This is a genomic window from Lactobacillus iners DSM 13335 (assembly GCF_000160875.1).
GTDB lineage: Bacteria > Bacillota > Bacilli > Lactobacillales > Lactobacillaceae > Lactobacillus > Lactobacillus iners.
Window position 1 is genome coordinate 120,779 of the sequence record NZ_GG700801.1, and the last position, 57,671, is coordinate 178,449.

General features: G+C 32.7%; 51 protein-coding genes, 1 tRNA gene, 1 pseudogene and 1 riboswitch. Of the genes and pseudogenes, 10 read left to right on the forward strand and 43 right to left on the reverse strand.

Annotated features, from left to right (window positions below):
• The 3 genes from HMPREF0520_RS00570 to iny all read right to left on the reverse strand — a co-directional run.
• Window positions 1–505 (reverse strand): restriction endonuclease subunit S (locus tag HMPREF0520_RS00570; protein ID WP_006728952.1); only part of this gene is annotated, 505 nt, incomplete at its 3' end.
• Window positions 495–2,003 (reverse strand): class I SAM-dependent DNA methyltransferase, encoded by a 1,509-nt coding sequence (locus HMPREF0520_RS00575; RefSeq protein WP_006728953.1) that lies wholly within the window; start codon window positions 2,001–2,003, stop codon window positions 495–497. The genes HMPREF0520_RS00570 and HMPREF0520_RS00575, both read right to left, overlap by 11 nt.
• A 260-nt stretch (window positions 2,004–2,263) precedes the next feature.
• Complete coding sequence (gene iny / locus HMPREF0520_RS00580) at window positions 2,264–3,823, reverse strand: cholesterol-dependent cytolysin inerolysin (RefSeq protein ID WP_006728954.1); 1,560 nt, start codon at window positions 3,821–3,823, stop codon at window positions 2,264–2,266.
• Between the two features lie 201 nt (window positions 3,824–4,024).
• Here iny and HMPREF0520_RS00585 point away from each other — a divergent pair, with 201 nt between their 5' ends.
• The gene (locus HMPREF0520_RS00585) at window positions 4,025–4,501 is read left to right on the forward strand and encodes a nucleoside 2-deoxyribosyltransferase (protein ID WP_006728955.1); all 477 of its coding nucleotides are present in this window, start codon (window positions 4,025–4,027) and stop codon (window positions 4,499–4,501) included.
• Window positions 4,502–4,629: 128 nt separating this feature from the next.
• Here the strand turns inward: HMPREF0520_RS00585 and ptsP are convergent, their stop codons facing one another.
• The 3 genes from ptsP to HMPREF0520_RS06415 all read right to left on the reverse strand — a co-directional run bounded on the left by ptsP (window position 4,630) and on the right by HMPREF0520_RS06415 (window position 6,933).
• A complete protein-coding gene (gene ptsP / locus HMPREF0520_RS00590; RefSeq protein ID WP_006728956.1) occupies window positions 4,630–6,366 on the reverse strand; it encodes a phosphoenolpyruvate--protein phosphotransferase in 1,737 nt (578 codons plus the stop codon).
• On the reverse strand, window positions 6,366–6,632 hold the full coding sequence (locus HMPREF0520_RS00595; protein ID WP_006728957.1) for a phosphocarrier protein HPr: 267 nt from the start codon (window positions 6,630–6,632) through the stop codon (window positions 6,366–6,368). The genes ptsP and HMPREF0520_RS00595 overlap by 1 nt, the downstream gene beginning before the upstream one ends.
• A gap of 127 nt (window positions 6,633–6,759) precedes the next feature.
• Window positions 6,760–6,933, reverse strand: a complete 174-nt coding sequence (locus tag HMPREF0520_RS06415) for a hypothetical protein (protein ID WP_006730393.1) — start codon at window positions 6,931–6,933, stop codon at window positions 6,760–6,762.
• A gap of 131 nt (window positions 6,934–7,064) precedes the next feature.
• On the opposite strand from HMPREF0520_RS06415, the gene HMPREF0520_RS00600 reads away from it, so the two are divergent.
• Together HMPREF0520_RS00600 and HMPREF0520_RS00605 are read left to right on the forward strand one after the other, a co-directional pair.
• Window positions 7,065–9,206 (forward strand): ATP-dependent Clp protease ATP-binding subunit, encoded by a 2,142-nt coding sequence (locus tag HMPREF0520_RS00600; protein ID WP_010222155.1) that lies wholly within the window; start codon window positions 7,065–7,067, stop codon window positions 9,204–9,206.
• Between the two features lie 54 nt (window positions 9,207–9,260).
• The gene (locus HMPREF0520_RS00605) at window positions 9,261–9,539 is read left to right on the forward strand and encodes a DUF1827 family protein (RefSeq protein WP_006728960.1); all 279 of its coding nucleotides are present in this window, start codon (window positions 9,261–9,263) and stop codon (window positions 9,537–9,539) included.
• A 182-nt stretch (window positions 9,540–9,721) separates the two neighbouring features.
• On the opposite strand, the gene HMPREF0520_RS00610 is transcribed toward HMPREF0520_RS00605, so the two are convergent.
• From HMPREF0520_RS00610 to HMPREF0520_RS00655, 10 genes are all read right to left on the reverse strand, one after another.
• Window positions 9,722–10,603 (reverse strand): SPFH domain-containing protein, encoded by an 882-nt coding sequence (locus tag HMPREF0520_RS00610; RefSeq protein ID WP_006728961.1) that lies wholly within the window; start codon window positions 10,601–10,603, stop codon window positions 9,722–9,724.
• A gap of 149 nt (window positions 10,604–10,752) precedes the next feature.
• Entirely contained in the window at window positions 10,753–11,562 is an 810-nt protein-coding gene (locus HMPREF0520_RS00615) for an ABC transporter permease subunit (protein WP_006728962.1), read from the reverse strand.
• The gene (locus HMPREF0520_RS00620) at window positions 11,555–12,466 is read right to left on the reverse strand and encodes an ABC transporter ATP-binding protein (protein ID WP_006728963.1); all 912 of its coding nucleotides are present in this window, start codon (window positions 12,464–12,466) and stop codon (window positions 11,555–11,557) included. Before HMPREF0520_RS00620 ends, HMPREF0520_RS00615 begins: the two co-directional genes overlap by 8 nt.
• A gap of 277 nt (window positions 12,467–12,743) precedes the next feature.
• Entirely contained in the window at window positions 12,744–17,930 is a 5,187-nt protein-coding gene (pulA, locus tag HMPREF0520_RS00625; protein ID WP_006728964.1) for a type I pullulanase, read from the reverse strand.
• Between the two features lie 121 nt (window positions 17,931–18,051).
• Entirely contained in the window at window positions 18,052–19,374 is a 1,323-nt protein-coding gene (gene murC / locus HMPREF0520_RS00630; protein ID WP_006728965.1) for a UDP-N-acetylmuramate--L-alanine ligase, read from the reverse strand.
• A 34-nt stretch (window positions 19,375–19,408) separates the two neighbouring features.
• Window positions 19,409–20,053, reverse strand: coding sequence for a YtpR family tRNA-binding protein (ytpR, locus tag HMPREF0520_RS00635; protein WP_010222150.1), 645 nt, complete (start codon window positions 20,051–20,053; stop codon window positions 19,409–19,411).
• Window positions 20,054–20,077: 24 nt separating this feature from the next.
• Window positions 20,078–20,398, reverse strand: a complete 321-nt coding sequence (locus HMPREF0520_RS00640) for a thioredoxin family protein (protein WP_006728967.1) — start codon at window positions 20,396–20,398, stop codon at window positions 20,078–20,080.
• Window positions 20,399–20,416: 18 nt separating this feature from the next.
• Entirely contained in the window at window positions 20,417–21,067 is a 651-nt protein-coding gene (gene trmB / locus HMPREF0520_RS00645; RefSeq protein ID WP_006728968.1) for a tRNA (guanosine(46)-N7)-methyltransferase TrmB, read from the reverse strand.
• 11 nt (window positions 21,068–21,078) lie between these two features.
• A complete protein-coding gene (locus HMPREF0520_RS00650; RefSeq protein WP_006728969.1) occupies window positions 21,079–22,275 on the reverse strand; it encodes an ABC transporter permease in 1,197 nt (398 codons plus the stop codon).
• Complete coding sequence (locus tag HMPREF0520_RS00655) at window positions 22,259–23,008, reverse strand: ABC transporter ATP-binding protein (protein WP_006728970.1); 750 nt, start codon at window positions 23,006–23,008, stop codon at window positions 22,259–22,261. The genes HMPREF0520_RS00650 and HMPREF0520_RS00655 overlap by 17 nt, the downstream gene beginning before the upstream one ends.
• A gap of 90 nt (window positions 23,009–23,098) precedes the next feature.
• On the opposite strand from HMPREF0520_RS00655, the gene HMPREF0520_RS00660 reads away from it, so the two are divergent.
• The 3 genes from HMPREF0520_RS00660 (at window position 23,099) to HMPREF0520_RS00670 (ending at window position 24,843) form a co-directional block, all read left to right on the forward strand.
• Window positions 23,099–23,536 carry an HIT family protein gene (locus HMPREF0520_RS00660; protein ID WP_006728971.1) on the forward strand — a complete coding sequence of 146 codons (438 nt, stop codon included), beginning with the start codon at window positions 23,099–23,101 and terminating at the stop codon, window positions 23,534–23,536.
• Window positions 23,537–23,547: 11 nt separating this feature from the next.
• A complete protein-coding gene (locus HMPREF0520_RS00665) occupies window positions 23,548–23,859 on the forward strand; it encodes a hypothetical protein (RefSeq protein WP_006728972.1) in 312 nt (103 codons plus the stop codon).
• Window positions 23,860–23,949: 90 nt separating this feature from the next.
• Window positions 23,950–24,843: a peptidylprolyl isomerase PrsA gene (locus tag HMPREF0520_RS00670; RefSeq protein WP_006728973.1), complete on the forward strand. Its 894-nt coding sequence runs from the start codon at window positions 23,950–23,952 to the stop codon at window positions 24,841–24,843.
• 127 nt (window positions 24,844–24,970) lie between these two features.
• On the opposite strand, the gene HMPREF0520_RS00675 is transcribed toward HMPREF0520_RS00670, so the two are convergent.
• From HMPREF0520_RS00675 to HMPREF0520_RS00695, 5 genes are read right to left on the reverse strand one after another with little or no spacing between them, the layout of a single operon-like run.
• The gene (locus HMPREF0520_RS00675) at window positions 24,971–25,948 is read right to left on the reverse strand and encodes a 3'-5' exoribonuclease YhaM family protein (RefSeq protein WP_006728974.1); all 978 of its coding nucleotides are present in this window, start codon (window positions 25,946–25,948) and stop codon (window positions 24,971–24,973) included.
• A 1-nt stretch (window position 25,949) separates the two neighbouring features.
• Complete coding sequence (locus tag HMPREF0520_RS00680) at window positions 25,950–28,343, reverse strand: ATP-binding protein (protein ID WP_010222144.1); 2,394 nt, start codon at window positions 28,341–28,343, stop codon at window positions 25,950–25,952.
• The gene (locus HMPREF0520_RS00685; protein ID WP_006728976.1) at window positions 28,330–29,553 is read right to left on the reverse strand and encodes a metallophosphoesterase family protein; all 1,224 of its coding nucleotides are present in this window, start codon (window positions 29,551–29,553) and stop codon (window positions 28,330–28,332) included. Before HMPREF0520_RS00685 ends, HMPREF0520_RS00680 begins: the two co-directional genes overlap by 14 nt.
• Before the next feature lie 9 nt (window positions 29,554–29,562).
• Window positions 29,563–29,913, reverse strand: a complete 351-nt coding sequence (locus tag HMPREF0520_RS00690; protein ID WP_006728977.1) for a YlbF family regulator — start codon at window positions 29,911–29,913, stop codon at window positions 29,563–29,565.
• Window positions 29,914–29,932: 19 nt separating this feature from the next.
• Entirely contained in the window at window positions 29,933–32,011 is a 2,079-nt protein-coding gene (locus HMPREF0520_RS00695) for a PBP1A family penicillin-binding protein (RefSeq protein WP_006728978.1), read from the reverse strand.
• Window positions 32,012–32,099: 88 nt separating this feature from the next.
• Here HMPREF0520_RS00695 and HMPREF0520_RS00700 point away from each other — a divergent pair, with 88 nt between their 5' ends.
• Entirely contained in the window at window positions 32,100–32,951 is an 852-nt protein-coding gene (locus HMPREF0520_RS00700; protein WP_006728979.1) for an RluA family pseudouridine synthase, read from the forward strand.
• Window positions 32,952–33,037: 86 nt separating this feature from the next.
• Here the strand turns inward: HMPREF0520_RS00700 and fba are convergent, their stop codons facing one another.
• The 5 genes from fba to HMPREF0520_RS00725 form a co-directional block, all read right to left on the reverse strand.
• The gene (gene fba / locus HMPREF0520_RS00705) at window positions 33,038–33,952 is read right to left on the reverse strand and encodes a class II fructose-1,6-bisphosphate aldolase (RefSeq protein ID WP_006728980.1); all 915 of its coding nucleotides are present in this window, start codon (window positions 33,950–33,952) and stop codon (window positions 33,038–33,040) included.
• A 95-nt stretch (window positions 33,953–34,047) separates the two neighbouring features.
• Window positions 34,048–35,724 (reverse strand): arginine--tRNA ligase, encoded by a 1,677-nt coding sequence (gene argS / locus HMPREF0520_RS00710; RefSeq protein WP_006728981.1) that lies wholly within the window; start codon window positions 35,722–35,724, stop codon window positions 34,048–34,050.
• A gap of 261 nt (window positions 35,725–35,985) precedes the next feature.
• Window positions 35,986–37,263 carry a D-alanyl-D-alanine carboxypeptidase family protein gene (locus HMPREF0520_RS00715; RefSeq protein ID WP_035514746.1) on the reverse strand — a complete coding sequence of 426 codons (1,278 nt, stop codon included), beginning with the start codon at window positions 37,261–37,263 and terminating at the stop codon, window positions 35,986–35,988.
• Window positions 37,247–39,532, reverse strand: a complete 2,286-nt coding sequence (locus tag HMPREF0520_RS00720; RefSeq protein ID WP_006728983.1) for a glycoside hydrolase family 31 protein — start codon at window positions 39,530–39,532, stop codon at window positions 37,247–37,249. Before HMPREF0520_RS00720 ends, HMPREF0520_RS00715 begins: the two co-directional genes overlap by 17 nt.
• Window positions 39,533–40,405: an NAD(P)H-hydrate dehydratase gene (locus HMPREF0520_RS00725; RefSeq protein WP_006728984.1), complete on the reverse strand. Its 873-nt coding sequence runs from the start codon at window positions 40,403–40,405 to the stop codon at window positions 39,533–39,535.
• Between the two features lie 80 nt (window positions 40,406–40,485).
• Here HMPREF0520_RS00725 and HMPREF0520_RS00730 point away from each other — a divergent pair.
• A tRNA-Leu gene (locus HMPREF0520_RS00730) sits at window positions 40,486–40,569 on the forward strand.
• Window positions 40,570–40,780: 211 nt separating this feature from the next.
• On the opposite strand, the gene HMPREF0520_RS00735 is transcribed toward HMPREF0520_RS00730, so the two are convergent.
• From HMPREF0520_RS00735 to HMPREF0520_RS06535, 8 genes and pseudogenes are all read right to left on the reverse strand, one after another.
• Window positions 40,781–41,062, reverse strand: a complete 282-nt coding sequence (locus HMPREF0520_RS00735) for an AbrB/MazE/SpoVT family DNA-binding domain-containing protein (RefSeq protein ID WP_255260622.1) — start codon at window positions 41,060–41,062, stop codon at window positions 40,781–40,783.
• A gap of 174 nt (window positions 41,063–41,236) precedes the next feature.
• Window positions 41,237–41,653 (reverse strand): hypothetical protein, encoded by a 417-nt coding sequence (locus tag HMPREF0520_RS00740; protein ID WP_006728986.1) that lies wholly within the window; start codon window positions 41,651–41,653, stop codon window positions 41,237–41,239.
• On the reverse strand, window positions 41,637–41,831 hold the full coding sequence (locus HMPREF0520_RS00745) for a hypothetical protein (protein WP_006728987.1): 195 nt from the start codon (window positions 41,829–41,831) through the stop codon (window positions 41,637–41,639). Before HMPREF0520_RS00745 ends, HMPREF0520_RS00740 begins: the two co-directional genes overlap by 17 nt.
• A 16-nt stretch (window positions 41,832–41,847) precedes the next feature.
• Entirely contained in the window at window positions 41,848–42,048 is a 201-nt protein-coding gene (locus tag HMPREF0520_RS00750) for a hypothetical protein (protein ID WP_006728988.1), read from the reverse strand.
• Window positions 42,017–42,490, reverse strand: coding sequence for a hypothetical protein (locus HMPREF0520_RS00755; protein WP_006728989.1), 474 nt, complete (start codon window positions 42,488–42,490; stop codon window positions 42,017–42,019). Before HMPREF0520_RS00755 ends, HMPREF0520_RS00750 begins: the two co-directional genes overlap by 32 nt.
• Window positions 42,487–42,855: a hypothetical protein gene (locus HMPREF0520_RS00760; RefSeq protein WP_006728990.1), complete on the reverse strand. Its 369-nt coding sequence runs from the start codon at window positions 42,853–42,855 to the stop codon at window positions 42,487–42,489. Before HMPREF0520_RS00760 ends, HMPREF0520_RS00755 begins: the two co-directional genes overlap by 4 nt.
• 5 nt (window positions 42,856–42,860) lie before the next feature.
• A pseudogene (locus HMPREF0520_RS06530) lies at window positions 42,861–43,208 on the reverse strand (BRO-N domain-containing protein); the annotation flags it as partial.
• A 483-nt stretch (window positions 43,209–43,691) separates the two neighbouring features.
• A complete protein-coding gene (locus tag HMPREF0520_RS06535) occupies window positions 43,692–43,871 on the reverse strand; it encodes a hypothetical protein (protein WP_006728992.1) in 180 nt (59 codons plus the stop codon).
• Window positions 43,872–44,471: 600 nt separating this feature from the next.
• Between HMPREF0520_RS06535 and HMPREF0520_RS00780 the strand changes: the two genes are divergently transcribed.
• The gene (locus HMPREF0520_RS00780; protein ID WP_006728993.1) at window positions 44,472–45,167 is read left to right on the forward strand and encodes a helix-turn-helix domain-containing protein; all 696 of its coding nucleotides are present in this window, start codon (window positions 44,472–44,474) and stop codon (window positions 45,165–45,167) included.
• A 385-nt stretch (window positions 45,168–45,552) separates the two neighbouring features.
• Here the strand turns inward: HMPREF0520_RS00780 and HMPREF0520_RS00785 are convergent, their stop codons facing one another.
• The 4 genes from HMPREF0520_RS00785 to HMPREF0520_RS00805 all read right to left on the reverse strand — a co-directional run bounded on the left by HMPREF0520_RS00785 (window position 45,553) and on the right by HMPREF0520_RS00805 (window position 48,914).
• Window positions 45,553–46,257 (reverse strand): class II aldolase/adducin family protein, encoded by a 705-nt coding sequence (locus HMPREF0520_RS00785; protein WP_006728994.1) that lies wholly within the window; start codon window positions 46,255–46,257, stop codon window positions 45,553–45,555.
• Between the two features lie 276 nt (window positions 46,258–46,533).
• The gene (locus HMPREF0520_RS00795; RefSeq protein WP_006728996.1) at window positions 46,534–48,099 is read right to left on the reverse strand and encodes a PTS galactitol transporter subunit IIC; all 1,566 of its coding nucleotides are present in this window, start codon (window positions 48,097–48,099) and stop codon (window positions 46,534–46,536) included.
• An 18-nt stretch (window positions 48,100–48,117) separates the two neighbouring features.
• Window positions 48,118–48,426 carry a PTS sugar transporter subunit IIB gene (locus HMPREF0520_RS00800; protein ID WP_006731507.1) on the reverse strand — a complete coding sequence of 103 codons (309 nt, stop codon included), beginning with the start codon at window positions 48,424–48,426 and terminating at the stop codon, window positions 48,118–48,120.
• A gap of 17 nt (window positions 48,427–48,443) precedes the next feature.
• The gene (locus HMPREF0520_RS00805) at window positions 48,444–48,914 is read right to left on the reverse strand and encodes a PTS sugar transporter subunit IIA (RefSeq protein WP_006728998.1); all 471 of its coding nucleotides are present in this window, start codon (window positions 48,912–48,914) and stop codon (window positions 48,444–48,446) included.
• 162 nt (window positions 48,915–49,076) lie between these two features.
• Here HMPREF0520_RS00805 and HMPREF0520_RS00810 point away from each other — a divergent pair, with 162 nt between their 5' ends.
• The gene (locus HMPREF0520_RS00810; RefSeq protein WP_006728999.1) at window positions 49,077–49,841 is read left to right on the forward strand and encodes a DeoR/GlpR family DNA-binding transcription regulator; all 765 of its coding nucleotides are present in this window, start codon (window positions 49,077–49,079) and stop codon (window positions 49,839–49,841) included.
• A 144-nt stretch (window positions 49,842–49,985) separates the two neighbouring features.
• Here the strand turns inward: HMPREF0520_RS00810 and HMPREF0520_RS00815 are convergent, their stop codons facing one another.
• From HMPREF0520_RS00815 to metK, 5 genes are all read right to left on the reverse strand, one after another.
• Entirely contained in the window at window positions 49,986–50,552 is a 567-nt protein-coding gene (locus HMPREF0520_RS00815) for a histidine phosphatase family protein (RefSeq protein ID WP_006729000.1), read from the reverse strand.
• Window positions 50,553–50,575: 23 nt separating this feature from the next.
• Complete coding sequence (locus tag HMPREF0520_RS00820) at window positions 50,576–52,204, reverse strand: putative polysaccharide biosynthesis protein (protein ID WP_006729001.1); 1,629 nt, start codon at window positions 52,202–52,204, stop codon at window positions 50,576–50,578.
• 21 nt (window positions 52,205–52,225) lie between these two features.
• On the reverse strand, window positions 52,226–54,640 hold the full coding sequence (gene leuS, locus HMPREF0520_RS00825; protein WP_006729002.1) for a leucine--tRNA ligase: 2,415 nt from the start codon (window positions 54,638–54,640) through the stop codon (window positions 52,226–52,228).
• A gap of 286 nt (window positions 54,641–54,926) precedes the next feature.
• A complete protein-coding gene (locus tag HMPREF0520_RS00830; RefSeq protein WP_006729003.1) occupies window positions 54,927–56,393 on the reverse strand; it encodes an MDR family MFS transporter in 1,467 nt (488 codons plus the stop codon).
• The gene (gene metK / locus HMPREF0520_RS00835; RefSeq protein ID WP_006729004.1) at window positions 56,386–57,591 is read right to left on the reverse strand and encodes a methionine adenosyltransferase; all 1,206 of its coding nucleotides are present in this window, start codon (window positions 57,589–57,591) and stop codon (window positions 56,386–56,388) included. Before metK ends, HMPREF0520_RS00830 begins: the two co-directional genes overlap by 8 nt.
• Window positions 57,589–57,665: riboswitch (SMK box riboswitch) on the reverse strand. (Overlaps the previous gene by 3 nt.)
• Window positions 57,666–57,671: the final 6 nt, after the last annotated feature.

A 57,671-nucleotide genomic window follows, 5' to 3' on the forward strand; every position in this document is an offset into this window, starting at 1 on the left:
TCTCATTATTCACCTCTATTTTGTCATCTAAGTTTCTGAGTATTGAAGCTACTACCTTCTGTTCCTTCAGTGACGGTAATTCCACTTCAATGTCATCAAATGTGTCGTGCGTAATAGTATCAAACACCGAGCCGTGAGTATTCTTTTTCAAAACCACCACATTGTGCTTAATCAAGTAATATAGATATTCCGCATCAACAAGGCCTTTTTTCGCCCGAAGCCCGTAACACGACTGGTTAAAAGCCATTGGAAATGGAATCATCGCCATCTCTCCGACAGTGCCACGTGCTGAAATTATCGAATCATTACGCTTAAGCATTTTCGTCGAACTATTATCCAGCCCGGCTTGTGTAATGGCTTTCTCTGTTTCATAGACATAGCGATAATCATTGTTAAAGTCTTTTACAGAAAGCCACGGAATATTGCCATTCCAATATTCTGGATTACTTGTTTTCGGAGTTCCACCGCCAATAATATCCATTATTTCGGAGAGTTTATATTTCATACCCAATTGCCCCCAACTTCTTACGAATCTCGTCTTCAAGCTCATGAGAGCGTTCGAACATGTCGGAAAGTTCTGATGTCAGTTTGGTCATTTTCTCATCAAAAGGTTCACCATCATCTTCCTGCTCTTCAATACCAACATAGCGTCCTGGAGTTAAAACATAGTCCTGCTTTGCTATATCCTGAATCGTCGCTACAGAGCAGAAGCCTTTTTCATCTTCAAGCGTGCCGTTCTGGAAAGCCTCAAATGTATCTGCGAGCTTTTGGATATCTTCTTCGGTAAAGTCTCGATGCTTACGATCTACCATGTGTCCCATTTTGCGAGCATCAATAAAGACTGTTTTTCCTTTTTGTTTTTTATTTTTGCTAATGAACCAAAGAGTAACAGGAATTGATACGCTATAGAAGAGTTTCGGTGGAAGAGAAATAATGCCTTCAATCAGATCATCTTCTATAATTTTTTGACGAATTTCGCCTTCACCACAATTCTGTGAGGAAAGAGCACCATTCGCTAAAACCAGACCAATTTTTCCATTTGGTGCAAGGTGATGAATCATATGCTGAATCCAAGCGTAGTTGGCATTACCAGCGGGAGGTGTGCCGTACTTCCAGCGAACATCATCTAATAATTTCTCTTGATTCCATGGACTGTAGTTGAAAGGTGGATTTGCTAATATAAAATCTGCCTTAAGAGTAGGATGCAAATCATTCGTAAAAGTATCTGCTTGATATGGTCCTAAATCTGCATCAATACCACGAATGGCCATATTCATTTTAGCCATTTTCCAAGTATCTGCATTAGCTTCCTGTCCATAAATAGAAATTGAACCACGATTTCCAGAATGAGCTCTAATGAACTTGGCACTTTGTACGAACATACCTCCAGAACCACAACAACAGTCGTATACACGACAGTTATCAAATGGTTTCAAGATAGAAACCAGTGTCTTTACAATACTTGATGGCGTATAGAATTCACCGCCACTTTTACCTTCTTTTTCAGCAAACTTAGCTATGCAGTATTCATAAGTGCGACCAAGCAAGTCCTCGCTTTGCTTATTATCACTCATATCAATTCTATTAGTGAAAATGTCTACCACATCTCCTAATACTTGTTTATCAAGATCAGGACTGGCGTAATTTTTTGGTAGGACATCCTTTAATGTTTTATTTTCTGCTTCTATGGCTCTCATAGCATTATCGATAATAGATCCTATTTCTGGAGTATGAGCAGCTTTTGCAATGGTATCCCAACGAGCTTCTTTTGGAACGAAAAAGACATTTTCCATGGTATAAGCATCACGATCGTCTTCAAATCCATCTCCCTCAGCAACGAGTTCTTGATATCGCTTATCAAAAGCAGAAGAAACATAGCGAAGAAAAATGAGCCCAATGATTACTTGACGATATTCTGCAGCAGGGATATGCCCCCATAAAACGCAAGCTGCATCCCATAAATGTTTTTCAAATCCGATATTGGCATTTGTTTTATTTGTCATTTACATTAACCTCTCCATATTTATATCAAATAGCAACTAATTTCTAGTGTAATTTTCTACCACCATCTCAAAAAAATCCTTATTTATGCTACATTTACCCTACAGTAAATATATCAACTTACAATCATTAATTCTTTCGTAGCTATTATATCGATATTTATTGCTATTAACAACACAACGTTCACTCCCCCTTTGCATCACCCACACAAAAAGCCCCCAAGCTCCATTGAGCTCAGAGGCTTTGATTGACTTTACGTTAATTAGTCATTTTTTACTTCTTCTTTGTGTTTAGGTCTTAAAGTCGTACCCCAAATTGTAATTTGACGTAAGTGTGCAAGTGGTAAGTCTTGTTCATCATAAATAGTTCTCCACCATTCCCATGCCAAGCCTGTGCATTCTTGAATCTTAACATTCAAATGACGAACGTTTCCTTTCAAGTTGATTTCAGTACTGAAGCCTGATGTACGGCCACGACCATTGTCAGCCCATGTATGGTGTGTTAAAACTTCACGACCATTGCTATCGTAACTTACTTCATCCCAATCAACGAAGAATCTTGCAACATAAGCACCTTTATGGTTCAATATCAATTTACCATTTGAATATTCAGTTACTTTAGTAGCAATATAATCAGCGGTATTGTTGATTACTGCAACTTGGTTGTCCTTTAAGAATGATGTGCCATATGATACAGCAACACCTGGGTTAGAACTATCAAATTTGCTACCTTTTTGAATTAATTCTTTCAAAGTGTTAATATCACCACGAACAACTTCTGTTGCATCCCCAGAGTTACCACCTAAAATAACAGCTACAACACTAGTATTCTTTAAAATATGATCATATTCACTATTAGGAGCAATCTTTACGCCCTTAATAGCAGCATCAAAAGCTGCTTGAACTTTATCACTCTTGCTTGTTGTTTCCAACTTAATGTACATAGAACGTCCATAAGATACACTAGAAACATAAACTAAAGGTGTCTTAGAATTAATACCACGCTTTTGAAGATCCTTAGCTGTTACATGTGCATCAAATACATCACCTGGATTTTCAGGTGCATCAACACTGGCAGTGTAGTAAATTTGCTTAAAGTTAACAATTGATGCTTGTTTCTCACCATTATGAATAGCGTCAAAATCAATCTTCAATGGAACACTAATTTTAGCAAAGTCAGCACCAAATTTAACTTTTAATTGGTCCATGCTTTGAGCACTAGTTGTATCATATTCAATTCTGGCAGGAATGGCGTGATTTACTGAATCTTTTGCGATCCACTTTTCAACTAAATCATTAACAGCACTATTTACAGAGCTAGTTGTTGGATGAGCAACTAATTTGGCATTAGTGTTGTCAGTCATACCTGGAAGGTCAACGCTTACAGTTATAGGAGCACGTCTTAATGAAACAAGTGTAGGATTGTTTTCAATCAAATTATTGTCTGCCTTGAAAAGAGCACCTGCAAAAACACGACTATCATTAGCAGTAGTTACTGAAATACTTGATGTACTGTTAGAAATGGTCTTCTTTTGTTTTTCAACAACCACAAATCGACCGTTGTTATCAGTAGTGGTTTCATGTGCAAAATGATTTGTTAACATGTCACCTTGTCTTGTCAAAACAGCTTGTGAATCATAATCAAGTCCCAATAAATAATCATTAACTGACATTGGTTCTTCAGTATTATGTTTTGCTACAATAGCTGTTTTTGGCTCAGTATTAGTAGCAGCTTGTGCAGGCTTAGTAGCCGTAACTAATGATAATTCTAACAATGCAAGTGAACTAGCATAAATAATCTTTCTTAATCCTTTTTTATTCATTTTAATATACCCTTTCAAAAATAAATGTAAACGTTTACCTAGCTAATTAGTGTACAATATCGCACGTATCATAACAAGAGTTTTTTTGAATGTAATATTTTTGTAATATCTTTGGATATTAAAATGTATGAGCATAATATTTAAAAAATTAATATTTTTTTGCTAAAATATATTGTAGTAGTTTAATTGAGGAGGAATACAATGGCCGAACAAAAAACAGTATATTTTGGTGCAGGTTGGTTTTCTGATGTGCAAAATAGAGCATATAAGGATGCTATGGATGCTCTTGCTGCGAATCCAACCATCAATTTAAAAGATAGTTATATACCTTTAAATAATCAATACAAGGGTATTAGAGTTGATGAACATCCTGAATATTTACATGATAAGGAATGGGCTCAAGCTACTTACAATGGTGATTTGATTGGCATCAGATCTAGTGATATTATGCTGGGAGTATATGTTCCAGATGAAGAAGATGTTGGCTTAGGCATGGAATTAGGTTATGCCCAAGGTCAAGGTAAATACATCTTGCTAGTAATACCAGATGAATTTTATGGTAACCCTATCAACTTGATGAGCTGGGGTGTTGCTGATAATATTATTCCGATGAGCAAATTAAAGGACTTCAACTTTAATCAACCCCGCTTTGATTTCTACGATGGAGCTGTATATTAAGATAAGGTCCAAACTTTATAACCCCCGAGATTTTTCTTGATTTTGAGGGGTTTTATTATGTCAAAATTTTCTAAATAGCATTAAAAAACCATATTTCGATATTTTACCGAAATATGGTTTTAAAAAGCTTAATTAATATTCAATTTCTTTAAAGTTTCAGCTACAAGTTTGGCATTGTCTTCAAATGTTTCAGAAACATAACAAGCTTCATTAGCTAATTCTTTAACATCTTCTAAGCTGATCTTTTTCATCAAACTACGGATACGCAAAATTGATGTCGCACTCATAGAATATTCATCAAGTCCCATGGATAACAAGATAGGGAACATGACACTATCACCTGCGGCTTCACCACACATACCACACCAAATACCATTTTGATGTGCACCATCTATAGTATTCTTAATTAGACGCAATACTGATGGATTATATGGTTGATATAGATATGAAACTCCATCATTACCACGATCAGCAGCCATTGTATATTGAATTAGATCGTTAGTTCCGATTGAGAAGAAATCTACTTCTTTAGCAAATTGATCAGCTAAAATTGCTGCTGCAGGAACTTCAATCATCATACCTACTTGAAGATCTTCGCCTATCTTAACATTTTTAGCCTCTAACTCTGCTCTAACTTCAGCTAAAATTGCCTTAGCTTTACGCAATTCAGTTAAGGTACCAATCATTGGGAACATAATTCCCAACTTACCATAGGCAGACGCACGCAATAATGCACGTAACTGAGTCTTAAAAATATCCTTATTGTGCATTGATAAACGAATCGCACGCAATCCTAAAAACGGATTCATTTCTTCAGGCAAATCCCAGTAATCAAGGTGCTTATCGCCACCTATATCACAAGTTCTAATAATAACTTGTTTGCCCTTCATACCTTCAATAACAGCCTTATATGCTTCAAATTGAGCATCTTCTGTTGGAAAATCAGATGAATCCATGTATAAAAATTCTGTTCTATATAAGCCAACAGCTTCAGCACCATTTTCCAAAACACCTTTCATATCATCAGGCGTTCCGATATTAGCTGCAATAGTAAAGTGCTTACCGTCTGCAGTTTGTGATGGCTGATCCTTTAATTTCTTCCATTCTGCTTTTTGTTCAGCAAATTTACGTCCCTTTTCGTCGAATGAACTGATCTCTGCGGCAGATGGTTCGATAAGAACGTTACCATCCAGTCCGTCAGCAATTACCATTTGTCCATTATTAACATCTTGTGTAATTGTATTCGTACCAACTACAGCTGGAATTTCCAGTGAACGAGCCATAATAGCTGAGTGAGCTGTACGACCTCCAATATCTGTGATAAAGCCCTTAACATATTTCTTGTTCAATTGAGCAGTATCACTAGGAGTTAAATCGTGAGCAATAACAACAACTTCGTGATCAATAGTTGCTGGATCAGGCAAAGTTACACCCAACAAATGAGCCATAATTCTCTTAGAAACATCTCGCACGTCTGCAGCACGTTCTTGCATATATGCATTATCAGTCATTGATTCAAAGATGCTAATAAAATTATTTGATATTGCATCTAAAGCAGCTTCAGCGTTAATACTATTGTTCTTGATTTCATTTTCAATAGCTCCGGAAAATTCCGGATCACTCAAAAATAAAAGGTGAGCATCGAAAACTTGTGCTTCCTCCTCACCTAAATTTTTCTTAGCTTGATCTCGAACAGCTTCAAGTTCCTTGGTAGACTCATCAATAGCCTCCTTAAATCTTGATACTTCTGCTTCAAGATCAGTTACTTTTGACTTAGAAAATGAAAGGTCAGGTTCTACCAAAAGGTAGGCTGGTGCAATTGCAATGCCTTCACTAGCTGCAATTCCCTTTAATTTTTCAGTCATTATTCAGCTAAGCCTTCCTTTTTCATTGTATCTGCAATTGCATCAATTGCTTCTTTTTCGTCATCGCCTTCAGCAGAAATTGAAATCTCTGAGCCTTGACCAACACCAAGTGACATAACACCCATAATTGATTTCAAGTTTACTGATTTACCACTGTATTCCAAGTTAATATCAGAGCTGAACTTTGAAGCAGCTTGCACTAATAATGTTGCTGGACGGGCATGGATACCTGTTTCAGCAATAACTTTAAACTCGCGTTTTTCCATTTTAGTATCTCCTTTAAATCCTTAATAGGGATCACACCCTGTACGAATACTAGATTATCATTTTTCAAGCTAGAAAACAACAACAATGTAATTGTTTTCAATATTTATTTATCGCTATCTATTCATTTTATTTTGCTAGTCGATATATAATACTACCTCCCACTTGAGCAACTCCTTGAATTTCACTGCGACGTTGAAAATTACGCAAAACACGTTGAAATTCAAAAGCTGTTTGCGGTTCTACCTTATATTCTGCTAATTCACCATTTACTATCTTTTCTAAAATTTCTTGATAATCCATATTTATCACTCCCACTACCAACCACATATTCTATCATTTTTTATCTTAGTATGCGAAATTAGCACTTGACATGTTAGAGTGCTAAAGACTAGAATATGAATTATAAAATATCGAAAGTGAGGTTTTTTTATATGCTCTGTCAAAATTGTCATCAACGGCCTGCTTCAATTCATCTATACTTGAACAATAATGGAGAAAACCGTGAAATAGCGTTATGTGAAGATTGTTATCAATTATTAAAAAATGAAAATGGATCTGCTAATATGAATAACTTCTTTAGCAGTTTTAACGACTTATTAGGTTCTTTAGGAGGTAGCACTCAAGATTTTGATCAACCAGGAGATAATTCTCCAAAGAAAAATAAAGCTAACAATGGATCAGACTCCCTACTTAATCAATATGGTATTGATTTAACAGCTTTAGCTAAACAAGGGAAAATCGATCCAGTAGTTGGTCGAGATAAAGAGATAGCTAGAGTAATTGAAATTCTTAACCGTCGTACTAAAAATAATCCGGTATTGATTGGTGAAGCTGGTGTAGGTAAAACAGCCGTAGTCGAAGGACTTGCTCAACAAATTATCGATGGATCTGTACCAGCTAAATTACAAAACAAAAAAATAATTTCATTAAATATGGTTTCTTTAGTGCAAGGAACTAGCTTACGTGGTCAATTCGAGCAACGGATGCAACAACTAATTAAGGAACTAGAAAGTGATCCTAATATCATCTTATTTATCGATGAAATTCATGAATTAGTAAATGCTGGTAACGCTGAAGGTGGAATGGATGCAGGCAATATCATCAAACCTGCCCTAGCTCGTGGCGATTTCCAATTAGTTGGTGCTACTACTATCAAAGAATATCGTCAAATTGAAAAAGATTCAGCTTTGGCTAGAAGATTTCAACCTGTTGAAGTTAAAGAACCAAGTATTGAAGAAACTATTAAAATATTACAAGGTATCAAGAAGAAATATGAAGATTATCATCATGTAACCTACACTGATCAAGCAATAGTTAGTGCAGTTACCCTATCTTCAAGATATATTCAAGATCGCTTTTTACCAGATAAGGCTATCGACTTACTTGATGAAGCTGGATCTCGTATGAATTTAACCATTCCTTATGTTGATGATGCTAAATTAAAAGAACGTGTCGAAGCTGCACAAGAATTAAAACAAACAGCATTAAAGAATGAAGACTACGAAAAAGCTGCTTATTACCGTGATCAAATTGAAAAATATGAGAAATTAAAAGATCAAAAAGTTGATCCTGATAAGACACCTGTTATTTCTGAAAAGGTTATGGAGAAAATCATAGAAGAAAAGACAAATATTCCAGTTGGTGATTTGCAAAAGCAAGAACAAATGCAATTAAAGAATTTGGCTGATGATCTCAAAAAGCATATTATTGGTCAAGATAAAGCAGTTGACGTCATCTCTAAAGCAATTAGACGTAACCGTGTCGGCTTTAACAAGTCAGGTAGACCGATTGGTTCATTCCTATTTGTTGGACCTACAGGCGTTGGAAAAACAGAATTAGCTAAGCAATTAGCTAAGCAAATGTTTGGTACCGAAAAATCCATGATTCGCTTTGATATGAGTGAATATATGGAACAATATTCAGTTTCTAAATTAATCGGCTCTGCACCAGGATATGTTGGTTATGAAGAAGCTGGACAATTAACTGAAAAAGTCCGTCATAACCCTTATAGTTTAATCTTATTTGATGAAATTGAAAAAGCACATCCCGACGTGTTACATCTATTTCTTCAAATTCTTGACGATGGTCATTTAACAGACTCACAAGGTAGAACTGTTTCATTTAAAGACACTATTATCATTATGACATCTAATGCTGGACAAGGAATTAAGTCTGCTAGTGTAGGCTTTTCTGCAGAAAATAACCATAATGAACAGTTCAAAAAAGTTCTGGGTCAATATTTCAAACCAGAATTTTTAAACAGACTAGATGACATTGTTGAGTTTGATCCATTAAGCAAGGAAAGTTTAATCAAAATCGTAGATCTAATGTTAGACAAGACTAATGAAATGATCAAAGATCAAGACTTACATATCAATGTCACACCAGAAGCCAAAGATTTACTAGTTGAAAAAGGATATGATCCTGATATGGGAGCACGTCCATTGCGTCGCGTGATTCAAGCTATGATTGAAGACAAAGTCGCAGATTATAAGCTTGACCATCCGACAGCAAAGAATTTAACTGCAAAAAGACATGAAAACGATATCATAATTGTTGAAGATAATCAGTAAATAAGCGTATACTAAAAGGAGAAATATTTTCAACTTTTAGAAGGTGTGTAAGAAATGCATTTAATTGATGTTACAAATACTTATCGTGATTTGATTGAAAGACAGTTATCAGCCACCAGCAGTCAGTACATTAAGGTATATTCACTGGGAAATATAACTGTAGTCTATACTGAAACAAGTACTAAAATCGAAATTGTACTCGAAAATCATAGACGTGGTATTCATGAAGATGAAATTCAATTTGTCATTAAACGTTTAATTCATGAAGATAAAATTTATAACATTTCAATGGATCAGAGTCGTAAAATCATTTCAATTACCTGTGATAAGTAAAACGAATGTCTTATTTTAACTATTTTAACCATACTTCGATATTTACCGAAGTATGGTTTTTTGTGTCCTTTTATTCATGGCTACTTAGTTCTTAAATTTAAGCATAATAAAAACCTCCAAACTCTTTAGCAAATTTGGAGGTTATTATCAAAAGATACTACTATTTTATGATTCAGTAATTATCAGTTCTTATCTTGATCCCATATTTTCTTAATAGCTGGAATATCACCTATTTTATCAATATTTTCTTTATCCATAACTATCATATTATTGTTGCCAGCTGATAATTTTGTAAAAGCTACTATACTCTGATTTCTGAAATATCCTTCAGACGCTTTGGATAAAGTCTCTTGTAATTTATTTATACGATATGCTTCCGCATCAGCTTCTGTCTTAATTGCCTCAGCTTTTGCTTTTGCAGTTGCTATTAAGGCATCATTATTTGCCTTAGTCGTCAAGCGAATATTTTCGGCTTCACCTTCTGCTTTAGCAATTGTTGCCGTCTTTTCACGGTCAGCTGTTAATTGTTTATCCATTGCAGCTTGAATCTGTTTACTAGGTAATAGTTCATCTACATTAATTCTAATAACGCTAATACCATATATATCTGTTAAATCACCTATAGCCTTAGATAATTCATTATTAATAGCACTTGTGGATCCTAAAGCATCATTTAAATCCATACGTCCAATAATATCACGCAAATGTCCACGCACTAATTGAACCATAGAAGTTTCTGAATCTGTATTATTGTAAAAATATTTAAAACTATTAGTAACCTGATAGTTCAATGTCAAGCTGGTCGATATTTCTGCATTATCCTTAGTGATAATTGAATATCTACTAATTTCTAAAGGTTGTAAGGCCATTGAAACTTTCTTAACTCGCTGAAAAAAAGGTATTTTAAATGTTAGTCCAGCTTTAACAGTTTTAGTATATTTACCAAGCGTCTCAATTAATCCTTCATAATTTTGAGGTACTATAGTTGTACAACCACTAGTTAATATGACAAGCAAGACGATAAAAATTATAATTTTCAAATCAAGTATCATTTTAAATTCCATAATTATTCACCTCTTAATAAAAAATATTATAGGAGATATTATACATAATAAAAACAAAAAAAGCATCTGATTTAACAACCAAATGCTTTTAAAGTTTATTTATTAAAATAATAAATATTCAACATGTACCTCCTAAATTTATAGAGGAATTAATTATTTAAAATGAATTTCTCAAAATTAAACATTTTCATGACAACGCAAAAAACTATAATATCTAATAATATTAAAACTATAATTAAAATTACTGTCTCAAAAACACCTAAGATTAACACCCCGGTAGCTTGAGAAATGAGCATACCAAATATCGGAGCTACAATTATCATGGATACTCCTTGAGCTGACTTGCTATTCTTCAAATATTGCGAACTACCAATAACTAACAATATTGATAATAAGACAAGCAGTGGAGAAATCAAAATTGTAACTAATAACCATGTCATATTAGGTAGGATTATATGTTTGAAATATCTCCAACCTACAGTATTAACAACCAATATATAGACTAAAACAGAAACGGTAGAAATAGTAACTGCAGGTGCTGCACAACCTAATGCTTTTCCTAAAACAAGGACTTTAGTATTGATGGGAGTATATAACAAACCTTCCAAAGTTTTGTGCTCTTTTTCACCAATAAAACTACTGCTAGATAATACTGTAGAAATAATAATGGGTAGTAACATAAATAAAGGTAAAAAAAAGTAAGTAAAAATAACATAAAAAGGTACCGTTCCCCTGGTAAGATAATCTGGGTATTTTATCATCTTAAACTGTTCAATGAACGTATTTAAGCCAACTATGCTAGCTGATACTTCCTTACGAGTACCTAATATAAATAATAAGATTGGTAACACAATACTAAAAATAATTGGAATAATAAGCAATGAGAACATTAATCCTCTATCATTGACTAATTCTCGATATTCCTTATTTATCATAACCTTAAGTTGATGTCTATCCATTGCTATGTCCTCCGATAATTCTAAAGTATATTTCTTTTACTGTTTCTATAACTTTGGAAACTTCATAAATATCATTTCCCTTTAAAACCAAAGTTTTGACAATATCAGCTACTTTATTATCATCATCAACCGATATAATAAATTCATTTTGCATACAATCCGATAGTTCACCATATGAAATCAACTCTTTGATATCTTTAGGATTAAATTTACCCTTAAAATGGACTTTATGTATTTTACACCGCAACCTATCAACTTTATCACTAATAAGTAAATTTCCTGAGGATATGATGCCTATACTATCTACAACACCATCCATACCATACAAATAATGCGTAGACATGATAATAGTAACACCAGCTTTTTTCAGTTTTTTAATGAACTGATAAAACTCATCAATGGCAGCAGGATCTAATCCGGTTGTAGGTTCATCCAAAATTAAAACCTCTGGACTATGGAACATAGCTCTAGCTAACATCACTTTCTGTTTATTTCCTTTACTTAGACTGCCTACGGGCATATCAATATAGTTTTCTAAGTGAAACATTTTCTTCAAATCATCTATGCGTTTTTTTATAATTTTTGAATTTAATCCATATATTTCTCCCCATAATATTAAATTTTCTTTAGCAGTTAGATTTTCATATAAATTACCATCATTTTGAACACCAACACGTAATAACAAATCAGGTCTAGATTTATCTGTTAATTTTTCACCAAAAAGCCTAATAGTTCCCGTGTCGGGTTTTAACAAACCTAAAATTATACGAATTAAAGTCGTTTTTCCTGCTCCATTAGGCCCTAACAATGCAAATACTTGTCCTTTATCAATACGTAAGGAGACATTATTAATGACTTTTTTTGAACCAATTACTTTATTAATTTCACTTATCTCAATTATCATTTTTAACTCCTCTTATACCATACGATGAACCACACCCAAAATATAAAGATAGCTATATAACTAATTAAATTTACTCGTTTTGATTTATCACTAGTAGATCTTACTTTCTTGTAGCTAATAACATTATACCTGCCTTCTTTATCTTTGCGAATACAATTGCAAGCCATAATATCTACCATATTTTTTACAATAATAATTAGCAAGAGAACAAATCTATAGTAATAGGGCTCAAAAAAAGCATCTGATTTAACAACCAAATGCTTTTAAAGTTTATTTATTAAAATAATAAATATTCAGCAGGAACCCACTGCTTTTGTGTACCTAATCTATAACATAAACGTCCATTAATTATTTTTTTAGCTACAAGTTTATAACTATTGCCTTGAATTAAAAATTGACCTGTATAGTTACCATTATCATCCAACATCGCAACTTGATAATCAGGATGACCATTGACATGAACTTTAACAACTCCTGTAACAGGTGTCTCTTTAATAGCTTTATTATCAACTACCTTAACAGATTCAGCAGCAACCCATTGTTTTTGAGTACCTACTCTGTAGAATAATTTACCATTGATAACTTTAGCACCCCATATCTTCCAATATGTGCCCTTATTAAGCAGGATATTTGTATTATGTCCATCTTTATCAAATAAGTCTACGTTTTGGTTAATATATAATACACCAATTACTGGCTTTTCTGTTTTAGTAAAAATAATACCGTCGCTCTTAGCTGTATCTATCAAAATGTATTGATTTGTTCCAACTCTGTAGAACTTCATCCCACCAATTTCTGTGATACGATCGATTTTCCAACGACTGCCAGCAGGCAAAACCTTATCTGTTGCACTACCATTGCTATCAAAAATGGTACTGTCTTTTTGGATATTAACAACACCAACAATTGTATTTTCTTGATCATTAGAATCTTTTAAGATCTCTTGAGATATTTCTGGCTCAGTTACAGTTTCAACTGATTCTTGTGGCGTATTAGATTCAACATCAGATTCTGCTTCAAGATCAGCCTTTATTTGGTTCACAACATCATTATCTAATTTATAAGGAGCAGTACCGCCTTCATTAGCGTAGTTTTTAATTGCTTCAGCAATTATATCACGTAGATCTTTCTTATTGCCTTGTTGATATTGTTTGATTGCCTGAATAGTAGCTTCATCTAGCTTATATGAAACTAATTGATCTACATTAACATGAGCTATGGCATCAGCTATCATATCAACAAGTAATTTTTTATTGCCTTGCTTAAACTCGACAACAGCCTTCATGACATCATCACTTAATTTATATGATGTCAATTTTTCTATATCTGCATGAGCTATGGCATCTAAAACCTTTTTACTTAAATCAATTTCTGGTTCTTTTTTATCTTTAATATAATTTTCTATTTCTGTCATAATATCTTTTTTCAACTGTTGAAATGCAATCTTATCTGCCTCCGTCTTAGCTATTTTATCATTTAATTGATCAACTAATACGGATAATTTTTGAGATTTGGCTTTTTCGTTAGCAATTTCATCTTTTAATTGTTGTAATTCAGTCTGAGCTGACTCCATTTTAGCTATTTTATCATTTAATTGATCAACTAACATGGTCAATTTTTGAGATTTGGCTTTTTCGTTAGCAATTTCATCTTTTAATTGTTGTAACGCAGTCTGAGCCGCCTCCATTTTAGCTATTTTATCATTTAATTGATCAACTAATACAGATAATTTTTGAGATTTGGCTTCTTCTTTAGCGATTTCATCTTTCAACTGTTGAAATGCAATCTTATCTGCATCTAAATGTGCAATTAGATCATTTATTTTATCTTTGTCACTTATCTTCTTGATAACTAATGTACTTAATCCAGGCAAAATAGTAGTTTTGGCACCGACAGTATGGTCATCACTACTTAATAAAATCTTGCCACCTGTTAAATCAACACTAGTAAATTGGTTAGCTTTTTCATTAACGTTGAATATAACATACATTGTACTATCAGCTGATTTAATTTCAAAGGCAAATACACCATTTTCACCTTTAACTATAGGTGTGATATTTTTCTTTATCTCATCATATGTACTCATTCTGAATGCAGGACAAGTCTTTCTTAATTGCACAAGTTTTTGGAAATATGACACTAAGTCCTTATTTTGTTCTACTCGTTTCCAATCTATTTCATTAACTGTAATATCAGCATTATAAGAATTAGCATTTCCATTCTTGGTACGTAATGCTTCTTGACCTGAATGGAATAATGGCACACCTTGTGACAACATGATCATAGAATCAGCTAATTTAGCACGTTTAACAAACTCTGCAGCATTAGCATTAGGCAAATGAGCTTTTAATGCATCATATAAAGTTAAATTATCATGACACGTTGAATAATTAATAACCTGCCCTGGATTAAGGTAATTGTGTTTATTAAATCCTTGACTACCCATAAATCCTTTAACAAAAGCAGCTGCATCTTCTTGATAATGACTGACGCCATTTTTATCTTTATCAGTCAGGTTACCTTGTGCTAACCCAGATCTTGCATTACCAAAGGATCCACTCTCACCAATTACAGCGTTTCTCAAATTGTCGCCAAAAAAGCCGACATTTGGTATCAAATTAGCATGAACATAACTAGCTTCTTTAGGCCGTTCATTTGGCTTTATTTCCCAACCTTCACCATAAATTAAAGTTCCAGGATTGATTTTGTTAATTTCCTTGTAGACTTCCGCCATCGTATCAGTATCAAGGACGCCCATTGTATCAAATCTAAAACCGTCTATATGATAATTCTTAGCCCAATATTTAACGGAATCAACGATATATTTTCTAACCATTCTTCTTTGGCTAGCTACAGCATTACCCATACCAATGTCGTCAACCATGTTACCATTATCATCATATTTGAAATAATATCCAGGAACGACTTTATCAAATGCTTGTTTATCTAATCCATAAACATGATTATAAACGACATCCATAACTACACGTAAACCTTGTTTGTGCAGAGCATTTATCATTTCTTTCATCTCTAAAATACGTGCAGCAGGATCCGCAGGTTTAGAAGAATAACTACCTTCAGGAACATTGTAATTAACCGGATCATAGCCCCAATTGTAGGCATTAGATGGATGAGCTTCATCAATGGAGCCAAAATCATACATAGGTAAAAATTGGACGTGAGTAACTCCTAATTTCTTCAAATAATCTAACCCAGTTGGATAACCAGTATCAGTTTTGGTCCCTTCTTGAGTCAATCCTAAAAATTGACCAGGATGTTTAACATTAGCATTTTTATCAGCTGTTAAATCTCTGACACCAGCTTCATATATAATAGCGTCAGTTGGTTTAGTGAAGGCTGGCATTTTAATAAAATCAGCTGGTTTGATATTATCAACATCTTCAATTACACTACGAACTCCATTAATGGTAGTAGCAGTGGAATAAGGATCATCTGTCGTCGTTACATGCCCATCAGCAAATTCTAATTGGTAATCATATGCCCAGCCTTTGTAATCCTGATCAGTCAATGTAGTACTCCAAACACCCTTATCACCACATGTTAAGGCAATAGTTTTATCAGGTTGTGAACTGTTGTCTAAGTTTTTATACAAACGTAAGGTTACTTTAGTTGCAATTGGTGACCATAATTTAATAGTAGTTTTGTCTTTGCTATAAGTTGAACCTAAATCATCATTTGCATAAAAGTACTTATCATCAAAATCTTTAGAGCGAACATACGATCTAACATCAATAGCCTTAGGATTGCCACAGAAAGCTATGCGGCTATTAACACCTAATTCTAAGCTATTCTTCAAAGTAACCTTAAAAGTATCACTTAGATTATCTGTACCATTAACAGCTTCGACTTTAGTAATTTCATTATTCTGAGCTTTTAATAATTGCTTTACTAAATCTGGACTTAATTGCTCATTAGTCTTAATTTTGACGACATGATCACTATCCATGTTAGCCATAGATAAAATGAAATCCTTACGAGCACTATATTCAGTATAGTGAGGTAAATTATCCACATCATTTAAGTAAACATCCGTAATTTGACCTTTTGGTGATGGTGTAACTTTGTATACTTGCTTGCCATTAGAAATATTTATTTGATGTAAATCTTGACCGGTAATGGTAATTTCACCGACTTTATCACCATTAGCTTCAGATTTATCTAACGTAACTGTTTGCTTAGAAGCTTGCTTGTCATCAGCCCAAACTGACATCGTTTGCGGTGCTTCATCCCCAAAATAATGTAACTTAAGTTTGACATCTTTAAAGCTTGGCGTTACTACTTGAGTTTCATCTTTACCAGCTGCATACCAAACCTCGACTTTACCACTATCATCTGTATTAACTATACGGTCTGCTTTAGTTTTTCCATCTTTGGACCAATCTTTTTGACCCTTGATTAAAAATCCTACTTTATCAGAATGATCAATATTAAATTCAGCATAATGACCATAGTCATCTTCTTTGTCAAATGAATATTGTTTACCACCTTTACCAAAAGGCCAGCACCATAAAGCCCATTTAGAAGCATCACCATTGTAATGAACAATAACTTTAGTACTTGCAACTATTTGCTCTTTAGAAAAGTCTACTTGCTCTTTTTTAGCAGCTATTTTTTTCAACTTTTCAATCAGTTTAGTATCTTGTTGAGCTTTTTTCTTATGATCAATTACTTTTTTAGCAGCACTAGCTGTATAATAAACATTTTTATCACCAGCTACCAAATAAATATTGGTTTTATCTCCTGGCAACGGTGTAAATTCATGCTGTTGGTTGTCATTAATAATAACTTTGTTAAATTCTTTATTATCAGTAGCTTTTAGCTCAATTTCACCTTGTTTCATAGTTTTAGTAGCATCTTCTTTTAATGAAAGATCAGCTTGCTTATCCTCAATATCTGTTCCAACTTTAACAGAAGCTGGAGCATCACTACCCAGGTAGTTAATTTCAATATTAGCTTTTTTAAACTTCGGCGTTACTGTTTGAGCTTGATCACTACCTTCTTTGTACCAAACTTCGGCTTTACCACTCAAATCAGTAGTAATTTGTCGATCATTGTTTGAACCATCTTTATGCCAATTACTATCTTTGATCAGCACCCCAATTTTTGAGTGTTCACCAGGCATATCGATAATTTTATAATTACCATACTCATCTTTGCCATCCCACGGATATTCTTTGCCATCTACTTTATCGGTGCCATTATCAACCCATGTATATAATTTCCATTTATTGCCATCGCCTTGATAATGAACAATTACCTTGGTTGTTTTTTGGTTGATATCAGCAGATCTATCGGTAGGTGCCTTTATCAGGCTAACATTATTGTTATTTTTAATATTATTATTTACGGCATCAGCATTTACTGTACTTACACTAACTACTAATCCCAAAATTGTACTTGTACATAAAAATGTTATCTTTTTCTTATCGATTTTAAAATTCATAGACTATTTGCCTTTCTAAAAGAAACTTATATTAGCAATTGTAGTGTAAGCGTATACATTTGTCAAAACACGAAATGCAAAAAAAATTCGGTTATCAATCTAACCGAATCTGTTAATATTATTATTTATTTTGTTCCAGCAAGGCTTCATATGCAACTTCATATTTGGTAATATCGCCAGCACCCATGAAAACTAGAACAGCATCTTTAAACTTAGTTAAATCAGCTATATTGTCCAAAGATATTACCTCTGAATTAGGAATTCTTTTCGTTAAATCTTGGCTTGAAATATTACCATGATTTTCTCGAGCAGAACCAAAAATTGGTGTCACATATGCATAATCAGCAGTTTTTAAAATCTCAACAAATTGATCAGCAAATTCTGCAGTTCGTGAATATGTATGTGGCTGAAAAATCGCAACTAATATTTTGTTAGGATATTTTTGTCTAGCAGCTTGCAAAGTAGCCTTCATTTCTGTTGGATGGTGTGCATAATCATCAATAATATTAATCTTGCCATATGATTTTTCACTAAAGCGACGTTTAGCTCCCTTATAAGTTAACAATGCTGCTCGCACTAAATCTAATGATTCTTTTTCAATATATGCTACCGCAATTACAGCAGTAGTATTTAAAATATTATGATCACCGAACAAATGTATTTCAAATTGTCCTAATTCAATATCGTGATACTTAACTTTGAAAGTAGAACCTGTAATATTTTTTTGAATATCATAAGCTTGAAAATCATCAGTATTATTAAAACCATAAGTATATTTAGGAATAGATACTTGGATATTATTCAATCGGGTGTCATCGCCCCATACAAATAAGCCTTTTTTGGTTTGCTCGGCAGCAGTTTGGAAAGCAGATGCATAATCATCACGATCTTTAAAATAATCAGGATGGTCAAAATCAACATTGGTCATAATTTGATAATCAGGATGATATGCTAAAAAATGACGGCGATATTCATCAGCTTCATAAACAAAAAAGCGTGAATCTTTAATTGCTTTTCCAGTACCATCACCAATCAAAAATGAAGTTGGTGCTAATTGTCCTAAAACATGTGCTAACAACCCCGTAGTTGAAGTTTTACCATGTGAACCAGATATACCAATACTTGTATGCTGTGCAATAATTTCCTGAACAGTATCAGGATAAGATTGCCAGACAATTTTTTTATCAATGCATGCTTTGACTTCAACATTTTCTTCTTTAAAAGCATTTCCTTTAATAATTACTTGCCCTTGATCTTTAATATTATTAGCATCAAACGGTGTTATTTTTATTCCTTTAGCAAGTAAAGGATCTTGCGTAAAAGTATGCTTTTCAATATCTGATCCAGCAACATGATACCCCATATCATGCAAAATCAATGCTAAAGATGCCATTCCGGTACCCTTTATTCCAATAAACCAATATTCTTTTGTCTTATCTAACATAGCTAACCCCGATTTTTTATCTTCTTAGCAAAAATTACAATGTGATTTGTCCACATGCCAATAATTCATCACATTTTGTAGGTTCAAATTCGTCTCCAACTTTGAATGTATCAGGTACAACCAAAATTCCACGTTTTTGTGGAGCATGTGGCAAGCCCAATTCACGAGCCGAACAAATCATTCCACTTGATTTTACACCACGTAATTCACCAGGCCAAATTTGTTGACCATTTGGCATCAAAGTTCCAGGTAAAGCAACAACTACTTTTTGTCCTTGTTGAATATTAGGTGCACCACAAACGATTTGATATTCATCATCCCCTACATTAATTGTAGTTACATGTAAATGATCAGAATCTGGATGTGGTTCACAAGTTTTTACAAATCCATAAACTAAAGTAGGCTTTCCTAATTCTAATTTGTCGTCAAATCCTGCTTTAGTTAGCTGATCATTCAAAATATCAAGTAACTTTTGGTCAGGTTTTACTTGACCATTTGGTAATTTATCATAATCTAAAAAATCACTAACTTTAAAGAAATTATATCCAACGATTTTACCTTTTTCATCCTTAACTTGGACTATATTATTCTTTTCTTCATATGTGCTACGACCCTCACCTTGATCTAAAATCAAAATGATTGTATCTGGATAACTTTTTTTATTAGTGGAAATTATCATGATTTTCATTTGTCCTTTCTTACATTAACCTAAAGATTTTAAAAAGCTAACTACTTCTTCTTTGGTCTTTCTATCCTTACTTACCAGTCTACCAATTTCTTGGCCATCTTGGTAGGCAACGAAACTTGGAATCCCCAAAATATTCATTTTTTTTGCTAAATCAGTAGCTCCATCAATATCTATATAACAAAACTGATATTCTGTAAACTCTGATACAATCTCCGGTAAAAACATATCCAAAAAGCGACAATCTGGACACCACGAAGCTGAAAACAACAAGACCACTTTGCCTTTAGCTATTTCTCGTTGAAAATCACTTGTCGAAAACTCTGCAAACTTTTTCATCTTTTTTATTCCTTACTTTTAAAAATGTGCATGAACACAATATATCCTATTACCTCGTTCAGCAAACTTATGCTCATACTCTGTCTCAATATTTTGTTTATAAATTTCCGAATTACATTGATGTAAATCTAAACTTACAAAATCAAACAACATACCATAATTATTCATACTTTGTAAACTATATTCAAATAGACCCTGATTATCTGTTTTAAACTCAATATGTCCATTATCTTTTAATACTTGTTTATACTTATCTAAAAAAGATTTATAGGTTAATCGCCTCTTTTCGTGTCTAGTTTTAGGCCACGGATCTGAAAAATTCAAAAAGATAATATCAGCACTTTTTGGTGGCAAATATAAGGCTATATTAGCAGCGTCGGCACACATGATTTGTAAGTTATCTATCTGATCAGCTAACTTCTTACGCAAAATCATCCCTGCAGCTGTAGTTTGCAATTCAACACCGATAAAATTCATCTCAGGATGTTGCTTAGCCCAATTAATAATAAATTGCCCCTTACCAGAACCAATTTCAATAGCTAGTGGCTTAGAAAAGTCAGCAAATCGTTCTTGCCAAGGTATTTTTATTTCAGGATCAGGTTCATTTAAAAGTGCCTCAGGATGTTCAAGCACTAATTTTTGAGCCCATGGTTTATTTCTTAATCTCATACTAAATCCGCCTAACGTTTAAATTTATTAATAGTTTGTCCAATCTTAACTGGTAAATATACATATAACAAGATGAGCGTCAATACAAACAACCCTAAGATATATAACAATGACTGTAGATTACCAGCTGAAGCTATAACTAACCCTATACTTATTAGCAGCCACTGCAACAGAATAAATTTTTGTAATACTTTTGCTAAATCAACAGCACGGCTACTTCTACTAATTGGCTGTACATGATACATCATATTTCGCTCATAAATATTGGCCACAGGTAATAATTGATATATTGTCAAAAAAATAACAATAGCTGCTAAAAATGTATTTAACTTATAATCTTGAATAATAAAAATAAGTAATAAAGCAAAGACTATCATTCTGAGTAGCAAATTACTATATTCAGGATCTCGCAATAAGATCCGCTGAAAAAGAAACATATTGGCTGTTTGTTTTTTTCTAGATATTAAGAAATCTAAATATTTGCGACGTGATATTGTAATTTTCTTATCTTGCACGTCAGTAAACATACTATAAAAATTATCAATTCTATCTTTACGTTGGGCTTCTTTGCTAATAGCTTTATTCCAATTAAATCCTTGCAAGGGCTGTCTAATAATATATACCATTGCCACTACAATTATTGCTAATAATACAAGCGGTTGATATATACCTAATAAAATCAAAAAATATCCGATGACTGTAAAAGCTATTGTGTTATAGTGCAACTTGTCATTAAAATACAAACTATGTTCTTGCAATAAATGTTGTACATGCTTTAAAAGTAACATATCGACAAGCAATATTAGATAATTAATTGGATGAATAGCCAGCCGTAAAAAAGCAAAGGGAAAAGCAATGCCGCCAACTAATAACAAAATAATCGTCGGCAATACCATACTATATTTAAGCATTGGCTTCAGATAAAATTCGAGCTGATCATCCAGCGACAGCAAAAATTGCTGATCTGCATGTTCAAATAAGGTAACCAAGCTGCCAAAGCCAAATGAGATTGAAAAAACTAAAGCAAGTAGTGGCGAATAATACCATAAATTCCTTGGCCACGTTTGAATACTTTTAGCATACCAAAACATCAAGGCCCCAAAAATTAAAAGTAAGGCTAATACAAAAAAATCATTAAAAACAAGTGCTAAATAGTGAATTTGCTTACGAGCGTTACTATTTAATCTTTTATTAGCTATTTTTTGCATTGCAATGCTCCTGATTTAATACTTTATATAAACGGTCAAATGAATCTGTATCTTTCAAGCCATAAAACTTTCTAATTTCTGTTAGATTACCTTCTTTTTCAATCGTTCCATTATTCAAAACAGCAAATTTATCAACAATTTCTTGAGCTTCAGCTAAGACATGTGTTGTCATTAAAACCATTTTTCCATCATTAGAAGCAGCTTTAACTAAATCAATAAAATTAGCTACTGCCAATGGATCTAACCCTGTAAATGGTTCATCAATCACTAATAAACTACTTTGAGCTAAAAAGCCAGCCACAATCATTACTTTTTGTTTCATACCTTTGGAAAAATTAATTGGCAACCAATCTAATTTATTTTCCAATCTAAATAATTTGCATAAATGTAATGCATGTTCATATGCACTATCATGATCTAATCCATATGCTAAAATCACCAATTCTATATGCTCTTTTAGCGTTAATTCCGGATATAATATTGGTGTTTCAGGTATGTAGGCTACATTTTTTTTGAATGCTGCTGGATTTTGTACTAAGTCAATTCCATTTAATGTAATTTCACCACGTTGCATTCTTAATAAACCTAATAAATGCTTAATAGTAGTAGATTTTCCTGCACCATTTAAGCCAATTAAGCCGACAACTTGCCCACTTTCAATTTTTAAATTGATATCTTTAATAACAGTAATACCGGTATAGCCACCAGTTAATTTTTTTATTGTTAAAGTCATAAAATAACCGCCTCATACTGAAAAAACTTACTTATTATGATAGCATGAACCATAGTAAAACAAAATTTTTAAAATGAGAAGGGAAAAAATATGTCAAATTTGGTTCAAGATTGCATTTTTTGTAAAATAATTAGAAACGAAATACCAGCTTATACTGTCTTTGAAAATGATGACGTTAAAGCTTTTTTAGATATTTCACAAGTCACTAAGGGACACGTCTTAATTATACCAAAAAAACATTTAATTAACTTTTTTGATTATAGTCAAGAAGATGCTGCAAAATATTTGCAATACATTCCAAAAATTGCTCAAGCAATTAAAGCATCAGATAAAAATATCAAAGGTCTTAATGTTTTTGTTAACAATGGTGAAATTGCTGGTCAGGTAGTTATGCACTCACATATTCATTTAGTGCCAAGATATGATGAAAATGATGGCGTTAACGTGCCACATATTAATCATGCAGCTGAATATACTCCTGAAGCTTATCAAGAAGTAGCTAATACTATCAAGCAACATTTATCTTAAGGAATTTATATATGAAAAAATCAACTATCGGCTTAATTATTGGTCTCAGTGCTGGTATCTGCTGGGGTTTAAAAAAGAGACGCCCTAACAAGCAAGATGAAGCATATTTTAAGCAATGGTCTACTAGTTTAATAAGTAATTGTACTAATACTAAAAATGGTATCTCTAAACTAAAAAAGCAATGTGATGCTTTAATTTCAGAACAAATGCCTATAGCTAACCAAACAATTCAAGAACTAAAGGACAGCTTTGGCAAATATTCCATTGCAATTAAACCTAAGATTGCTAAAATGGAAAATAGTATTAAGCAATTAAATAAATAATTATAAAAAATTAACTGGATAAAATTATGTTTATATCCTTTTTTGTGTTATATTTTTAACTGTAACTATATAAGATTTGGAGATATGTATATGCAATTTAAAAAATCGTTGAAAACATTATTATTGATAGCAGCTTTTTCTGGTGTGGCTCTAACGGCTACTGGATGCTCCAAGACGGTCGCTAACTACAAAGGCGGAAAAATAACTCAAGAAGATTTTTATAACAAAGTAAAAAAATCACCTGCAGGACAAGCTATATTAGCTAATATGATTATTAACAAAACTTTACAACAACAATATGGTAGTCAAGTTTCCAAGAAAAAAGTAAATACAGCTTATGACAATGCTAGAAAACAATATGGTGCACGTTTTGAAATGGTTTTACAACAAAATGGTATGACACCTGAAGCATATAAAGAAAGTATTCAAACAAACTTACTTTTGCAAGCTGCTTTAAAAGATATTAAACCTATTACCAAAGCTCAAGAAAAGAAAGCTTGGAAAGAATACCAACCTAAAGTTCGAGTACAACACATTTTAGTAGAAAAAGAAGATACAGCTAAGAAAGTGATTGAAGAACTTGGCAAAGGAGCTAGTTTTAAAGATTTAGCTAAGAAATATTCAACAGATACTGGTACAAGCAAGAATGCTGGTAAAATTGAGCCCTTTGATTCCTCAGATACGACTTTAGATGCTGACTTCAAAGAAGCAGCCTTCAAATTGAAAACTGGCGAATACACTAAAAAGCCTGTTAAAACTCAATTTGGTTATCACATTATTAAAATGATTAAACACCCATCTAAGGGATCATTCCAAAGCCATAAATCGGAAATAATCGCACGTATTTACCAAAAGATGGCTCAAGATCAAAACGTAATTAAGTCTGTTTTAGGCGTTGTCTTAAAGAGAGCTAATGTTAATATCAAAGATAACGATTTAAAGAATGTATTAACTCAATATATGGATGCAGATTTAAAGAAATAAAAGATAATAATTAGACTAATTAACGTAGTAGTTCAAGCAAACACTACGTTTTTTTTGTGATCTATACTAAAAATACCGACCTCCTTGACTAGCTTTTAAGACTAGTTATGGCATATCGGTATATTTTTTATTCTAAATTATTGATTTTATTTAAATCAGAACTATCAATAGGACGATAGAATCTGCGATTATCTTGGGATGAAATCAGCTCAGTAAAGGTACCTGGTTCAGTACGCTGTAAAGATCTAGTAATAGCATATACTGTAGCATCCATATCATCAATTTTATGTAACAATTCCGCCTCTAAAATTGCCGGGCGACGGGCAGCACCATACTCAGGCAATCCATGATGTGATAACACCATATGCCTTAAAAGTACTAAATCCTCATCATATTCTTTAATTTTCAATTCTTTTGCTGCTAAAATTATTTGCTCATCGATAATGACTAAATGTCCTAGTAAATTTCCCTCTACTGTATATTTAGTAGCCACAGGTCCGCTCAATTCTATAACCTTACCTAGATCATGCAAAATACAACCTGCATACAATAAAGAATGGTTAACTTGGGGATAGATTTTAGAAATGGCAACTGCTAGTTTTAACATCGTCACAGTATGTAACAATAATCCACCTTTGCAGGCATGATGATTGGACTTGCCAGCAGGAAAATCAATAAATTTTTGGTACCATTTATCTACCAAAAAACTAACTATCGATTTCCAAATAGGATTATTTATTTCAAGAATACCATCCTTTAATTCACTAACTAGTTCATTAACATCTATGTATGATTTTTCAGTAAAATCCGTTATATTAGTCACTTCACTAGAGCCAACAGTTTGCATAGATAAGATTTTTATTTGATAATGATTCTGAAATTTTTCCTTAATCCCATTTAATTGCACAAAAGTACCTGCTACATACTTTGCTACATCATCATCTGCAACATTCCATAAATTACCACGGATATATGAATCACCATCTGAAAAAATCAAAACCAGATATGGTTCATTTTTCTTATTTTTGCGTAAAATGGCATCTTTTATTAGGACTATTATGTCCATGGACTCACCATCATTATATGTAACTAGCTTTTTTTTCATCTTAATTCCTAATCTCTAATTTAGTAATATTATCAGTTAACATTTTAGCCAACTGAAGATTCTGAGTAAATACTATCACTTGCGTTTTAGCACTCAAATTTTGTACTAATTTGACTATATTATCAATTCTTTGCAAATCAAAGTTAACAAAGGCATCATCAATTAAAATTGGCAATTCAATTTCATCAGCAATTTGCTCCACAAAAGCTAATTTTAAAGCAAAATATAATTGTTCAGCTGTACCACGTGACAGATATTCTACTGCTACACGAGTTCCATCAGCCTTAACTACTTGTAATTGATCATTAATAGCAACTTTTATATATCTACCATTAGTTAATAAGGCAAAATATTGGTTAGTACTAGATAACATCTTAGGAAAACGATCATTAGATGCTAAATCTAAACCACGCTGAATCCAATCTGCAGCTAACAAATCAGCTAAATATTCCTTCGTATAATCCAATAAATTGGCATTGGCAGTAGCTAATTCTTGTTGAGTTCTTTTTAAACTATCTGAATTGGTTAATTCTTTTAATTTTAACTTTAATTGAGCTAAAGCATCATACTTTATACGTAACTTAGCCTGAATCTGTTCTAATTCACTAACTAAACTTTGTTCTGTAGTATGCAGGCTATTGATATCTAATTTACTTAATATTTCTACTCTATCCTTTAAATTAGCAGATAGAGCCATCATTTGTGATTTGATTTGTTGATTTTGATGATATAAGTTACCTTTTGCTTTGAATTCTTCTATATCTTTGACCTTATTTTGGCTTAATTTCTTTTGTAAAGTCAATTTTACATCTGCTAATTTAGCCTTGATCGCACTTATTTTTTCATTCAATAATTTTTGCGTTGTTACTTTTTGTTGAACTTGCTGATAATGTTCATCTAGTTTTTCTAAATCAGATGTTAAATTATTAGTTGGCGATACAAATTGACTGATTTTTTGTTTGAAATCTGCTACCTGTTCTAATATCTTAGCTTGATTTTTTCTTTTTTCTGTCAAAATATTACGTTTATTTTCAATTTGCATTATTTGTGACATCACTAATTCCAGATCAAACTTTTGTGGATCAAAGCCATACTCTTTTTCAAAAGATTTAATTTGATTAGTCCTTATATGATCTGTTTTGATTTTGTCTAAATAGTATATGATTAATCCACTTAAAATTAATAGGTAAAATAGTGGTTTTAAGAAAACACCAACTAATCCGAATATAATTAAGCCAAAAGATATGTTTTTGATGATTGATTTTGGTGCTTGTGTATTTAAACATTGCTCATATTTACTTCGCATAACCAACTTATCTTCTGGGGATAAACTTTCCAGCTTAAAATACAGGGGCTGATAGGTCTGAATCTGCTCTAATTCTTGGCATAGTTGCTTTATCTCATTTTGAAGTCGATCGGCTTCATTAACAATTTGATAGATTTCTACTTTTTTAGCTAAGATCTTAGCTTGTTCATCAAGATTATCGGCACTAACAGCTATAATTTCACTTTCATACTTTTTAATATCAGTTGTTAACTGTTCAATTGTTAATTCTAATGCTTGAACTTGTGTATAATCTTCTTGATTAAAATCTATAAGTTGATACTGCTCTTTTAGTTGCTGATATTGTGCATAATTATTTAATTCCTGCTTTGTAATAGCTAAATTTTGCTGATTCTGTTGTAATTTTTTAACCTGTGAATTTAGCAACTCAATTTCATTTTGCACATCATTTTTTTGTTTTTCTAAAGAACTATATTGATCAAATTCTACTTGTTGCTTACTGAGGGTTTCAGCTTTTTCTTTGATTTGTGCCAATATTTGATTAATTTCTGGTTTTCTGCCGTTAGTTTTAAAAAGTTTTTCAGATGATTGTACGAACTTATCCCGTAACAAAAGCAATTTGCTACTTTGAGCTGCACCCAAATAATAGATATGTTCTAACAAATCCCCCTGATTAAGTGATATAACATTAGCCAATAAATCTTGATTAAAGATGAAACTATCAGTATAAAAATCACCATCTATATTTTTGATATTATTCCAAAAGATATTTTCTGGAATTTTTTCATTATCTAAGCTAACTGCTAAATTACCCTTTTTACTATCACTAGTAGTATATGTTCTTTCTAAAGTTATAATTTGATTATTTTCGTTTTTAAAAGTTAAGGAGCCACCAACTTGGTTAACCTTTTTTAATGGCATATAATTTTCAAAAAAAGTTGATTTTTGAGATTTCAAATGAAAGCCAAACATAATTTGCTTGATAAATGCAGCAATTGTACTCTTTCCTGCCTCATTTGGTCCATAAAAAACATGCAATTGCGATGAAATCTTCCATTCAGAATCACTAAGACCACCAAAATTTTTGACATCAATCTTAATTAATTTCATCATTGTTTCCTCGCAACTTTTGTTCTAATCTAACTCTAGCTAATTCATAAATATCTGACAAATACTCTTCTTTTTGCAAATTATTTGTAACAATATTGCTTTTTTTCATCAATGAACTTGCCAATTCACAAGTATGATTGGCTGTTAATATTTCTTCAGCCGCCTTAGCAAACAAAGCTCTATCTGTTGCATTTAAAGCAATAAAATCTCGATGCCTATAATAGACCTTCACTAAAAGCGAATGATATTGTAAATTATTGGATAATTCTTCATACATACTTTTATCATTCAACATGTCTAATTGAGCATCAGATAATAATTCAGCTCCGATAATATTTAATGTAAATAATGTCGGACGCAAATTATTATCAGCTAACAAATTTTGAATTTTGGTGCATAGCTTGGTAGTACTTTTAAATGGCTCATCTAATGTTAAATCAACCGTCTGCCACACAATTGGAGAAACATCTATAAATTGCAATTGTGTATTTTGCGACTGCTCATCAACTTGGCCAAAATAAAATCCCTTCGCATCCTTCTCATTCACATGACGCCCCTGCAAATTACCACTATAAACAATCCAAGGCTCTTGAGACAGAACCTGTCTTAAATGAATATGGCCTAAAGCAAAATAGTCATAATTAAGATCTTTCACTTCGTTTAGTGTAAAGGGAGCGTAATTATTTTGGTCAACTGAAGATTGCTTCATACCAGCATGTGCTAATCCAATTGTGTATATTGACGTACTTTTAGGCGGATATTTGGCAATTATATCTTCAGTTATATGGTTATGTTGATAAGAAAAACCCACTACTCGATATTTATACTGTGATTTTGTCATGAAATCAACTTGTTCAATTTGTTCGTTGGAACCAATTATTTTAAAATAAGGGGACTCATTTAGCAATAAATCATCAATCTGACTATAATCATGATTTCCCAAAACCATCACCACTTGAATTTGACGATCAACCAAGCGTTTTATTTGATTGGCAAAAAAGATTTTACTTTGCGGCGTTGGATGAATAGAATCAAACGTATCACCTGCTAATAAAACCAAATCGACATCATGATCGATAGCAAAATTAACAGCTTTTTCAAAAGATAATTGAATAGCATTTTTTATTTGGCAAAATAATTCGGACGGTAAAAAAGATAGTCCTAAAAATGGACTATCTAAATGTACATCTGCAATGTGCAAAAATTTCATATCTATCCTCTATTTCAATGCATCATATAAATTAGAAATGGGGTCTGTCAATGATTTTTGAATATCATTTAATAGTTGATATACAGCTGTTTCATGTACCATCATATTTTTAATCAATTCATCTTGACCAATTTGTGCTTCCACTTCTTTATATTCTTTTTGTAACTCTGCAGACATTTCAGAATTACCCTTCTCTTGCTCTGCAATAAATTTATTTCTAATTTCTTCCATATGGTGATATAATTTTAAACTATTTTCATTAGCTTTAACTGCATTAATGGCATCCCTTAATGCTACAAACTCTTCAGTTTTTTCAAAATTAGCGGTCAATTCGTTAACACTATCATAAATATTAATCATTTAATTATGTTCTCCTAACTTAATGTTTAAATAATCCTTTTAAACCATTATACCATTCAGTAACTTTCTTCCCTAATCCATCTATGCCTTTTTTAATTTTATCTTGAAATGAATCAGAACTCTTCAAATCATTATCATCCGTATGGGACGCATATTCATTTTGCTGAGCACTTTTCACTTTAAATTTGGTTAATGGTGAATTTGGTAAAAGACTTTCCATTTGTGATTTGTAAAGTCTAGTAATTCCATTTTCAGAAATACCATGCATATAATGCTCTTTATCTGTTTTATCAAATCCTACCCACGTTGCAACTACTATATCTGGAGTATAGCCAACAATCCACTGATCTTTTGTTCCAAAACCATAAGAATTCGGAACTTCCGTTGACCCAGTTTTTCCAGCAACTTCATAGCCTGCAGGTTGTGCCGAAACAGCTGTACCATTGGAGAATACTCCTAATAACATCATAGTCATTTCTTCAGCTACTCTATGTGAAATAATCCTATGGTATCTATCATTAGATTTTTGAGAAATAACTTTACCATTAGCATCAGTGATTTTTCGAATTAAATAAGTCTGATCTGGCAAATTACCATCGTTAGCAAAGGCACTATAAGCTGTTGCCATTTGCAATGGTGATACACCTGCAGACATACCACCTAAAGCTAATGCTAAATTTTTATCATCAGAGGGTACTTTTATGCCAAAATTTTGCATAGACTGCACGCCACGATTAATACCAATCTTGTCTAACAGCCAAACAGCAGGGACATTCTTACTATCTGCAACCGCTTGATACATAGGTATCGTATCACTATATTGATTATCAACATTATGCGGTTCATATCCATTTTTGCCAAATTTTTGTAGTTTATTAGACAAAGACGTATCATAGTGATATCCATTTTGCAAAGCTGGAGCATAAACAGCCAAAGGTTTCAGCGACGATCCAGGTTGTCTTTTCATCTGCATAGCTCGATTATAGCCCCTAAAGACATGTCTACCTCTACCTCCAACTACGGCTCTGATAGCACCAGTTTTAGGATCCACTGCCACACTAGCTCCTTGTGCCATCACACCATCTGCTGCTGTAGCAGGGAAATTACCATCTATCTCAAAACTATCTTGAATTGCCTTTTGATAACTTTGATCTAACGTTGTATAAATCTTTAATCCCTTATTCATAACATCTTCTTCTTTAAGGCCATAACGATGAATTGCCTCATCTACAACAGCATCAAAGAAATATGGGTATCGATAGCCACTTTTTTGACGGAAAGTATTTTTTAAACTTAATACTGAACGCTGAGCATTATCTGCTTCACTTTTCGTAATTTTTTTATTCTGCAACATCAAATTAACAACAGTATTACGACGATTTAGTGCATTTTGCATATGATCTATTGGATTATAGTAACTTGGACTTTTTAACATCCCTGCCAAAGTTGCAGCTTCACTGATATTCAACTCTGAAGCATTTTTACCAAAATATCGTTTTGAAGCATCTTGCACACCCCAAACACCATTTCCAAAATAGGCATTATTCAAATACATAGTCAAAATATCACGTTTTGAATAAACATGATTTATTTCAATCGCAAAAAATAACTCTTCGATTTTTCTACTAATCGTCTGTTTCTGCGTTAATAAAGCATTCTTAGCTAATTGCTGTGTTAAAGTTGATCCACCACCGACAATGCCACGGTGTAACATACTCATAAGCAAAGCTCGTACCATTCCCTTGATACTGAAACCAGGATTTTTATAAAAAGTTCGATCTTCAGTCGAAATAACAGCATTTTGGATATTAGGAGAAATATCTGATAATTCAACAAAACTACCCTTTTGTGCATACAAAGAACCAGCTTGATGATTATCTGAATCATAGATAGTTGTAGTTGTCGATAAAGAGGCCTTTAAGGTCGCTATATTAGATGTTTTAACCTTAATTGTGTAATAGGTACTAACTACTAAAATCACAGTTAAGCAAGCTAAAATGAGCCATCTAATTAATTGAAAACGATGTGTTATTCTTTTCAGAAAATAAAATAACATACCTAGCAGTTTTAATATTTCTTCTTTTATTTTTGTAATCATATACTTTATAACCTCATTGGTTTAATTATACTCTATGCTTATGCTATTATAATATAATTAATGAATACAATAGAAAAAACAAGCGATCATGAATCAATATATATATTATCTTACAATATCTCAAAATGAAAATAACCAAAATATCGATCAGATAATGCGTAATTTATTAATTCCTCGTAAATGGCGACACTTTTTACGCATTGAAAAGAATATCTTGGTTAATAATAAATATCTACCCTTAAATTTTAAAGTTCACACCAACGACTTAATAACGATCAAATTAAATCATGTCGAAAGCCTGCAACAAAAATATCCAGCAAGTGGTAATATGCCTAATATCATTTATGAGAATGATGATATCTTAGTGATTGATAAACCGGCTGGTCAAAAAACACATCCTAATTTATATGAAACGGACACTGCTTTAAATGATTGTACAAGTTATTTAGGGTATAGTCCTTATATCGTTCATCGCTTAGATATGTTGACGAATGGTTTATTACTAGTTGCTAAAAATCCTGCAGTCGTTCCCATTCTCAACAAACAATTAATTGATAAAACATTATCTCGCTCATATTTTGCTTGGATCGATGCTACAAATGACATTTCTGACAATGGTACTATCAATTTACCGATTGGCGATGATCCGCTTGATATGCGTAAAAGGATGGTTAGAACCGATGGCTTAAAGGCTATTACCCATTATCAAGTAGTTAAAAAAACAGCTAATAAAATTTTAGTTAAACTGCAACTAGAAACTGGACGAACACATCAAATTAGAGTCCATCTTGCTGCTATTGGTCATCCAATCATTGGCGATCCTTTATATAATTCAAACTATCAAGCCGGTGAAAAACTACAACTTACTGCTTATAAACTTGTTTTCCAAAAGCCTTTTTCTTTTGACAAAGAAGAAGTTCTTTTAGATAAAAAAATTTAAAATATCAAAAAAGCCATACTCCGATACAATATCGAAATATGGTTTTTATTTAGAAAAATCAGAAATATAAGCTCTTAAACTTAATTTTATTCTTCGTTTAATGAAGCTTCGTCAAATTTAACAACTGAATCTTTTCCATCGATAGGACGAGTTCCCATCCATGAAATCATTTCTTTCATTGATTCAGTAATAGCATCAGTACCAGCTCTCAAAAGCTTACGTGGGTCATAACCTTTGTTTGCTTTATCTAAGTCTTTTTCTGCTTCGATGTACTTACGAGTTGCTTCTTGGAATGCTAATTGGAATTCAGTGTTAATGTTGATCTTAGCAATACCAAGTGAAATAGCCTTCTTAATTTGGTCTTGAGGAATACCTGATCCACCGTGCAATACCAATGGAACATCAACTGCATCAGCAATTTCCTTTAAACGATCAAAGTTCAAGCCTTTCCAGTCTGCTGGGTAAACACCGTGGATATTACCAATACCACAAGCAAGTTTGTCAACACCTGCAGCAACGAATCTCTTAGCGTCTTCTACAGAAGCTAATTCACCGCCATCAGCACCTTGGTTTTCACCAATCTTACCAATTTCAGCTTCAACTGAAATTCCTCTTTCATGTGCTAACTTAACGATTTCTTTGGTCTTTTCTAAGTTTTCTTCTACTGGTAATTTGTGACCATCAAACATAACTGATGAATAGCCCAGTGCAATACATTCCTTAGCAGATTCGTAGTCACCGTGGTCCAAGTTCAAAATAACTGGAACGTCAACATCCATGTTGTCCATTTCGTTAAGAACTAAATCTCTAACAGTCTTGTAACCACCCATGTACTTTGCAGCACCTGTAGAAACTTGAATCAATAATGGAGTTCTAGTTTCCTTTGCACCTTTAATAAGTGCACGTGTCCATTCAAGATTGTTAGTGTTGTAAGCACCAACTGCGTAGTGGTTCTTACGAGCTGCTTTAAAAATGTCATTACCATTTACTAAATAAGCCATCAAAAATACCTCCTAAATATTTAACCATTAATATTATACCGCATTAAATCAAAAGTTAACACAATATCTGAATTTTTACTGTTATCTAATACAAATTACATTTCCTTTGGAGCATCTACACCCAACAAACGTAAAGATTCTGTTAATACGATTGAAGTTGCTTGAACTAAAGCTAATCTAGCATTTAATTCATCATCTTGGTTCAAAATTCTAACATTGGCATAATACTTATTAAATTTTTTACTTAAATTCAATGAGTATTTAGCAATAACTGAGGGTTCGAATTTTTCAAATGCTTTTTGAATGATAGCTGGGAAATCTGCAATATCTTTAGCTACAGCAAAAGCCCAGTCGTCAGATAATGCCAATTTTGTATCATCAATTGCAACATTAGCTTTACGCAAAATGCTTTGTGCACGGGCATTAGTATATTGAACATAAGGACCAGTATCACCTTCAAAACGTACAACTTCGTTAAGATTAAAGTCGAAATTATCTAATCGTTCATTTTTCAAGTCATGGAAAATAACTGCACCAACACCAACTTGATGTGCAACTTGTTCTTTATTAGCTAAATTAGGGTTCTTAGCTTCAATCTGTTCAAGTGCCAATTTGACAGCATCTTTTAATACATTATCTAAGAAAACAACATTACCTTTTCTAGTAGACAATTTCTTACCATTTTGGGTAATTAAGCCAAATGGAATATGATGAATATCTTTTTGCCAGTCATAGCCCATCTTACCTAAAACTTGCTTTAATTGCTTGAAGTGACCACTTTGTTCATTACCAGCAACATAAAGGGACATCGCAAAATTATATTCTTTTTTACGATATAAGGCTGCAGCCAAATCCCTAGTAATATACAAACTTGTACCATCAGATTTTAAAATCAAAGCTGGATTTTCATCGTCATCTAAATCTACCACTTGGGCACCTCTAGATTCATGCAATAAATTCTTAGCTCTTAATTCGTCTACCACTGGTTGCATTTTATCATTAAAGAAAGCTTCACCATTATATGAATCAAAGGTAACACCTAATTCTTTATAAATACGGTTAAACTCTTGCAGTGATACTTCACGGAACCATTGCCACAATTCAACCGCTTCAGCATCCCCTTCTTCTAATTTTTTAAACCAAGCACGACCTTCATCTTCCAGCTTAGGATCTTTTTCAGCTTCCTCATGAAACTTAACATAATAGTGGAACAAATTAGTAATCGGATCTTTTTTGACAGCTTCTTCATTCCCCCACAATTTATAAGCTGTTATCAATTTACCAAATTGTGTTCCATAATCTCCTAAATAGTTAATTTTGATAGGAGTAAAACCTATTTTTTGTAAAATCTTAGCAATAGAATTACCAATAACTGTAGATCTCAAATGTCCCATAGACATTGGCTTAGCAATATTAGGTGAAGACATATCAATTGGCACATTACCTTGATTGGTATCCTGATCACCATATTTATCTTGATCAGCTAAAACTTTTTTCAAAGTAACACTAACCAATTTAGCATGATCAATCGCAAAATTAATATAAGGTCCTACTGCTACAATTTCAGCAAAATTATCATTAACTAACTTAGCAGTTAATTCGCTAGCTATTACAGCTGGATTTTTATGTTCAATTTTAGCTAATGCAAATGTAGGAAAGGCATAATCTCCTAATTTTACATTTTTTGGTCTTTCAATTAGAGCTTCTATTTTTTCTTTTGGCAAAGAAACAACTTTCGCAATTGTTTCTACAACTTCTTGTTTAAAGTCCATCTTTTTTCCTTCCTAAACAAAAAATCCCTTTCCATAAAAATATAGAAAGAGACGAGATATTCCCGCGGTACCACTCATTTTGACACTAAGTATCCACTTTTACATATTTTATTAATTTAAGTTAAACACGCCTTCATAAAATTAAGTATCTGCCTCACACCACCACAGACTCGCTAAAAAGCAAAAATTTTATTACTACTTTTAACCTCTTCAAATGAAATTATAACAAGGATCTTTAACCTATGGCAAGATATACGGATATTATTTTAATTCTTTAGATGTAGTGGCATCAAAAGCTAACGCATTTTCATTATTCAAAGCGGGGATATTAGGAAAGATTAATTTTCCAATATTTGTTCCCACCTTAATCGGCATTGGCATTTTATTCATTGATAACTCGGCGTCTAACTTTTGACCTTTACTAATCCAAATACCAGTATCTTGATACAAACATGCACGCACTTCATTGATTGGCCTGTTTTTCACTTTGATCAGCGTTTTACCTGGAAATTGCGTCCAGCGTTTGTAGATATGCAAACTATAATTATTATAAAAGTATGCATACAACTTTTTGGTTTCAACAAATCGAGCGGGATCATTACCATTTAAGTGTCTAGCACCGATAATAACTGTTACGATTCTACGACCATTTTTGACTAAAGTACTAGCTAAACACGCACCAGCAGCATCAGTGGTACCAGTCTTTAAACCATCAACTGGATATGCTTCATTATATTGACTCAATCCTTTTAACATTAAATTCCAATTAACCATTTTAAAAGTATTATGGCCATCTGGAAAATTCAATTTAGAAATTCTGGTTGTATCTAACACCTGGGGGAACTCTAATAACAAATGTTTGATCAAAATTCCCATATCACTAGCTGACAGCTCATTTTCAGCATCAGCATTTTTGTTTGAATCAGCATCCCTACCTAAGGTAAAATTAGGCAACCCACTAGGCGTGACAATTTGTGCTTGGCTAATGTGCCAATCTAGCAATTGTTTTCGCATCATGCCAACAAATTTTTTAGATGAACCTGCAACAGCAGAAGCTAAAACCATAGCTGCACCATTAGCAGACTGAATTAATGTAGCTTGATATAATTGCCTAATTGTATATTGATGACCTAATTGTAAAGGGACATTGGAATATTCTGGATTTTTACTCACCGCAATAGCTTCTCTACTAGGCATCACCTTAGTTTGCCACGAAATTTTACCAGCATTGATTGCTTTTAAAGTTAAATATATAGTAAGCAACTTAGACATTGACGCCACTGGCAACTTTTGTTTAATATTTTTAGCGTACATAATCTGCCCGCTTTTTAGATCATATATAATAGCTGCTTTAGCATTCAAAGCTAAGTTATCTTGAGCATAATTATCACATATCTCCGTCTTAGTTTGGGTTGGCACCTCTATATAAGTTCTGCGATATCTAAATACCTTCCAACCAAATATAATTAAGCAAACAAAAGCTACAAGAAATATTATTATCTGATAATTTTTAAATGAGTTATTATTTTTCAATTTCATATTTATCACCATCAGGCTTGTAAGTAAATTTCAATTTTTTACCATTAAGTTCAACAATTATTTTTTGATAATGTCGATCATATCCTGAATGAATCAAAGTTACCTCAGCAGCATTTTCATCTGCGTAAACATGATACACATTATATTTGCCTAATTGATAGTCAAAATCCAAGCCATTATCTTGATAGTGGTCATATTCAGCATGTGTACCATACAATTTAAATGTTATTTGATCATATTTTTGACAATCAACGTAATTTTCATAATGATCAACTGGCAATAATGTATTATCCTTGACAAATATTGGTAAAACCTCTAGTGGTGCATCTTTAATTATATATTGATTACCAGCATACACATCACCAGTCCAATAATCATGCCACTTACCTTGTGGCAAATACACCATTTTAGCTGTAACACCTGCTTGTAATACTGGCGATACAAGCACTTGATCACCAACCATGAATTGATCATTCATATTGGAAACTTTTTGATCAGCAGGATAATTAAGTATCAATGGTCGCATAATCGGTAAACCAGTTTTAGATTCCTGATAAAACAAATCATACAAATAAGAAATAAATTGATATCTCAACTTAAGATATTTACGGTAAATAGATAAAGTTGGTGTGGGATAAGTCCATGGTTCTTGACTCCTAGTACCCATTGCTGCATGATTTCTCAACAATGGACTAAAAATTGCACCCTCAATCCAACGCACTAACAATTCTGCAGTACAATCAGCACCAAATCCTCCGATATCAGTACCTGCAAATGAAAAGCCACTAAGCCCTAAATTACATAATTGCGGCACCATCATCTGCAAATGTGGCCATAAACTTTGATTATCACCGGTCCAGACCGTAGCATATTTTTGCGTTCCCGCATAAGCAGCACGCGTAATTACATATGGTCGTTTATTAGTTAATTTTTTTAATCCTTCATAAGTAGCCTTATCCATATAATGTCCATAAACATTATGCATTTGGGCGTGTGTGGTCGGCATCTCCTCATGATGAAATACAATATTATCAGGTATTTCACCTCTAAAACTTGCTGGTTCATTCATATCATCCCAAATACCAGAAACACCTAAATTGACCAAAAACTTAATATTTTTTGACCACCAAGAACGTACTTCTTCACGACCAAAATCAGGAAAAACACTATCTCCTGGCCAGACTTCATTAACATAAATGGTGCCATCAGGATTTTTAACAAAATATCCTTTTTCTAAGCCTTCTTGATATATGCCATAATTTTTATCTAGTTTTACACCGGGGTCAATAATAGTTACCACATGTAATCCCATTTTGTTCAACTTTTTAACAAAATCATGCGGGTCTGTATAACTATCATTACGCCACGTAAACACTCTAAAGCCATCCATATAATCAATATCTAAATGAATAACATCACATGGCAAATTATGTTTACGCAACAATCCAGCTATCCGTTCTACTTCTGCCTGAGTAGCACTATAGCCCCAACGAGATTGTTGATAGCCTAAAGTCCATTTTTGAGGTAATGGTGTTCTACCAGTTAAATACGTATAATTAGATACAATATTTTTAATAGTGTCACCAACTATTAAATAAACATCTAATTCAGCTTTTTCAGAAGAATAATAGTAATAATCATTACTTTCTTTGCCAAGATCCCAATGTGCTTTAAATGTATTATCTACAAAAATACCATAGGGATGTGAATTTTTAACACCAATTAAAAATGGAATAGATTTATACAACTTAGTAAAACTTTCCACCTGTGGTTTAGGATTATCAGTATTCCAGTCATCGTACTCATACCCACGCTTATTAAGAAATCCAGTTTTATCACCCAAGCCATAAAATTGCTCATCTTCAGCCAGTTCATTAACAAACATAATCGATCCAGCAGAAGAGTCCGCAGGTATCAAATGACCCTCAGCTTCAGCTAATTTCCTTTGTTCTGGTGTTAATCCTCTATCCAATGGTTTTAATTCACCATGATAATTCTTAATTAAAGAATTCCCATCATAGTCATACAAATCAAAACGCAAATCAGGTTTTACTAACAATTTTAATCTATTTGTTTTAATTTCTAGCTGATCGTCTTTTTCAAAAACTTTATAATCTACATCTATTTTTTTATTTCCCTCAATAGCAGCAGATTTTTTGACATCAGAACCTGTATAAAGTCTAACTATATCAGCCGTAATAATATCTACTTTCAACTTTTGCTGATTATTTGTAATTATTAAATGTTGTTTATTATCTAAAAAATCCATCTACTGCCTCTCAACATCATTATTGTTATATTCGTATTTCTTTAGTAATTGCGGCAGCAATGCACTAATTGCAGTAGGTCGGACAATATAATTTTTTCTATAAATAATATCTCCTGCTAAAGAATGCAAGTAAACAGCACTTGCTACAGCATTTAATTCCCCGCCAAACTGTCCACATATACCGCCAATAATACCTGACAAAGTATCACCACAACCACCAGTAGCCATACCTGGATTGCCTAAAGGATTTTCCAATATATTACCAAATTGATCATATATTTTAGTTTTATTAGACTTTAATACCAAAATACAATTTTTTTGTGGAAATAGACCATTTAAAGCTGTCTGATTAGCACTATCATTTTGATATTGCACTCTAATGTTACTCAACCGCTGCCATTCTATCTGATGCGGTGTAATAATTATTTTCTTAGCCTGATGTGCAATGACGCTAGTATCTGTAGCAATTATATCCAATGCACTTGCATCAAGAACCACTATTTGATTGTTAGTAACAGTTGCTTTAACAAGTTGCAAGATTTTTTTGGCACCTGCATCTATTCCCATCCCCATACCACAAACTATCACATCCATCTGTGGTATTAATTTACTTAAATTCTGCTCATCACGCCAATCTACATACATAATTTCAGGATCACGAGCATGCAAAGAAGCTACATTAATCGAATGCGTTGCTGCACAAATTAAGCCGGCACCTGCACCTAATGCACCTTCAGCAGACATAATTAAGGCACCGCCGAAGTTAAGATTACCACCTATTAACAAAATCTTACCGTAATCACCCTTATGCGTATTAGATTTTCGAGGCGTAATGGTTTCATAAAGTATATTTTCTTCAATTTTTTTCATCATAATTATTACAAACGCTTACATCTTGACTTATACTATTTTTTTGTTATTATAACACATAGGCAAAAGCTTTAATATAGCAAGCCTCAATGGCGGAATTGGCAGACGCGCAGCGTTCAGGTCGCTGTTCACGTTAGTGAGTGCAGGTTCGACTCCTGTTTGAGGCATAGTACTTTGTTGATATATCAAAGTTTACATTCAATTTACTGGCAAGCAATTTGCAAAACAAAATATTCTTTACGAAAAAATAAAAGAACTATATACTGAATATAAAGAATTGTTCAGATATAGTTCTGTTGTAGCTGTTAGTTTAATCGCTAACAGCTTTTTTAATATGTTAACTTAATTATGTCTATGACTTTCTCTCCAACTAACAGCTTAGAACTTTTCACGACCTACAGATTCACCCCAGTTTATCTCTTTGGATTTTCCTGAATGTTCTTGATTCCATTCAGCCCAATACTTTTTATAATCAAATCCTTTAAAAAGTTCTTTTAAATTTTTGGGCTTTTTCTTCTTTCTTAAAATTATTTCTTTATCATTGTTAACACTTATATCAAAAACAGTTGGTGAATTACCAATACCAGCTTGAGTTAATACTGACTTAGGCAATCGCACCGCCATTGAGTTCCCCCATTGTTTTAAATTCACAGTACGCATAATCTCTAACCCCTTTTTTAAGAAACACTTATACCTCAACATATAGCATCAATATGTTATTTTTAGTATCTACTTTTGTAGATACAATGTAAACACGTTTTTTATATGCAAAAAAACCTAGAGAAATACTCTGATATGTACCCAGAATACTGGACACATATCATTAGGTGGTGGTTAGTTTAATAGACAGTTCTTTGCTGTTTTATATTTATCATATCTTCTCTTATCTTTTTCTGTAATTTCTTTCAAACGTGATAAATTCATATTATCACTTAAATCAGCCAACTTTACTTCTCTAGCTATCATATTCTTTTTCACTTCTTGTATATAATCAAAATAATCTACTGATTTATTATGAGTTAATAATTTAATAGCTTCTTTTTGCTCCTCATCAATGAAATAGAAATCCGAAAAGTCAAATTTTTCACTGTCTTCTAATACATCGTGCAACAAAGCAACAACTTTCACTCGTAAGCTCTTAACACCTTGAGATACTCTAAACGGATGAAAAAAATAAAGATGTCCTCCTTTATCTTTTTGCCCCCAATGTGCAATCAATGCAATAATAAATGCTCTAAGATAATTGAGCATAATATTCCTCCTTAGTTATATTCTCAGCATATATTGATCCTAAATCTATTTTAGAATAGAAGTCATCAAAAATTTCTTTGCCACTCTTAATACAAAAAAACATTCCGCCTTCCCGCTTTACGAATTTTTTATAATCGGGGCAATAGTAATATTCTGTAGAAGTTAAGAATTTAGTCATGTTAATCAATCCTTATTTATTTAATCTTTAATCCTTTGGCATAAGCTTCTTTAGCCTCTGCCAAGGTCATTTTATTTGGACCACCGTCAATATTGGTCTCTCCCGTATTTTCCCAGTTACACTCGCATACATCAAAAAGCGGCACAATTCTTTCACAAACAGGGCAGTGAATACACTCTTCACCATTAATTAGAATGATCTCTGTTGTGGTTTTCATTATAATAATTCTCCCCTTCTTTTGGCCTTAACAAAGTATTAATCCTAACTTTTCCTGTACTAGTTCGACTACCTATAGCAATGATATTATTTTTCTTATCGTATCTAACTCTTCTACCGCTATTTGTATCGTAACATATTATATTGTTTCCAATTGATTCTGATAATAGCACTGAAGCTATTTCATTATATTTTTCTTTAGTTAATTCATAATGAAATTCATTGCTATGCTTATTAAAATGACCATTTAAAGATTTTTCGCTAGGAAATTTTGCTTGAAGCCATTCAGCACGTTCTGCTAATTCTTTGTACTCTTTAGAATTATTATACTTAATTTTTTGGAAATCTGACAATGACACTTGCATCCTTTTTCCTAACGTTTCTGAAAGTGCCTTATACTCTGCTCTATCTTCTTGTTCCTCCATCGATTGGCACGCTTTCACTTTTTCTGCTTTCGCCCCTCCTTGTGCGGGAAGTATTCTATCGAACAAGTGCAATGAGCATGTCGCCTAAAAATTTCTTTATCAATAGTTTTTTTATTGTATTTAAACGTTCCGACACGTTCTGTGCAAAATTCGCAATCTGCACCAGAAGTCGATCTCTTTTTATTTGATCCTCTGCCTAACTTACGCACAATCTTCGGAGATAACCCTAACTTGTAATGTAATTCGACATTTTTCTTCATCGTGTCAGCTACTACCGAACGTGCAAAGCTAGTCATCGCTTGTTCAACTTTTGGGGCAACCTCTGAATATCGTTCAGCATTACAAGCAACTTCGACAAGATTTTTAGCCTTGACTTCATCCATATTTACCTGATAAGCTTAGCCAACTCGCCAACTAAAATTGAACGATTGCTTGTAGCTACTGCGTCTGCAAATAGTGCTTTTGGTTTCATTTCAGCGATTTGAATATCTTTTTTCTTTAGCTGATCGGCAGTTTGTTGAAGTAAGTCGGCTAAGGTTGACCTGATCTATCATGTGCGATGTCGTATACCTTTTTGTCAATCATATAAACGCCTTTGTAAAAAAATAGCTGGCAATACTTCAGACTTTACCCAATCGGCAAATTTCTCAGCTTCAGGTTTGCGTGATTGAAAAATCAGCTTGTATAGATTAGGTTCACTTCTAAAATTCATTTTCTGAATTCCACCTTGCGTAAGGGGGGCGGCGTTTCGCCTTTCCCTTTGGTTATAATTTTTGTGCGTTTTTTTTAGTACTTTTGCCCCAAATTATATAGTTCATTGTTATTTTGTATAATGAACACATATCTTTTAGTAAGTTAATCGGTATTTTTGAACTTTTAAATATTTGGCTGCTTCCCTTTGCGTCAGTCCTTTATTAACTCTTGCAGCCTTAAGTGTAATTTGCATTTTTGCCCTCTACTTTCTTAGTTTTTTTACAATAGTTTGAAGAGATCTAGAAGTAAATTTATTATACCTAGTCCTAGCAATACCCATAACACTATTTCTAATCGCTTTTTATTTTTATTCATGGTATACTTTTGAGTGAGTTTTTAAGCTCAATAATTAAGGGAATTATTTCCCATCAATTATTTCTATTAGTTTGATGACTAATTCAATAAGCTTTTCTAGCAAACCGAGAGTTGCGGTTGCAAGAGCTAGCTTACGAGTTGGTCATCTTTTTTAGTGTTCTTTTTTCTCACTCATTAACCTCCTTTCAACTAAAATTTGTATATCAAATAGATCTTCTAAATATTGAATACCTTTGTCTGTAATCCTATAAGTAGTATTTTTAACGTGTTTTGCAAATCCTTTATGTTCTAAGAATTCCCAAGCAAGATATGGATTATCAGCATATACCATTTTAGGATATTAAGCATCTTCTTTTTTAACTGCATATACTTATTCTTCCAAATAAGCATATTTTAATCCATATTACTCGATTTCGTGATAATACAAATCTTCCACGCCATCCATACTTCGGTGAAATTCAAAAAAATTCAATGTCATTTGCAATATCTTCGCTCCTTTCTACTAAATCAATTTAAATAAATACATCAAACCTAAAATAATCAAAATTAATTTTATAATTTGCCATAATAAGAAGATTACTTTTTTTAGCATATTGTTTGCCTGTTAAAAGACTGGTATAATTGTCAAAGATAAGGGCGTCGCATTTTGCTTCTCCCTTGTCTTTGTTTATCGGATACTGTCCAGTATCATTTTAATAACTGACGCTAGAGTTCCGATCTCTAGTGCTAACCGGATGAGTTTGCTGACCAATTCAGTGAGCTCATCTATTTTTTTGTTCCAATCTTCCATGGCTTTCCTCCTTTCCTTTAACTGATTATAGTATATGCTCTTGTTGCATTTATGTCAATAATTATTTCCGTTTTTGTCAACTTTTTATTTACTGTCTTATTTTTTATTGATATACTTTAGTTTAGAAAGCAGGTGATATCTATGAAAGAAAGCAAAATTATTTTTGGACAAATGATTGATTATTTTAGAAGACAAAATAATCTTACGATGGAAGAATTAGGGCAAAAATTAGGTAAAGCCACATCATCTATTTCTAGATGGGTTTCTGGAGAACGTTATCCAAAAATAGAGGAAATCGAACAGATTGCTATATTTTTTAATACTGATATTTACACCCTGATATTTGGTTTTAATTATAATGAAAATTCTAAATCTAACATTTTAACAGTTTATAATCAATTAGCTGATATTAGAAAACATAAAGTATATAGTTACGCCCAACAGCAACTAGACGAGCAAAACAGCAATTTGAATAAGAAACGCTCTATATATGTTGTTGGTACTTCCGCCGCTGGTGAACCTATTGAATATGGTGATTTTGACTCTGAAATGATACAAACAGATGTTCCTGCTAAGGCTGACAAAGCTATTCACATTAAAGGTGATTCCATGGAACCTAAGATTGCCAGCAACTCTATTATCTTTTACCATGAACAGCCTACTCTGGAAATTGGCGAAATTGGCATTTTTGAAATTAACGGTTCCGCCGTCACCTGCAAAAAATATTATGTAGATTATGAAAGCAAAAAGATTATTTTAAAATCAATTAATCCTAAATATGAACCAATGTATTTTGCAAGAGATCAAGTGCGTATTTTAGGAAAAGTAGTATTTTAATCATGGCATCTTATATTAAAAACAACAATTCTTGGGGGGGTGTACGTGTTAACTTGGTTTAAAATATAAGCAAAGGTTTAAAACTAAGCGTGAGGCTTCTATTTGGGCTAATAAATTCTTAGCTGATGCAAATGCAGATGTTGTTGCTGCAAACAAAGCACCAGCCTTTTATGAATACTTTTTAAGGTGGGCTAAAATATACCGTTACCCTCATATTACTGATATAACAATTAATCGCTATGCTGTTACGGCTTCTCATATAAAAAACTAATACTTTGATATACAGATTTAACTTATGTTTATTTTTAAAAGCAATTGAAAAGAGTTAAAAGACATTTACTGTTTTTTAACTCTTTTTATCATATATTTATATGTTATCTATGGACTATATTTTTTTACCACAAGAATGATATCCATCCAACAATCCTAATTTGTTAAAGACAGCCTGCTTATAAGCAATTTCTGCGTTCCACTCTGTTACTTCCAAAATCATAGCAGCTCTATGCAAATCATTAGTAGTAATTAATACGCCGTGACTATCTAGCAAAAGAAAATTATCAATTTGATTTGGTCTATTTAATAATTCTTCTCTAACTGTATCAGCCAATTCTTTAGTACAAGCTGGGCTATAATGTAAGCACTTAAGTTTTCCTAAAGGAACTTGCACATTAGTAATTTCAGTAACATTAGGCTCATCTAATCCACAAGTTGCCCAAAACATAGATTTTGGTGCATGTGAATGATATACAACAGTTATATTAGGATTAGCTTTATATGCTTCCTCATGTAAATTAATCTCTCTAGTTAATCTACCTACACCGTCTATTTTTTCTCCACTATCTAAGTCAACAACCAATATTTGGCTAGCTTCTAAATCACCAAACCATGCCTCTGACATCATAGTTGGGGTCATAATGATGTATGGATGATTAGCTTTAATACAAATATTGTCGTATATATAATCTTCCTTTGGAATTATTTTTTCAGAAATATTGCCCCCAGCAACATTAGTACGATTTCTATCGAAAAATAATTTTGCAATACGTGCTAAGTCTCTTCTTTCATCTTCAAATATAAATTTTTCAGTCATAATAGTATCCTTCTTAAAATTTATTGCTTTTATTAATCAGTCTTTTAATATCTACATATACTTTGATATATTTACTGTAGTTTGTGCTGATGCGAAACATCCAATTTATCATACATAAATTTATTTCCTTTAAATCTGATCAATGCTGATAAAAATATAACCAAAATAGATAAATATAAAACATGATTAAGTATGGCAATAATAAAAATAATGATATTCAACAGTAATAAAAAATTCCAAAATATCTTTTTTGTTTTCATTTTTCAATACCACTAATTAATGTCTTAATGCACTAAAATCCTTACCATCTATATCATGTAAACCTACAGATTTGTAATCTTCATTACTTCTCCTAAGGTTAGGTATCACATGTTTCTTATTACTCAAATCTTTACCATCTAATTCATGTAAATCAATGGATTTGTAGTCATCACTAATAACATTTTCAGAAGAAATTGTATTAGTTGTGTCACTTACCTCTTCAGTATCTAAGTTCATATGATATCTTTGACTAGGAAGTGGTGCCTTAGATACATATCTATACATCCAAATAAATAACAAAGTCCAAACAATAGCACCAATTATAGCCCACCATTTGCACGAAAATGCTTGCCCAAATAGCATTCTAAAATCAGGACCTTCAAATGAAGACCATGATATTTGAGTTCCTGCAGGTACTTTAACTGCATGTGTTGTTTGTGCCATTTTGGTGATCATTGGTGCGAAATAAGTTCCTCCGTATAGGAAGATAGGAGTAGTAATAATACCAAGCACTATCATTCTCAATAAATTTGCACCTGTTAATATTAATGCAGCTACACCAAAGGATAGATTTATAATTCCAGCAAAAGGTAAAACATTATTTTTAGGCAATATCATAGCAAAAATAAGTTCAATAGGTACTAGAATAATTAATGTTACCCAAAATTCACTTCTTCCAGCTAATACCGGCCAGTCAACTCCTATGTAAACTTCTCTATCTTTAAAGTGATTTTTCATAAATTTTCCCATAGAAGCTGCAATAGGATTCAATGCTTCCATAAAAAGTTTAGATATCATTGGGAATAGTGACATAGCTGCGGCTGCTTCAATTCCCAAAGTTAATGACTTAGATAATCCATATCCGGCTCCAAATCCAAGTAATAATCCAATAATGAAACCCATAGTATCATTTCTACCCCATATACCAAGTTTCTTTTGGATATGTTCTGCATCAAATGGTTTATTAAAAATTGGGAAGAAGTCTAAAATTCTATTTAAAGGCATTAAAATGACAGCAAATAATGTAATGAAATGTGGCACAGTAATTGCTTCCATTCCCGTCAAATCTTGAATATGTCTTTGGAAAACATCCCCAGCTTTTAATTCAAAAATAATCTGTAAGCCGGCTACTAAAAAGCCAAATAACATGCTATTAGTCATATAATAAACCAAAACATACGTAAAGATCTTATTCCAAACATTCCACATATCAACATTTAATGTTTTAGTCCAATTCAATGCCAACATAATAAAATTAATAACTAACAGCAATGGGAAAAACAAGAATGCTACCTTAGCTGTCCATGTAATAGCAGCTACACCTGTCCAACCTAAATCTGTAGCTGTTAAAGATACACTCAGAGCTTTTGACATTGCTTTACCAGCAGGTGTAATAATACTTGTCATATAATTCACAACAAGTGTCATGCCAGTAAATGCTACACCTAATGTCAAAGCAGCTACAAATGATTTTTTAAATTTTAATCCTGCAGCTAGTCCAATAATAAACATGATGAACGGTACAAATACATTGGAACCCAAGTTCAGTACCCATTGCACTACACTTTGTAAAACTTGCATTTTTCTCACCCTTTGTTATTAAATCAATCTCTTTAATCCCCAAATAATCTTTTTATAAGAATCTTCATCATTGTTACCAGTAAGGATATTAACACCATTAACATCGATTATGCCATTCTTACTGCATATATCCATTATCTCTTGCGTTGGTTTAGCTATCCAAACATAAATATCATACTGAGGTAAGATATCTGCTAACTGTTTAAAATCCGTAGCATTAACTTTAACACCTGTTATATTATGTTCTTCCAAAAAGCTCTTTATAATTCCAACAACATTTTCACTAGTAGCAACTCCACTACCACATGCAACAACAATACTTGCCATATCAATCATCTTCCATTCTAATTAAATTTTTCTTGCATAAATTCGAACATATCATCTACATTATTAATGCAAATTAATCGATCAACAAACGATTTATCTCTTAATAACTGCATAAATTTTTGTAACAATATAACTTGATGTGAGGAATCAGTAATGCCTAAAAAGAAAAAATATTCACATTGCATATCCTCATTGCTACCCATTTGTAACATATGAATAGGCTTATCATTTTTTACTACAGCAATGAATGCACGATTAACATTTACGGAATCAACATGTGGTAATGATATAGGTAGATATTTAGTCATTAACCCTGTTGGAAATTCTGCTTCACGTTCATTAAGAGCATCTACATATGTATCTTTAACATATCCGATACGCTTTAATTTCTCGCCAACTTGTTCAAATAATTCATGTCTATCAGCGACTTTTAAGTTCAAAAAAATGCAATCTTTTTGAATCATATTTTTATAGTCTATTGTTGTCATACTGATCTTCCCTTTCTTTGCAAACGCTTTCTTTATTCACTTTTAGTTTATCTACTTTTAAAGCTTGCTTATATATCAATTTATGTAATTTGAAAATATTTCATTTTTAGTGGTATTATAATGGATATTTGACCACTTTTTTGAATATGGAGATTATACACTATGAAATCTAGTCAGAGAATCAACAAGTTGATTGAAATTTTAAAAGACCATCCAACTATACACATTACTACTCTTCAAAAAAACACCAATACTCCTATCTCAACGTTAAGACGTGACCTTATGATCCTTGAGCAACAACATTTAATTAAGCGTGAAGCTGGAAAAATCATATTGTTAAAGCAAGAAAACATTGAATATGCATGGTTATATCGAGAAAACAAAAATACCCTTTTGAAGGATAAGCTATGTAAAACGGCTTCTAATTTAATCCAAAACAATAATGCAATTTTTATCGATTCATCTACTACATGCACTAAATTGGCAACATATTTAAACAATTTTAGCAATTTGAAAATTATTACCAATAATTTGATTGTCGCCAGCCAATTACAAAACCACATGAATTTTTCGGTTTTTATTAGTGGAGGCTTAATAAAACCTTATTCACAATCCGTATTAGATAATGAAGCTATACGATTTATTCATCAATTTAAAACTAAGTATGCATTTGTTTCATGCAGTACTATAGATTTATCTGGTTTATATATGGCAGATTTATTACAAGCACAAGTAAAACGTGAAGCCATCAAACAATCAGAAAAGACGGTAGCACTAATTGATTCATCTAAATTCAAAAATAATCAAGATTTTATAAAACTATGTGATTTAAGCGATATTGATATACTAATTACCGATAAAAAAATCACAGATACTAAATTTATCAATTTTTGTAAAGTACATAATATACAAATAATTAACTCATAAAACCTAAATAAAAAGTCTATCTCATGCATATGAAGTAATCAAAAAAAGTTAGATTTTTAGTCCTACTTTTTTGTGACACTACAGCATCAGGTAGACTTTTTTTATATCTTTTATTTTCTAGAAATCAAAATACAATATATCTTCTTATTCAACATCTATTGCTGGTTCATAAAAACCTGCAAATGTATATGTACCTTTATCATAAAGAAACTTAACAAAACTACAACAACTAAAATGCGGAATATTAGAATTATATAGTTTAGAAAACATAGCAATAATATCACCATGTGCTACAATCAAAATATTTTGTCCATCCTCAGTCTCTTTCTGAACTTGTTTGAGACCATTAACCATTCTTTCTACAACATGATCATCACGTTCCATAGATGGTGCATCCAATTTATCACCATTCCAAGGCAAAGTATACTCGTCAGCACCTTCAAATATACCATAATCTTTTTCACAAAAATCCTTTAATCTAGTGTATGGCATTTTGTGGTCCGTAATTAATTCTAATGTATCACTAGCACGTTCCTGCGTAGAACAGTAAGCAGCATCAAAATGTATATTTTGCTTTCTAAAATAATCTCCAGCAGCCTTAGCCTGTCTAATACCTAAGGCGGTTAATCTCGAATCACATGAACCTTGTGTTTTGTGATGAAAGTTAAAAAATGTCTGTCCATGACGTACTATATACAATGTTTTTACCATAACTTACTCCATATATTATAAACTTAACAGATGTGTAATTTTTTTGCCAATCGTTCAACTTTATTTCCTATAACTTTTTGGGCTAGCTTTAATTTAAATGTGATATAAAAATAAAACAGCCCGCCTATAATACTTCCACCAGTAGCTAATATCAATGCATTAATTCTATGTTCGGGATTTAATAATTTGCCTGCTATCACAACAAATATCAAAGAAAGCATAAACATCATTAACGATATTATTAGTATGGCAATAAATATTTTTTTTGTTCGTTTGTAATTATACTTATATTTTATACGCAAGTGCATCAAAGCAAAAGATATCGTGAAAATGAGTCCGATAATTGTGGAAATCAAAGGACCATATACTTGGAAAAGTTTGATTGCCGGCCATTGAAAGATACTCTTGATAATTATTCCAATAAGTAAATATTTAATAGCTAAACCATTTTCAGATAGTCCTTGCAAAATCGCCATTAAAATAGTAAATGCACCTAAAAACATTGCTGCTATGCCAGATAAAAATAAAATATTCGCACCTAAAGGATCAGCTCCATAAAAGATTGTATAAACTGGCACTGAAACAGCTGCCATTCCTAATGATGCAGGTATCATGAAAAATAAAAATAATTCTAAAGTATTTTCTATTTGTCTGGAAATATCTTTATAATCTTTTTTGGCGTGAGCACCAGAGAGTAATGGTATCGCCGTCATCGCCATTGCTGTCGCTAAAGATACGATAACCATAATCAACTTGTTAGCATTTAAGCCAAATAAAGCATACCAGCTTTCAATCTGATCATAGGAAACATGCACCAAGTTATTCATAATCGGATGAAAAGTATATTGATCCATTAACTGAAAAAATGTAATACCAGAATCAATAATGATAAAAGGTACCGATTGGCCGATAATTTCCTTAAAAAGACTTTGAGTAGAAACTTCAATTTCATTATTAGAAGATAAGATTAATTTATCATCATTACTCTTTCTTTTAAGTAAAAACAAAACTAAGAGAGCAATGCCAAAAAATGCACCGACAGCTGCTGCTAAATTAGATTGAATAACAGCTGTTAAATAACTTCCATGTTGAACTTGCATAATCAGATATGCAGTAAATAACATCCATGCAACACGAGCAATTTGTTCTACAAGTTGGGAAAGTGCGGATGGCATCATATCATTGTAGCCTTGAAAATATCCTCGCATAATACTCAAAATTGGAATAATCAATACGGCTAAAGCTAAACTATGTAATACTGGAATCTGTCTTGAATCATTACCTGCTAAAATTGGTGAAGCTATAGTCATAACAAATGCAGATACAACTCCAAAGATCATCATCAAAAATAAGCCATGCTTGAATAGTTTGCGTCCAATACCATATTCATTTATGGCATTATATTTAGCAACTTGTTTTGCTACTGCACCTGGTATACCAGCGGTAGAGATTATCAAAAATAAGCTATATATATTATAACTTTTAGCTGTTAACGCATTGGCTACATTACCATGTGCTCCCATCCATGCATACCATGGAATAATATAAATCGCACCTAATACACGTGAAAAAATTGAACCTAGCGTCATCCAAGCGGAACCTTTTAGCAAAGAAATGCGTGAATTTTCTGTTTGTTGATTGTTATTATTCATTTAAATTTCCTAAGTAAAATATTATTTAGCTACAATATTGATAATTTTATTGGGAACAATGATAATTTTTCGTATTTCTTTATCTGCTAAAAACTTTTGAACATGCTGATCAGCTAAAGCCTGCTTTTCTAATTCTTCTTTTGCAGTATCCACTTTTACCTTAATTTTTCCACGCAATTTTCCATTAATTTGAATCATCACTTCAACTACTGATTCAATCAATTTACTTTCATCATAACTAGGCCATTTAACGTATGATATTGATTCATCATGACCTAATATTTGCCAAATTTCTTCCATCATGTGTGGTGCAACTGGGGCTAACAATTGAACAAAACCTTCAGCATAAGCACGCGGAATAGAGGTTGCCTTTTGAGCCTCATTGACAAACACCATCATTTGCGAAATTGCAGTATTAAAGTGTAGTGCTTCAAAATCTTCTGTAACTTTCTTGACAGTTTGATTGTAAACTTTATCCAGTTGACCGTCATTTTCTTCTACAATTTTGTCACTTACTACAGCCTTAACATCCAAATCATTAACCATTAAACGCCAAACACGATCAAGGAATTTTTTAATCGATGCTGGACCATTATCATCCCAATCAATCGATGCATCAAGTGGTCCCATAAACATCTCGTAAGTTCTTAAACTATCTGCTCCATATTCTTCAACGATATCATCAGGATTTACTACATTGCCTCTAGACTTAGACATTTTTTCATGATCCTTAAGAATCAAACCTTGATTATATAATTTTTGGAATGGTTCTTTAGTAGGCACAACCCCTAAATCATAGAGCACCTTATGCCAAAATCTAGCATACAATAAATGTCTTACAGCATGTTCAGCTCCACCTACATACATATTAACTGGAAGCCATTTCTTGAATAAATCATATTCACCTAATTTTTCAGTATTATGAGGATCAATATAACGTAAGTAATACCAAGAAGAACCAGCCCAATTAGGCATAGTGTTAGTTTCACGTTTACCTTTACGTCCATTTTCATCAACAACATTAATCCAATCTGTCAAATTAGCTAATGGACTTTCAGGTGTGCCTGAAGGCTTAATATTGGTTGTATGTGGCAAGATTAATGGTAATTGGTCTTCAGGAACTAATGTAGTTTCACCATCTTCCCAATGAATTATAGGTATAGGTTCTCCCCAATAACGTTGTCTTGAAAAATCCCAATCACGCAATTTATAATTGACTGTTCTTTTACCAAGCTTATGTTCCTCTAACCATTCAATTATTTTATTTTTGGCTTCTTCATTGTGTAATCCATCAATAAAATCAGAAGCTACATGCTCACCATCGCCAACAAAGGCTGCTTGAGTGACATCGCCGCCCTTAATAACTTCTTTAATTGGCAAAGAGAATTTGCTGGCAAAAGCATAATCACGATCATCATGTGCAGGTACTGCCATCACTGCACCAGTACCATAGCTTGCTAAAACGTAATCAGATATCCAAATAGGTACTCTGTCACCATTAATTGGATTAATAGCATATGCTCCAGTGAAAACACCTGTTTTATCTTTATTTAGATCAGTTCTTTCCAAATCAGATTTTGATTCTATTTTTTTGATATAAGCTTCTACATCCGCTTGATGTTCTTCTGTAGTTATTTTTTTAACTAATTCATTTTCTGGTGCCAAAACAGTATAACTAACACCAAACAATGTATCTGGTCTAGTAGTAAAAACATCAAAAGTCAAATTAGTATTTTCAACTTGAAAAGTAATTTGGGCACCATATGATCTACCAATCCAATTGCGTTGCATTTCTTTGATTGGTTCAGGCCAATCTAAATCATCTAAATCTTCCAATAATCTATCTGCATAAGCTGTCATTTTTAACATCCACTGACGCATATTGCGACGATAAACAGGAAAACCTCCACGCTCTGTTTTACCATCAATTACTTCTTCATTTGCTACAACTGTACCCAGATCTGGTGACCAATTAACAGGAACTTCAGCCTCATAAGCTAATCCCATTTTATACATTTGTTCAAATACCCACTGTGTCCATTTATAATAAGCAGGATCACTAGTATTTACCTCACGATCCCAATCGTAAGAAAATCCAAGTTGGGTTAGTTGATTTTTAAAATTAGCTATATTTTCCTTAGTAACATCCATAGGATCTCTACCAGTTTTTATTGCATATTGCTCAGTTGGTAACCCGAAAGCATCCCAACCCATTGGATGTAAAACATTATATCCTTGTGCCCTTTTCATACGAGCTAAAATATCGGTAGCAGTATATCCTTCTGGATGCCCTACATGAAGACCCTTAGCGGATGGAAATGGAAACATATCTAAAGCATAGTAATTTTTCTTATTTGGATCTGTTCCTGTCTTGAATGTTTTATGTTCTGACCAATATTGATGCCATTTTCTTTCAACAACTTTGTGATTATACATTTTTTCCTCCTAAAATAAAAAACGTCCTATGAAAGTAAATCATAGGACGAAATTGAATCGCGGTACCACCTAAGTTCCATGCATAACATGACCCTTGTCGCACGTTATCGCTGTGCCAACGTAGAGTTTGCTACGGAGTAAGTTCAATGAATTACATTAGGATATCACACCAATAATCCCTCTCTGAAAATGCAGGTTCATTTACTAATCTCAACTCTTTTTTTATCTATAATGATTATAATTTACCACAAAAAAGAAATTTTACAAGGTAATTTATACCATCATATTACTTTTTAATTCTCTTTTCTTTATACAAATGATTCAGTAAAAAAGAAACGACAATTAAAACTAATGCTACCCAATAACCAGATTTTAATGCATTAATAAGCACCATTCTTAATTGTGGAACAAATTTTGGATCTAACTGAGATAATTTAGCAGAAGCAACAATTTTATTCATCATATTTTGTGTTAACTGCGGATGTTTTTGTAATCCTGCCATAATTGAAGTATTAAATACAACACCAAAGAGTGAAACCATCATTGTTTGACCCAAAAATTTCAACAATGTATTAAATGCTGTTGCAACCCCTATATCTTTTGGAGAAACAATCAATTGTGATTTCATTAATGCCACTGTGATAATGATTCCAAAACCGATGCCATTAACAGCTGCCAAAACGCAAAATACCCAAAGCGGTGTATATATTGGTACTAATAAAAGACATATATCTGCCAATAATAATACTGCTAAAAAGACATCAAATAGCTTTTTGGTACCATAACGAAACATTAATGTTCCTGAAATGAAGGAACCAACAATCCATAATAAAGAACTTGGTGTGACTGCAAAACCAGCCATTGATGAACTAACACCATTAATTCCCTGCATCCAAGTCGGAATATAAAATTCAAAGCCAATAACAACTCCTGAAATTAATAGAGTAATTAAACTATGACAGATAAATTCCTTATTTTTGATAATAGACAAAGGGATAATTGGATCTTTAGCCTTTTTTTCTACACTAAAGAATAATACAAAGCTAAATATGCTAATAACTAATAAAGCGATAGTCAACAACAAAGTTCCGGGCTGATCCAGAAATTGCAAAAATAACATCAACGATAATAAAAATACGATTAAAATTGCTGATCCTGCATAATCTAGCGATACTATTTTATTGACCTTTTTCTCAATAAAATATACCTGTACCATAATCAATGCTGCAATACCTATCGGAACATTAATATAAAATATCCAATGCCACGATAAATGTTGTACAATAAATCCACCCAATAAAGGTGCTAATATAGCTGCTACACCCCAAAAGCCGCAATTTAATCCTAATATTTTAGATCTCTTATCAATTGGATATAAATCAGCTAACATCGTAATTGCAACAGGTTGAATAGCACCAGATCCTAAGCCTTGAATTGTTCTAAAGATAATTAATTGAAACATATTTTGTGCTAAGCCACATAACGACGAACCTATCACAAAAATTAATATTCCAAATAAGAACACGGGCTTTCGACCGAAACTATCTGCTAATTTTCCATAAATTGGTGTAGTTACTGCTGTCATTAATAAAAATATTGATACAACCCAACTCATAATCTCCAAACCATTAAGATCTGAAACAATAGTTGGCATTGCTGTTGAAACAATGGTTCCTTCTATGGCAGTCATAAAAGTGGTAAGAAAAATAGCACAGGTGATGATTTTTATATTTGTATGACGGACTTTATTCATGATTTTTCACATAATCTAATAATTCACTGACCTTATCGGTATGCTCCCAAGGTAAATCAATATCAGTTCTACCAAAATGCCCATAAGCTGCAGTTTGCTTATATATAGGACGATTTAAATCTAACATTTTTATAATCCCAGCTGGACGCAAATCAAATATCTCACGCACAGCTTGTACTAATAGTGATTCATCAACTACACCTGTACCCGCAGTATCAATCATGATTGATACTGGATGTGCTACACCGATTGCATAGGCTAACTGAATCTCGCAACGATAAGCTAACCCTGCTGCAACAATATTTTTAGCTACATAACGTGCTGCATAACTTGCACTACGATCAACTTTAGTTAAATCTTTACCTGAAAAGGCACCTCCACCATGTCTTGCATAGCCACCGTAAGTATCTACAATAATTTTTCGACCAGTTAATCCTGAGTCACCTTTAGGTCCACCAATAACAAATCTCCCGGAAGGATTAATTAGATATTTTGTATTTTCATCAAGATAGCGTTCTGGTATAACCTTTTTAATCACATCATTAATTATACTATTTTGAATTTCATCATTTGATACTACATCATCTGTTTGTGTTGAAACAACAATAGTATCAATACGTTTAGGCTTATTATCCTTATCATATTCAACAGTTACTTGAGCTTTTGCATCAGGTCTTAACCAAGGTAAAGTACCATTTTTTCGTAAATCAGCAGTTTTTCTCATAATCTTATGTGCTAAGGATATAGGTAAAGGCATAAGTTCAGGTGTTTCCTTAATGGCAAATCCAAACATTAAGCCTTGATCTCCAGCACCAATTTGATTAAGACGATCATCGCCTTTATTACCACTTCTAACCTCTAAGGAGTTATCTACTCCTCCAGCGATATCAGATGATTGTTCATCAATATCAACCAAAATTGCACAATTAGAAGCATCGAAGCCTAATTCTGGTCGGTTATAACCTATTTCATTAATTGTCTTTCTGACTATAGATTGAATATCAACATATGCTAATGTAGATATTTCTCCTACAACTAAAACCAATCCTGTAGTTACCGTAGTTTCACAAGCAACACGACCATTAGGATCTTTAGCTAAAATTGCATCCAAAATTGCATCTGAAATTTGATCAGCAATTTTATCTGGATGACCCTCAGAAACTGATTCTGACGTAAATAAATGTTTCTCTTGCTTCATAATAGAAGTCCCCCTTTAAAAAATCGGTTACAAGGCATCTTCGAATTTCGAATCCTCTCGGGACCTTAACCGTAATACAA

Coding starts and splice junctions, on each gene's coding strand:
- HMPREF0520_RS00575 (WP_006728953.1), bottom strand. CDS start 2,003: ATGACAAATAAAACAAATGCCAATATCGGATTTGAAAAACATTTATGG.
- iny (WP_006728954.1), bottom strand. CDS start 3,823: ATGAATAAAAAAGGATTAAGAAAGATTATTTATGCTAGTTCACTTGCA.
- HMPREF0520_RS00585 (WP_006728955.1), top strand. CDS start 4,025: ATGGCCGAACAAAAAACAGTATATTTTGGTGCAGGTTGGTTTTCTGAT.
- ptsP (WP_006728956.1), bottom strand. CDS start 6,366: ATGACTGAAAAATTAAAGGGAATTGCAGCTAGTGAAGGCATTGCAATT.
- HMPREF0520_RS00595 (WP_006728957.1), bottom strand. CDS start 6,632: ATGGAAAAACGCGAGTTTAAAGTTATTGCTGAAACAGGTATCCATGCC.
- HMPREF0520_RS06415 (WP_006730393.1), bottom strand. CDS start 6,933: ATGGATTATCAAGAAATTTTAGAAAAGATAGTAAATGGTGAATTAGCA.
- HMPREF0520_RS00600 (WP_010222155.1), top strand. CDS start 7,065: ATGCTCTGTCAAAATTGTCATCAACGGCCTGCTTCAATTCATCTATAC.
- HMPREF0520_RS00605 (WP_006728960.1), top strand. CDS start 9,261: ATGCATTTAATTGATGTTACAAATACTTATCGTGATTTGATTGAAAGA.
- HMPREF0520_RS00610 (WP_006728961.1), bottom strand. CDS start 10,603: ATGGAATTTAAAATGATACTTGATTTGAAAATTATAATTTTTATCGTC.
- HMPREF0520_RS00615 (WP_006728962.1), bottom strand. CDS start 11,562: ATGGATAGACATCAACTTAAGGTTATGATAAATAAGGAATATCGAGAA.
- HMPREF0520_RS00620 (WP_006728963.1), bottom strand. CDS start 12,466: ATGATAATTGAGATAAGTGAAATTAATAAAGTAATTGGTTCAAAAAAA.
- pulA (WP_006728964.1), bottom strand. CDS start 17,930: ATGAATTTTAAAATCGATAAGAAAAAGATAACATTTTTATGTACAAGT.
- murC (WP_006728965.1), bottom strand. CDS start 19,374: ATGTTAGATAAGACAAAAGAATATTGGTTTATTGGAATAAAGGGTACC.
- ytpR (WP_010222150.1), bottom strand. CDS start 20,053: ATGATAATTTCCACTAATAAAAAAAGTTATCCAGATACAATCATTTTG.
- HMPREF0520_RS00640 (WP_006728967.1), bottom strand. CDS start 20,398: ATGAAAAAGTTTGCAGAGTTTTCGACAAGTGATTTTCAACGAGAAATA.
- trmB (WP_006728968.1), bottom strand. CDS start 21,067: ATGAGATTAAGAAATAAACCATGGGCTCAAAAATTAGTGCTTGAACAT.
- HMPREF0520_RS00650 (WP_006728969.1), bottom strand. CDS start 22,275: ATGCAAAAAATAGCTAATAAAAGATTAAATAGTAACGCTCGTAAGCAA.
- HMPREF0520_RS00655 (WP_006728970.1), bottom strand. CDS start 23,008: ATGACTTTAACAATAAAAAAATTAACTGGTGGCTATACCGGTATTACT.
- HMPREF0520_RS00660 (WP_006728971.1), top strand. CDS start 23,099: ATGTCAAATTTGGTTCAAGATTGCATTTTTTGTAAAATAATTAGAAAC.
- HMPREF0520_RS00665 (WP_006728972.1), top strand. CDS start 23,548: ATGAAAAAATCAACTATCGGCTTAATTATTGGTCTCAGTGCTGGTATC.
- HMPREF0520_RS00670 (WP_006728973.1), top strand. CDS start 23,950: ATGCAATTTAAAAAATCGTTGAAAACATTATTATTGATAGCAGCTTTT.
- HMPREF0520_RS00675 (WP_006728974.1), bottom strand. CDS start 25,948: ATGAAAAAAAAGCTAGTTACATATAATGATGGTGAGTCCATGGACATA.
- HMPREF0520_RS00680 (WP_010222144.1), bottom strand. CDS start 28,343: ATGAAATTAATTAAGATTGATGTCAAAAATTTTGGTGGTCTTAGTGAT.
- HMPREF0520_RS00685 (WP_006728976.1), bottom strand. CDS start 29,553: ATGAAATTTTTGCACATTGCAGATGTACATTTAGATAGTCCATTTTTA.
- HMPREF0520_RS00690 (WP_006728977.1), bottom strand. CDS start 29,913: ATGATTAATATTTATGATAGTGTTAACGAATTGACCGCTAATTTTGAA.
- HMPREF0520_RS00695 (WP_006728978.1), bottom strand. CDS start 32,011: ATGATTACAAAAATAAAAGAAGAAATATTAAAACTGCTAGGTATGTTA.
- HMPREF0520_RS00700 (WP_006728979.1), top strand. CDS start 32,100: ATGAATCAATATATATATTATCTTACAATATCTCAAAATGAAAATAAC.
- fba (WP_006728980.1), bottom strand. CDS start 33,952: ATGGCTTATTTAGTAAATGGTAATGACATTTTTAAAGCAGCTCGTAAG.
- argS (WP_006728981.1), bottom strand. CDS start 35,724: ATGGACTTTAAACAAGAAGTTGTAGAAACAATTGCGAAAGTTGTTTCT.
- HMPREF0520_RS00715 (WP_035514746.1), bottom strand. CDS start 37,263: ATGAAATTGAAAAATAATAACTCATTTAAAAATTATCAGATAATAATA.
- HMPREF0520_RS00720 (WP_006728983.1), bottom strand. CDS start 39,532: ATGGATTTTTTAGATAATAAACAACATTTAATAATTACAAATAATCAG.
- HMPREF0520_RS00725 (WP_006728984.1), bottom strand. CDS start 40,405: ATGATGAAAAAAATTGAAGAAAATATACTTTATGAAACCATTACGCCT.
- HMPREF0520_RS00735 (WP_255260622.1), bottom strand. CDS start 41,062: ATGCGTACTGTGAATTTAAAACAATGGGGGAACTCAATGGCGGTGCGA.
- HMPREF0520_RS00740 (WP_006728986.1), bottom strand. CDS start 41,653: ATGCTCAATTATCTTAGAGCATTTATTATTGCATTGATTGCACATTGG.
- HMPREF0520_RS00745 (WP_006728987.1), bottom strand. CDS start 41,831: ATGACTAAATTCTTAACTTCTACAGAATATTACTATTGCCCCGATTAT.
- HMPREF0520_RS00750 (WP_006728988.1), bottom strand. CDS start 42,048: ATGAAAACCACAACAGAGATCATTCTAATTAATGGTGAAGAGTGTATT.
- HMPREF0520_RS00760 (WP_006728990.1), bottom strand. CDS start 42,855: ATGGATGAAGTCAAGGCTAAAAATCTTGTCGAAGTTGCTTGTAATGCT.
- HMPREF0520_RS06535 (WP_006728992.1), bottom strand. CDS start 43,871: ATGGTATATGCTGATAATCCATATCTTGCTTGGGAATTCTTAGAACAT.
- HMPREF0520_RS00780 (WP_006728993.1), top strand. CDS start 44,472: ATGAAAGAAAGCAAAATTATTTTTGGACAAATGATTGATTATTTTAGA.
- HMPREF0520_RS00785 (WP_006728994.1), bottom strand. CDS start 46,257: ATGACTGAAAAATTTATATTTGAAGATGAAAGAAGAGACTTAGCACGT.
- HMPREF0520_RS00795 (WP_006728996.1), bottom strand. CDS start 48,099: ATGCAAGTTTTACAAAGTGTAGTGCAATGGGTACTGAACTTGGGTTCC.
- HMPREF0520_RS00800 (WP_006731507.1), bottom strand. CDS start 48,426: ATGGCAAGTATTGTTGTTGCATGTGGTAGTGGAGTTGCTACTAGTGAA.
- HMPREF0520_RS00805 (WP_006728998.1), bottom strand. CDS start 48,914: ATGACAACAATAGACTATAAAAATATGATTCAAAAAGATTGCATTTTT.
- HMPREF0520_RS00810 (WP_006728999.1), top strand. CDS start 49,077: ATGAAATCTAGTCAGAGAATCAACAAGTTGATTGAAATTTTAAAAGAC.
- HMPREF0520_RS00815 (WP_006729000.1), bottom strand. CDS start 50,552: ATGGTAAAAACATTGTATATAGTACGTCATGGACAGACATTTTTTAAC.
- HMPREF0520_RS00820 (WP_006729001.1), bottom strand. CDS start 52,204: ATGAATAATAACAATCAACAAACAGAAAATTCACGCATTTCTTTGCTA.
- leuS (WP_006729002.1), bottom strand. CDS start 54,640: ATGTATAATCACAAAGTTGTTGAAAGAAAATGGCATCAATATTGGTCA.
- HMPREF0520_RS00830 (WP_006729003.1), bottom strand. CDS start 56,393: ATGAATAAAGTCCGTCATACAAATATAAAAATCATCACCTGTGCTATT.
- metK (WP_006729004.1), bottom strand. CDS start 57,591: ATGAAGCAAGAGAAACATTTATTTACGTCAGAATCAGTTTCTGAGGGT.